Raw genomic sequence first — 57671 nt, 5'->3', positions numbered from 1 at the left:
TGGGATTCGGGAACTGAGCTGAACGATGAGCTTGCTGCAACCATTCCGGGACCAGCAGGCGGTGGTGAAGGTTTTAATACCACACGAGACGACACCGATATAGTGAGTTTTCACTCTGGCGTAATCAGCCAAGATGATGGCCTTACGACTTCTACTTTAAGTGCAAATCATCGTTTCCTTAACCCCGGTGCAAGAATCACCATTACTCGAACTCAGTAACAGGTTGAAAGCACGATGAAAGAATTCCTGCTCTGTTCCGGTCAATTGAAAGGTGGGCGGACTCAGAATAGAGCAGGGATCATGAATAGTGCTGCGGTAAATTTGATGGCAAACATATTGTTGGTTGAAGACGATGATGACTTGGCTGAACTGGTGCAGATGCATCTCAAGTTCCAAGGACATGATGTTGTAAGGACCAACTCAATTGAAATGGCTCAAGCGCTATATCAGGGAAGCCAGTTTGATTTAATCGTGCTTGATCGAGGCTTACCTGACGGCGATGGTCTCGATTTTTGTCGATTGTTACGCCAGCAAGAAGACTGGACGCCTGTGCTAATGCTTACAGCAAGAGACACTGAGCTAGATAAGGTGTCAGGCTTAGAAGCCGGTGTTGATGACTACATAACGAAACCTTTCAGCGTTCTCGAGTTTCAAGCAAGAGTGAGGAACGTGCTTCGCCGTTTAAGCCATGTCGAATCAGCGACTCAAGAGGTTGTGACAGCAGAATCGATTATGAATTTTGGTGTGCTCACTATTCAACCTGAATGCCATCAGGTGTCACTCAATAACCAAGACGTACCGCTGACAGCTACCGAGTTTACCTTACTTCATTTCTTAGCAACCCGCCCGGGGCGTGTGTATAGCAAAGACGAGCTGCTCGATCATGTTTGGAATACTCATCACTCTGGCTATCACCATACCGTGTGTAGCACAGTCAACCGTCTAAGAACCAAGCTTGCGATGCCGAATAGTGATGATGATTTCATTAAAACCGTTTGGGGTGTTGGTTATAAGTTTGAGTCGAAAGCTTAGGCCTATGTGTCGCGTCCGAAGTTTACTAAAAGGCCAGTAAGACCTAAGAGCCATCGAGGAGAGAACATGAGTTTCAAATCGCGTTTAGTGTTGTTCACCAGTTTGTGGTTTCTGCTCGTGAGTGTGGTGATTGCTTATACCTATAATTGGCAAAAAGAGACCATAGAACAAAGAACTAAGCAGAGCTTACACAAAGAGCTCGCGGTTCATATGCGCGATGATAACCCTCTGATGATAGGGACTGACTACAACCCCAAAGCCCTTAAATCCATATTTCATACCTTGATGTTGATTGGTCCCGATTTCGACATTTATTTTCTCGACAGCCAAGGAAATATCACGACGCACGCTGCGCCAGAAGGCACTGTGTTGGCAAGCCAGATAGACTTAGCACCCATTAGACAATTTTTAAATGACGAGCCTTATCCGATTCTTGGCGAAGACCCTATCAATCCTGATTCTCGTAAGGTGTTTTCCGTTGCTGCGATTGAAGAGTTGGGTTCAACAGTTGGGTATCTGTATGTGTTGATTGGCAGTAATCGCCATACCGTGATTGCTAATTCGCAAGTCGACACACCTTATATGGCGCTAGCAGGACTTATTCTGATCTCTATCTTAGGTTTTGCGATTGGGGCTTACCTGCTCGTGAAGCGCAGCCTCTTAAACCCTATCGAAGAAGTTACAAACAAGCTGCAACAACAAGCAGAGCAAGATTTTCGATTGGACCCGAACTTCATTCATCAAGTACCAGAATTGGTGCCGATTGCACGCTCGTATCAGTTGATGGCGAAGCACATTCAACAGCAATTTTTGCAACTTGAATATCAGTCGTCACATCGAAGACAAAGCTTATTACAGCTCAGTCATGATTTGAAAACGCCATTGTCGAGTGTATTGGGGTATCTAGAAACGTGGAGGATTCAAAACCCACATTCGGATCCACTCATAGATGTGGCATATCGCAATGGCAACAAGTTATCTGAACAGCTCCATTCGCTGTTAGATAGCGCCAAGAAAGATAACCCGGTACCCACATATCAATACGCTTCAATCGATTTCAATGGGCTGATGAGCGAATGCTTAGAAACGATACAAAGCAAATATCGCCATAAAAATGTTGAGTTGAACATTAATATGCCTATTGGAATCAAGGCTGTGGGTGACAGTGATCTGCTTGAGAGGTTGATTTTGAATCTGTTAGATAATGCATTGAGGCATAGCCCAAGTGGCACTGTGGTGTCGTTAGATGTTGGTTTTGAAGCGGATTCCAAACGGGTGAAGGTGGTGATTCATAATGAGGTTGAACTGGAAGCGCCGAATGGTTCTTTGGGAATAGGAACCAAGATCGCGCAGTCGATACTGATGTTACATCACAGCGTGCTAGAAACAACAAAGGCAGAGAACTCCTTTCAGCAAAGCTTTTATTTGCCTTCGGTATAGCTCTGTCTGCCTTCGTTTAGCTCGATGTATACTTACGTAGAACTAACGTTAAGCGTCTTTACTGTCTTCGTTGCCTTCGTTCACTTTCGCGTAGAAGTGAAGTAGCTCAGTTAATTCTTTAACCCAGCCAAACGCATCTTTAGGTGCGTTCTTTAAGATCTTTTCTACTTTCTCACAGTGCACTTCGATTGCGATTGCTTCTTCAAGGTTGAAAGAAATTGAGTAGAAGTGCCAAAGCAGTAGGCGAGTCATTCGCTCGATGTTCTGTTGCGAGTTATCCGACTCTGAGAAGGCTAGGTTTACTTCACCAAGCGCGATAGCTGTCATTCGAAGCATTGCGTCAAATTTCGCTGATTGCATGCGTTCTTCGCTGGTGACTTCTTCTTGCTCGAACGTAAACAATTCCGTCATTGCATCTTCAGGTACAAGGCGATGAATCATTCTTAAACTAAATTCTTCTAGTTCATGGCGAGGCATGGTGATTAAGCAATTTAAGGTGTAGTCGCGTTGCATGGTGTTCTCTTGGATCTGCAAAAAGGTCGGACAGTTTAATGGAGAAGCGAGTTTAGAAAAAGCAGATTTTAGATAAGCCTGCGTTGGCAGGCTTATCTGTGTACTACAAGCCCTAAAATCGATGCTTAGGGGAACTGTATTTAGGTTTGAACGCAGTATCAGGCTTTGCTATGGCTTGGCGGTTGGTACTGCATCGACTGGTCGTTTCTCATGAATATGTTGCTCGCGACCAAACTGCCGATGCAAATAGAACCAAGGGCGAGCCAAGTCATCGCATCAGGAATCTCGTTGAATAGTGGGATCGCCAACAAGGTCGCCACTGCGGGTGTTGCACTGCCAAAAGCGGCAGAGCGTTCAGCCCCTAAGGTATTAACCGCATAAAGGTAAGTGAACGCAGCGATTAAACCCGCCCCAACGCCTTGCACTGTTGAATGAACGGCAAGCTCCGTGAAGGGCCAATTAGCGATTGGTGTGTCCATTAGGTGGCTTGGGAGGGTTCCAGTCAGGATTAGGACGAGTAAAAGCAAAGTAGAACAGAGAGAAATAAAACCGGCACTGACTAACGCATTAAGATTAGCGACACGGGCTGAGATGGTGAACATCGCCCACATTAAGCTTCCGCATAAAAACAACAAATGACCTTTGGTGTATTCGAAGTTGAAGCTGCTTAAGCTACTCCCTAAAAACAACAGTATGCCGAGCAAAACCAAACCTAAACCAACAACACGATGTCGGCAGAGTGGCTGCTTAAAAAAGAGTACCGCAATTCCTGTAACGAACAGAGGAAGCGTGCCCGGAACAAGAGCACTGCCATGAGATACCGGAACAAACTGCATGGCCGTTCCGGCAACAAGCAGATAAGGTAATCCGCTACCTACGAACATACCCGTTAGATACCGTTTAGGGACGACGGCAATTGCGCTGCGTGCTTTCCACATCAAAGGCAATAACACCAAAGCCGGTATGAGAAATCTTGTGAGAGCGATATCAGCAGGTGTTAAATCTGAATTTGCGCCGCCTTTAAGAGAAAGAAAAAAGCTCGCCCAAATGAGTAGGGTGACAGTAATAGATAAGTAGCCAAGATTCATAATATAGAAGGAGAGTGGGTGATGACTCATTATGGAACAGTTGGTGTGCCACAGGTTGGCAAGTTTTGGCTAAACTTGAACTATCGTTGATGATTTCTGCTAATATTCACCAAATAATTAACGGATTTAACTAATGTTTGGCATTTACTATGGATAGAATTGATAGGCATCTTCTCGAACTGCTACAAAAAGATGGCAGGTTAACCACGGCTGAACTTGCTGATGAAGTGGGTTTATCACCTTCGCCTTGTGCAAGACGAGTCAAAAGGCTAGAAGAAAAGGGCATTATTGACGGTTATCGTGTGAGCTTGTCACGAGAACAAGTCGGCATCGCAATGAGTGTGTTTGTTGAGGTGAGCCTAAACAACCACCAAGAAGTGTCGATAGATAAGTTTGAGGCGGCTGTTGTAGAGATGGAAGAGGTGATCAGTTGCCACGTTGTATCTGGGGCTTATGACTATTTGCTAGAAGTGGTTAGCCCGAACTTGATGGCCTACGAGGCATTTACAAGAAAACTTCAAAGGCTCTCTAACGTCAAAGATATTCATACCCACCTTGCGATAAGACAAGTAAAAGGCAATGCACCACTGCCAATTTATACCGATTAAGCCAAACTCTGAGCAGTAACACGAAGGCAGAATGAGCTGAAAACGAAATGGTTTACTCCTGAAGTAGAAGCGCGGTCAATATCAAAAATCATCCATTAAGTGTCAGGCTTCAGGCAATAAAAAACGGAGCACCTCGTGAAAGGTACTCCGTATATGATAGGTGCAAAACTTAGTGATACTTAAAGTTAGAGATTGAACAATCCCCAGTTTGTGCATTAATTCTGAATGAAAAAGCATGTGAATGATAATCCACGCCGTCATTCCAAATTGTCTCTCCAAATATCTTACATAGCTCTAGCTCACTTACTGAACCGAACTCTTCCATGTGTTTAGCTACAGATAAAAGTTTACCTCTTATCTCTGCAGTCCATTCCGTGTTACTCAAGCAGTTGAAAGCCATAGTCTTTTGCATATTACCTAGCCAAAATGTTTCTTGTTATTAAGTTATATGAAGATTCATGATAACAATTTTCTGGCGTTTGTAAATCTATTTTGTGATGAATATCTCACATACTCGCTTGCATTGGTCGGAAATTGAACTTCATTGTTGATAGATAGCACATTACTTTTACAACCTATTGATAAAGCTTTGATTAACGAGTTCTTAGAATATTATGAATGGGATTGAGCATATTTATCGGAAAAGTCCAGTCGAACGAGTGAGAGAATCTAATGGTGATTTCAGTTTGATGCATCGTTTGCTGGTTGGTTTATGTGGCGCGCTTCATCAATCATCGTCGCTTCTCTGCGGTATTTTGAAGACAGCTGACGGAATTTTTCACTGAGTGTATGGAGATCTCGGGAGAGTGATTGTGAGCTTTGGACGTGCACCTGTGCGCTTTCTGCCTGGCGCGGGAGTTTTGCTTTGGTGCAGTGTTTGGCGACGGCTTGCCATGAATACGCTAGAGAGTCAGCGCCTTCAAGTTCACTAGACACAAAATACGCCTGTTGTAGCAAAACCTCGGAGACGTCATACGCGGTATTCATATGACTATTGAGCTGCACATTAAACCTTTCTTCGTACTTTGCCCAAAGCTCAATGATCTGCTTTTCATTAAAGTGTTTAGATAACAATGTCTGTGACTCATAGGTTGAAAGAACTTGGTTGAACTCTTTGGTGTACTGATTATAGCGACCTTCAAAAGAGAGCTGACGATCCAACAGTGTTTGCCAGTTTTCACGGTCACAATGATTCGCTAGAGCGACCTTGGCACTCAAAGTTACGCTTACAATGATAATCTTCCCCCAAAAACTCATGACTTTCCTCTACTTACCGTGCGCTCTATTGAGAGTATAGATGAGCAGCAGCATGAGTTGATGTACACTTGAGACATACCTATAACGGAAGAGCTGGTGGATTTGATGAAAAAAGCGCTGATCGCTTTACTTGTGTTGTTGATATTGGGCGGAGGGGGAGGAGCGGCATACTACTTCTTGGTCATGAATAAAGACCCAATCCCACAAGAGAAAACGGAAGAGCCGGCGTTAGAAGCTACCGAGCAATCTGAATCTGAGCTTGTACCCATCATGGATCTTCAGCCTGAACCCGAGCAGACGGAATTTTACGTTTTGGAGAGAAAGCTTGAAGTGGTCGAGCAACCTGAAATTGATGGCTTGATAACAGATTACCTCTATAAAGGGGAAAAGGTGGTGGTACTCGAGAAACAAGGCGAATGGGCACGTATCTCAGACTATATAGTCCTTAAAGAAGGCGGCCCACAGACGGCGGAATGGGTCTCTATGTCAGGCTTATCGAATGATGAAGTCATTATTTCGGAAAAAGAAAGCAAAGAGATATTGGATTCCTATTTGGTTAAGTCTGATGACCTCAAGATCCATCAAGAAAAATTCCGTAACTCGGTGGCTAAACTGATCTCTGAGGGGGAGTGTGCCCCAAGTGATTTTGAAGAATTAGGCGGATGGGTGAAATCTGTTAAGTACAGCAATCGAGATGTCTATTTTATTTATTGCGGCGGACTGTCTCTTGAAAATAAAATTTATTTAGATGTAAATACAAACGAAATATTTACGAAGTAAAAATCGCCCCATTTTAAGTGTTGGACGTATTAATATTCTTTAGGGTTACCGTTCATAAGTAAAATTTTTGAAATCTTACTTTATCGCAGAGTGGGCTTCTTTATTGGCACCTCATTATATTTAATCCGATATAAGCAGTATCTGGCTATTCCGTTTAAACAATGGGTCTACAGTTTTTATGGTATGAGAGTATTGTTGTCGGGATTCCGTAAAGCAGGTGCTGCCGATTCTTGATAAGGAAGATGTCGATAAAGAGAACGTCGATCCAGAAGCTTCGGAAAACCAAGCTTAACGTTTTGCCTCTTACTTAACAGTAGGAATACCTTAACAGTCGAAATACGAAGCACCAGACAATAAAAAAAGCCACTGAAATCAGTGGCTTTTTCGTATCAACTCATATCAGAATTATCTGGTAGAAGTTGATGGAATCTCGATTGTTAATCGATTTCTTTGTCTTTACCCATAGATAAAATCCAAAGAGATACGGCTGCAACACCTGCAAAGCCACCAAGAATGATAACTGGCATAGCGCTGTAACCTAGGATGTGCCAAATTACGCTTTCTAAAGTACTCATTCAATCGCTCCTTATTGCCAGCCTTCAACGCCGTGCATGTCTGGTAGTTTGTGTGCAATACCTTTGTGACAGTCTACACACGTTTTTTCACCAGAAGCTAGCGCAGTCGAGTGTTGTTTCGCACTACGGGGGCTCTGCTCTGAGAAGTCCATGTAATCGAACTGGTGACAGTTACGACACTCAAGTGAATCGTTCTTCTTCAATCGAGCCCATTCGCGTTCCGCTAGGTGAGCACGACGTGCTTTGAACTTTTCTTCAGTATTGATGGTTTTCGCAATAAAGTGTGCGTATAGCTCTTTAGATGCTTGAACCTTACGAACAATTTTATCTGTCCATTCATGAGGAACGTGACAGTCTGAACAGATAGCACGAACACCAGAACGGTTAGAGTAGTGAATTGTCTCTTGGATTTCAGCAACGATAGGTGCGTGACAGCCAGAACAGAATTCTTCCGTGTTGGTTGCCTCCATACCCGTGTTGAATGCACCCCAGAACAAAAGACCACCCGAGAAACCCAAGAACAAAACAACGCCTACGGCTGCTTTGCTTGGTGTCGCAAGTCTTTTCCAAAACGCTTTAAGTAATTTTATCATATATAGCCTCTCTTACAGTCCGGCTACGATTAACGCAGTGAATCTACAGGTTTGAACTCGTTCTCAACTAGTGGCTTAGCATTAGCTTGAGGTACGTGACACTGTAGACAGAAGTAACGACGAGGTGATACGTCTGCAAGTACCGCATCTTCACGGTTCATGTAGTGAGTTACACTCACTTTAGTAGCACCCATTTCTTTTGCGTTTTTCCAGCTGTGGCAAGAAAGACACTTGTTAGCGTTAAGAGAAACTTCATAGCTACGAATAGTATGAGGCACTAGAGGTGGTTGGTATACGTAGTCACTCTCAAGTACTTGGTCACGAGGGAACTTTTTGAAGTCATCTGCTGCGCGAGTTGCTTCAAGTTCACTTGCACCACGTAGAGATTCTACGCCACCAATGCCGCCTGGGTTATCCAGTTCAGCTTCAGCTTGAACTGCACCAGCTAGCAAAAGACCAGCTGATAGTAGGGCAGTAATCAGTTTTTTCATGGTTAATTTCTCCGCCTAAAGGCTAATTCTTTGAGTGGACTACTTCTTTCAAAAAGTAACGAAAAAAGCAGTCGCAATATTAAAAACGTCAGATCTACGAGCTAAGTGGTAAGAACATATTGTCCTTAAGCGACCTTAGTGATCTTAACTGGACACTTCTTGTAATCCGTCTGTTTAGACAGAGGATCCGTTGCATCCAAGATCAACTTGTTGATCAGAATTCTTGCATCAAAGAATGGTACGAATACCAAGCCTTGTGGTGGACGGTTACGACCACGAGTTTCAACACGAACGCGTACTTCACCACGTTTGTTTTCGATAAGAACTTCATCACCACGGCGAAGACCACGAGCTTTAGCATCAGCAGGGTGGATGTAACAAAGTGCATCCGGTACTGCTTTGTAAAGTTCTGGTACACGACGAGTCATAGTACCTGTGTGCCAGTGCTCAAGAACACGACCTGTACATAGCCACATATCGTATTCATCGTTTGGTACTTCAGGTGGCGCTTCGTATGGTGCATTGATGATCAGTGCTTTACCATCTGGTTTGCCGTAGAAGTCCCAATCAGAACCTTTCTTAGCATATGGATCTGAACCTTCTTTATAGCGCCATAGTGTCTCTTTACCGTCAACAACAGGCCAACGTAGACCACGAACTTGGTGGTAGCGATCGTATGGTGCTAAATCGTGACCGTGGCCGCGACCAAAGGCTGCGTATTCTTCGAATAGACCTTTTTGAACGTAGAAACCTTGAGCTTGTGCATCGTCGTTAAGCTCTTGAGCTTCAGACAGTGGGAATGCATCAACGTTGCCGTTTTTGTAAAGCACGTCGTACATGGTTTTGCCACGGTACTCAGGCATTTTCGCAACCAGTTCTTCACCCCAAACTTCTTCAATAGTGAAGCGCTTAGAGAATTCCATGATTTGCCATAGGTCAGACTTAGCTTCACCTACAGTTTTCACTTGTTGGTACCATGCTTGTGTACGACGCTCTGCGTTACCGTAAGCGCCTTCTTTCTCAATCCACATTGCTGTTGGAAGGATGAGGTCAGCCGCTTGAGCTGTTGCCGTTGGGTACGGGTCAGAACATACAATGAAGTTATCTGGGTTACGGTAACCTGGCAGACGTTCAGTGTTGATGTTTGGACCCGCTTGCATGTTGTTGTTACACATTACCCAGTAAGCGTTGATTTTACCGTCTTTCAACATACGGTCTTGAAGAACAGCGTGAGCGCCGGGTACCGGTGGAATGGTGCCTTCTGGAAGTTTCCAGATATCTTCTGCAATTTTACGGTGTTTAGGGTTAGCAACCACCATATCGGCAGGTAAACGGTGAGCGAATGTACCAACTTCACGCGCTGTACCACACGCTGAAGGTTGGCCAGTTAGTGAGAATGGGCTGTTACCTGGAGTAGAAATCTTACCTGTAAGAAGGTGGATGTTGTATACAAGGCTGTTCATCCATACGCCACGAGTATGTTGGTTCATACCCATAGTCCAAAGTGACATTACTTTGATATTTGGATCGGCATATTGCTTAGCCAGCTTGATAAGGTCTTCTTGAGATACACCTGACATTTCAGACGCTTTCTCAACTGTGTATTCAGCAACAGACGCTTTGTAGTCTTCGAAAGAGATAGCAGTCATTTCGCCTGAGTTAGGGTTTGCGGCTGCTTTCTGTAGTGGATCATCGTCACGCAGACCGTAACCGATGTCTGTCGTTGCTTGCTTGAAGTTCGTGTGCTTGTTCACGAAGTCCCAGTTAACGGCATCGTTTTGAATGATGTAGTTAGCAATGAAGTTAGCAATTGCTAGATCTGATTGAGGTTCGAAGATGTAACCCGTGTCTGCAAGCTCGAAAGAACGGTGGTAGTAAGTAGACAGTACGTTTACTTTAACGTGTGGGTGGCTTAGACGACGGTCTGTAATACGAGTCCATAGTACTGGGTGCATTTCTGCCATGTTTGAACCCCACAGTACGAATGCGTCTGCGTGTTCAAAGTCATCGTAACAACCCATTGGCTCATCAATACCGAAAGTGCGCATGAAGCCTACTACAGCAGAAGCCATACAGTGACGAGCGTTTGGATCTATGTTGTTTGAACGGAAACCCGCTTTCATCATCTTAACGGCTGCGTAGCCTTCCATTACTGTCCATTGGCCTGAACCGAACATACCAACACCTGTTGGACCGTTCTTCTTCAGTGAAGCTTTCCATTTCTCAGCCATCACGTCGAACGCTTTGTCCCAAGATACGGGTACGAAATCACCATCTTTATGGAACTCACCGTCTTTCATGCGAAGTAGAGGAGTCTCAAGACGGTCTTTGCCGTACATGATTTTTGAAAGGAAGTAGCCTTTGATACAGTTAAGGCCTTTGTTTACTGGTGCTTCTGGGTCGCCTTGAGTCGCAACCACTTTGCCGTTTTGAGTACCTACTAGTACCGAACAGCCCGTACCACAAAAACGACAAGGCGCTTTATCCCACGTGATTTTTGTTTGATCAGAGCTAGCGATCAGGTTGGTTGCTGTTGCCGGTAGTGTTACACCTGCAACGGCTGCCGCTGATGCAGCTGCGTTTGCTTTCACAAACGCACGTCTTGTCATTTTCATACTTCACCCTCAAGTTGAGAATTGTTGCTTCCAGTTTCTAAATCCGTTTCGTCGAGTCCAGTTTCGATTTGGTGATAAACCAAAGCTGTCCCCAAAACGTTCTTAATGTTGTTTATTGCTTCGATGGTGTCCGTTACAAAACCTTGGTTTTCAGTTTCTAGGACCACGATGATTTTGCCTTCAGGGCTATCTCCGTAGATTTCAGCGTTATCGAATTGCTCGATCTCCGCTTTGATCTCATTTAGATGCTCAGGGCTCACATGCACGACTAAACTTGATATATGCACTTCATTTAGTGCCATAAATTGCTCTCGTTATTTTTATTTATGCATTACTCACAAGAATAGCCGAAGTAGGGCAAATTGCTACGCAGGCCCCACAACCGCTACACTCATCTAACTCGATTTTTGGTAGAGCAACACTGCCTGCTCTAAGTTCAAATTGAATGGCCATAGGTTCACACATGTCACCACAGCTTCGGCATTCAACATTTTGTTGCGCTAAACACTTATCAGAGATTTGTGCTTTTGCTTGCCAAGGCTCTCCTTGCTTTGGCTTAAAAATGGGTTCGGGACAAACATCTGCACATTGATAGCAGAACGTACACTCATCAATAGAGAAATCTACAGTGGGAAAACCACCATCGCCTACAATGATTATCTTAGTCTCACAACTCTCGATGCATTTACCGCAGCGAGTACAGTCATCTGTAAAGCTTTCTAGGCTGTCAATCCAAGGCAAACGAATCTGGCTTGAGTCAACTTTTCGTCTTGAAAAAAGACGGCGTTTTGATAGATCTACCACTAGATACCTATAGATGTTACTAAGATGTTGTAATTGTAGGTCATTATTCTATTAATATCTTGTAATGAGTCCTCACAAGTAGTGTAGTTTTAGAAACAATTGTATAAATACCCCCTAAGGGCTAATTGGGGGCATATATTGTCTTAGATCAATAAATTACGGAGCGAGTGATCACATATTGAATGGAGCTATGATTTTTGATGTGTGACAATACGATATCGCTGGCAAGTCATTTATCAATAGGAAGGCACTTTTGCTTATAAAACCGGTTTCATCTGTAACAAGTACGATAGCAAAATCTTTGCTCTCTATACTGCTGTTGTCGGTTGCTACGACTGGCTTTGCCATCTTTACTTTGGCTTCAAGTTTGAATGATGCGGAAGCGGTTAACGTGGCCGGTTCAATGCGAATGCAAAGCTACCGTTTAGCCCATGATATTCAAATAGAATCTGTCGATTATGAATCTCATATTCGTGAATTCGAAAGTTCTCTTTACTCGCCATCCATGACTAATTTGGTCAGTTGGAATGTTCCGACAGACATCACAGAAGATTACTATTTAATTATCGGCCGTTGGCATGAGCTAAAACAGGTCTTGAATAGCGAAGAGCGCGATCACTATCTCGTGTTGGTTGAAAACTTCGTGGCTGAAATCGATGGCTTCGTTTATAAGCTGCAAGAGTTCTCTGAAGACAAGTTAATAAAGTTAGCGTGGGCTGGTGGTATCGGCCTTGGTGGGATTCTGGTTATATCTCTTTTTGTTGTTCACTTTGTACGTAAACAGGTTGTTAAACCGCTACATGCTCTTGTCGGTGCGAGCCAAAGAATCAAAAACAGCGACTTCGAGGTAGAACTCAAGGTGACCAGTAACAACGAAATGGGCATTTTGACCAAAACCTTCAACTCGATGGCCAAAGATTTAGGCGTGCTTTATCGAAACCTTGAAGATGTGGTGGATGCAAAGACGATTGAGCTGCAAAATGCGAACCAGTCGCTGCAGGCACTTTATAACTCGTCACAAGAGCTCACGGTGACGCGTATTGCTCCTGAAAACTTCCGAGCTATCTTGCAGCATCTCGTGAGCTTGGAAGGGATTGGATCACTGAGGCTCGAGATTGTCGATAACTCAGGCCGTTCATTGATTATGGATGAAGGTTACGATTCGAATTTAGACTACGAAAAGTTTGAGATGAAACTCGACGATAACGAACTTATTCTCGGCTATTTATACTGTTCATATCACCACGGGCACTCAACTAAAGCTCTGATCGAAAGCTTCATTCAACTGCTATCGAGAGCGATCTACTACAATCGTGCTCAAAAGAAAGCTGAACAGCTTATTATCATGGAAGAGCGTGCCACGATTGCACGTGAACTCCACGATTCATTGGCTCAATCACTGTCGTACTTGAAAATTCAAGTTACACTATTAAAGCGTGTGATTGGCAAACTGCCAGAGCAACAGCACCGAGAGCAATCTGAACAAATCGCGTCTGAGATCGGAAACGGCTTAGCCGACGCTTATACCCAGTTAAGAGAGCTACTCACCACATTTAGGTTGACCATTAAAGAGGGCAACTTTGGAGACGCCTTAAGTACCATGCTTGAGGCGCTCAGCGAGAGAACCGATGCGAAGATTAACCTCACTAATAATCTCTCATCGATCGAGCTTGATGCGCATAGTCAGGTTCACTTGCTTCAATTGATTCGTGAAGCAACAATAAATGCAATAAAACACGCCAATGCCGACTTAATAGATGTATGCTGTATCGATGAGGACGGTGAAGTATTAGTCGTGATAAAAGATAATGGAGATGGCTTTGACGCAAGTAGTTCCAAGGTGAACCACTACGGGATGAGCATTATGCAGGAGCGTGCGGTAAGACTGAATGGCGACTTGACGATTGAAGCGGCGCAAGGTGAAGGCTGTACAGTCATATTGAAATATAAAAGTTTGAAGGAAGTTAAAGTTGACGATTTGTAAAGTAATGCTGGTTGATGATCATCCATTGATGCGCAGAGGTATAAGCCAATTACTGAGCTTTGAAGACGAATTCGAAGTGATTGCAGAAGCAAGTAACGGCACTGAAGCGGTTGCTCTTGCTCATGAAGAAGAACCTGATTTGATCCTTTTGGATCTCAATATGAAGGGCATGTCTGGTTTAGATACCTTGAAAGCACTTCGCACTGACGGTTCTAGCGCAAACATTGTTATTCTAACGGTTTCTGATAGCCCTGCAGACATTGAAGCGATTGTAAAAGCAGGCGCTGATGGCTACTTGTTGAAAGACACTGAACCCGATGAGTTAATTGAACTGCTTAAGCAAGCAAACAGCGGTGACAAGGCTTACAGCAGTGTGGTTGCTCGTTACCTAAATGATGCTGGAAGCCGCAATGATATCTTCGAACAACTGACTGAACGTGAAATGCAGATCCTTCAAGAAGTCGCGAAAGGTTACCGTAATAAGCAGATCGCCGATCACCTGTTTATTTCTGAATCGACAGTTAAGGTACATATGAAAAGCTTGTTGAAAAAGCTGCAAGTGTCTTCCCGTACCGCTGCAACGGTTCTGTATCTAGAACGCTATGGTGAAATGAAGTAGGGCTTGTTCCTTTGAGATAACACTATTTCAAGCCTGACTGTTTATACATTTTGTACATGTCTCGATAGTTTTAACGATGTTGAGAAAGTGACATTAAAAAAGGCGCTGAACTTATTAAGTTCAGCGCCTTTTTGTTTACGCATTTTATATTCAGTATTGGTGTTCGTTTGTTCTTCGTTCTTTGAGATTAGAAACTTAAGGCTTACGCCGACATTGGAACCAATACAAGCGTACCGAAGATAACCGTAATAAGACCACAGATTACCGGTACAGACGTACGTTTTACGACTTCAAATGGGCTGATTTTACCCATACCAGAAGTCGCTACGATTACGCCAGATACTGGTGAAATCGTACGGCCTAGGTTCGATGCTTGAAGCATTGGGATGATTAGGAACGCTGGGTTCAAGCCCATTTTCGCCGCTAATGATGGAGCCAGTTCTACGAATGCATAGAAAGGTGCATTACCTGAACCTGTCGCAATTGCCGCAGCAACCGTTAGACCTGTGAGGATAAGCATCAATGCGATACCGCCTGCGCCTGCAGATTCGGCAAGACCGATTAGGTTATCAATTGCACCGATAGACATTAGACCTTGAGCAAATACGCCCGCCGCAACCAACAGCATTACCACGCCTTTGAACGCGTCAGCCATGCCTTGGTAGCAAGAGTCTAGATCTTCTAGTGTTTTCTCGCCGTCAAACTTCTTAACAACGTAATCGATAACTGCGCCTACGAAGATAGAACCTACCACAATAGTGTAGATATCAAGTGAAAGCCCTGGAATCGTACGACCGTTGAATAGGAAAACGCCGATGATAGGTAGGAATGGAAGTGCAGCGTAGAAAGCCGGCGCCGTTGTTTCGATTTCAGAAACGTCTACTTTTTCCATTGGTGTGTTTTCTTTCTTATCTAGGTATTTGTTCCAGAAGAAAGCCGCACCCGCCATCACGATGATCGCACAGATAGAAACAGGCAGTACCGTTTGAACAGCAAACACATCAAGAGACATGCCTGATTTTTCTGCCGCGATAACCACATCACCAGACGTTGGTGAAAGAATGATGGCTGCAGGTGACGCACAAACTGCAACTGCCGCTGGGCGAGAAATACCCATTGCCGTCATCATTGGGAATAGGGTCGCCATCAATAGCACGCCAAGGCCTGTTGCAGAACTTACTGCTAGAGACATTAGACACGCTACGATGTAAGCCGCAACAAGAAGTACGTATGGAGATTTGATAGCAGCAAGCGGTTTAGAGAATTGTTTTACTACCACATTGTTTGCGCCGATATGCGTCATGTAAGAAGCAAAGCCACAAAGAAGCATGATTTGCATGCCTAGGCCGCCTCCACGGTACTGAAGCATGTACTTAACGAATTCTAGTGAGTCGGTAACCATGTTACCTGTTGAAGCGACCTTAGCGGGTAAGACTGTGTGACCTATAAGGCCAGTAATAAGAAGTAGGGCAAGGCCAGCTGTCAGTAGTACACCTGCCGCTTTATAGCCTTTCACAATAAAGTAACCAACAGCGATAGTAATCACTAATCCGATCAAGAGCTCTAACATAGAAATCTCCACAAAGTTTAAAAAAATATAAGAAAGTGTTTCAGAATATGACAATGAATGTACAGAAAACTGCACTGTGGCACGAGGCATAGTTGAGGTTGATATGATCTAAGACAAACATTTTCTTTGATGTTAATTGTGGTTGTAAATCGTGAATAACTACTGTTGTTTAGATGTTAATAAACAAATTTTGTGGCTTGTTAGAATATAACTTGGATCACCTTTGGTTGTTCTATTTGCATATGGTGGTGTTATTTTATAAATCGCGAGTATTTTTTGTACTTTGGAAGGAAACGTGTAACGAAGTGGGTATTTATCGGAGTAAAGAGGTGAGAATCTTAGCTTTTAAGCTTACTTACATTTAAAGATTACTTATGTTTAACGCCTACTTACTTCCCATAAGTAAGCGCTAAAACACAAGTTATAATAAGGCGATTCTTCAGCTTCTTCGTTTAACTCAGAACCTTCATTTAATACGACTTCGTCCTCGAGTACCACTTCTTCAACTTCTTCTGCGAATAGGGGCATAGAGAAAGCGATTAGAACTAAAGGTAGCTTTGGTAGGAATCGTGTGTATGAAATTGTATTTGCTAATGGGTGCGATGTTCGTGAGATAGTGTGTTTCGACATAATAGTTTTGTATATAAAGTGATTTAACACGACGAACTAAGTGTTAGTCTGATGAGTAGACAGTGATCGAATCGAACCGTTGGCATTGCTGGCGCAGGTTCCATCGCAATCGACTCCCAATTCATTTTTGGGGTTGGAATGGTATGCACGGATTGGATTAAGTGGAGGTGCTGATTGAATAAGCTCACTTCGCTTACCGCGTCCTCAAGTTGTTTGGTATTCATTTACATTCCTGTCGACTGTTGTTCTTGTCATTTGGCGCTTAGTTTATGTTCAAAGTGCGCGAACAGTATTTAAATGAATGTGAATGATCTTTCGTGAGGTTGCTTGATATTGATTTAGGAATATTTGGGAGGGAAAGTTGGGTTTACTATTGAACTAACAGCACAGAAACACAGAGAACAAGGCGCTCTCTGTGTTGGTCATCTACTGTTATAGAAACTTGCTGATGAGTATTATCTCTGGCGTCTTGCGACCAAAGTAAATCTGTAATCGTTAGATGTGAAGTAGTTACGGCTGTACTCGAACACTGTGTTATTGGCGAGGTAACCTCGAGTACGTTTTTCAATGATAGGCTGAGTTGGGTCAATCCCTAACTGTTTAGCAACGTCTTCAGGCGGAAGAATCGGCACCAGTTCTTGCTCACTTCTATCAATCACCATGCCTTTGGTGTTCTCAATAAAGTCGTACTTTGATGTCTGCATCACTTGATAGGTGAGATCTGGGAATAGGGCAACAGGTAACCAAGTTTCTTCAACCGTGATTGGATTGTTGTCTATGAAGCGAACACGCTTTACGTAGAAAACTAATTCGCCTTCTTTAATATCTAGATGTTCAGACATCGCCAAAGAACAGGGCTTCATTTCAAAGGCTAGAACATCACTGTGTGTAACCACATCCAAATGCGCCCACTTTTCTTGAAAGCTCGACTGTTTGTAGATGTCGTAATTGATCTTGTTCTCTTTGACGTAAGTACCGCTGCCTTGAACGCTTTCAAGCTCATCGTTTTCGATCAGTAGTTTCAGTGCTTGCCTAACCGTTACACGGCTTACCGAGAATACTTCACGCAATTGCGCTTCTGTTGGGAGTGCTTCTCCAACTTTATATTCACCAGAACTGATCTTTTCTCTTATTGCATCGGCGATTTGGCGATACATAGGGAGTCTTGCCATTTTTGCCTCATTTGTGCGCTAGGACAACTAGACTTTGATTAACAACCTGTACCTTAAATACGTAAATTTGCTCTATATAAGCCTTGCTTTAAAGGTTAGTGTGAGCGTCGTATCGGCGTTTTGTAGTACATATAATACAAATTAAACGATACATAACAAGCTTTCTTAAAGGATTTACCAATACGATTTAAATACAAATTAAATACAAATATGTATTGATGAGATCGTGATCACAGATTAAATGTCTTGAAGTTGTATTATTCTTCTCGTCGACAGGGACGACTGTCGTACTAATCCGTGACTATGGGACAAAGGTTATGAAACTTACTACTCTAACGAATAAGTCGCTCGTAAATCTGCAAACTACGTTTAGCAGTCGAGAAGAAGCGATTTACGCACTTGCTGACCAACTGGATCAGCAAGGCAAACTGCATAACAAGCAAGAGTACCTTGATGCAGTATTTGCTCGTGAAGAGCAAGGCCCGACAGCGCTTGGCGAAGGCTTAGCAGTACCGCATGGCAAGACTGACGCGGTTAAAGAAGCTGGCTTCGCTGTAGCAACGCTTAAAGAAGACATGAAATGGAAAGGCTTGGATGAAGACGAAGATGTAAATCTTATCTTCCTAATTGCGATTCCAAATGCAGAAGCGGGTTCTACCCACATGCATCTGCTTACTGCATTGACAACTACATTGGTTGATGACGATGTTCGCGAAGCTGTATTAAAAGCGACAACCGCTGAAGAAATCTTTGCGCTTCTTGATAGCGACAATCAACAAGAAGAAAAACAAGACAACTTAGATACAAATGCGCCGACAATTGTATGTGTTACTGCTTGCCCAGCAGGCATTGCTCACACCTATATGGCGGCTGAGTACCTAGAAAAAGCGGGAAAAAAGCTTGGCTACAAGGTTCATGTTGAAAAGCAGGGCGCAAACGGTATTGAAGATCGCTTAACTGCGGAACAACTTAACAATGCTGTGGCGTGTGTTTTTGCTGCTGAAGTTGCGATTAAAGAATCTGAGCGCTTTAACGGCATTCCTCGTGTTGAAACACCAGTTGCAGAACCGATTAAACACGGTGAGCGCATTCTTAATGAAGCGATTGAAGAGTCGAAAAAAGGTAACGGTGCAGAACGTAAAGTTGCTACCGATGACAAACCGAAGAAACTACCGTTGAAAACTGAGCTTAAACAAGCACTGCTTTCTGGTATTTCTTACGCGGTTCCTCTTATCGTTGCTGGTGGTACTGTTCTTGCGGTTGCTGTTCTTATCGCGCAAATTTTTGACCTGCAAGAGCTCTACGCAACAAAAGATTCTTGGCTGTGGATGTATCGTAAATTAGGTGGCGGCCTATTAGGTACATTAATGGTGCCAGTACTGGCAGCTTACACTGCTTACTCATTAGCCGACAAACCGGCACTTGGTCCTGGTTTTGCTGCGGGTATTGCTGCAAACATCATTGGTTCAGGTTTCCTAGGCGGTGTTGTTGGTGGTTTGATTGCTGGTTACGTAATGCGTTGGGTAAAAGAGCATGTTCGCTTGGGTCCTGCGTTTAACGGTTTCCTTACTTTCTACCTTTACCCTGTGATTGGTACTTTGGTAGCGGGTAGCTTGATGCTGTTTGTTATCGGTAAACCTGTTGCGTTCTTAAACCAAGGTTTAACGGATTGGTTGAACGGTATGTCAGGCACCAATGCGCTGTTATTGGGTGCGATTCTTGGTCTGTTTGTATCATTCGACTTAGGTGGTCCGGTAAACAAAGCCGCTTACGCATTCTGTTTAGGTGCAATGGCGAACGGTGTTTATGGCCCTTACGCAATCTTTGGTTCAGTAAAAATGGTATCGGCGTTCACTGTAACGGCTTCAACCATGATTGCTCCACGCCTATTCAAAGACTTTGAGATTGAAACCGGTAAATCGACATGGCTACTTGGCCTTGCGGGTATTACCGAAGGTGCAATCCCAATGGCGATTGAAGATCCAATCCGTGTAATCGGCTCATTCTTACTAGGATCAGTGGTTACAGGTGCGATGGTTGGCGCGGCAGGTATTGGTCTATCGACTCCGGGTGCAGGTATCTTCTCTATCTTCTTGTTACACGATTCAGGTTTGGGCGCATTCTCTGCTGCTGCAATCTGGTTCGGTGCTGCGATTGTCGGCACAGTGATTTCAACTGTTACTCTTCTGATGTGGCGTGGTCACGCTGTAAAAAAGGGTAAGTTTGAAGCAAGTACTGCAACACAGAACTAACTGAATTTTGAGCTAGCTTCTAGCTCGCAATTAAAACACCGTATAAAAAATAACGAACAACTTGGCTGTCCTAAATGCCTGTGCTCCTAACGGTTTTATTCACACAGATTCTGGGCGTGGTTTTCTGCACCCTAAATTTAGTGGCAGCCAATTTTAACTCCTTGAAAAAATTTAATTTAGTCGTATTTGGGTTCGAACTTTAGTTTTACTCGAAGCGACACATTTAGGTAAATGATTATGACTACATCACGCGTACATATTACTCCTCACATGCACTGGGATCGTGAATGGTATTTCACAACAGAAGAGTCTCGTATTCTTCTTGTGAACAACATGGAAGAAATCATGAACCGTCTGGAGAGCGATCCAGAATACAAATACTACGTTCTAGATGGTCAAACCGCCGTTTTAGAAGACTACTTCGCAATCAAACCAGAAAACACAGAGCGCGTAAAAGCATTGGTTGAAGCGGGCAAGTTAATTATTGGCCCTTGGTATTCTCAAACCGACACAATGCAAGTTTCTGGTGAGTCAATTGTACGCAACATGATGTATGGTATTCGTGACTGTATGAAGTTTGGCGATGCAATGAAGATTGGTTACCTACCAGATTCATTCAGCATGAGCTCACAGCTGCCAATGATCTACAACGGCTTCGACATCACGCGTGCAATGTTCTGGCGTGGTTGTTCAGAGCGTCATGGCACCAACAAAACAGAATTCTTATGGCAGTCTAATGACGGCAGTGAAGTAACGGCACAAGTGCTTCCGCTGGGTTACGCGATTGGTAAATACCTTCCACAAGACGAAGAAGGCTTGCGTGCTCGTTTAGATAAGTACTTCCCAGTGCTAGAAAAGCCATCGGTGACTAAAGATATCTTGCTACCGAACGGCCACGACCAAATGCCGATTCAAAAAGACATCTTTGAAGTAATGGACAAGCTTCGCGAAATCTACCCAGATCGTGAATTCTCAATGAGCCGTTACGAAGAAGTGTTCGAGAAAGTAGAAGCGGCGCGCGACCAACTCGACACAATCAAAGGCGAGTTCAACGACGGTAAATACATGCGTGTTCACCGTACGATCTCTTCTACGCGTATGGACATCAAACTGATCCACGCAGAAATCGAAAACAAGATTGTAAACATCTTAGAACCGCTAGCGTCTATCGCTTGGACATTAGGTTTTGAATACCACCACGGTTTGATTGAGAAAATGTGGAAAGAGAGCATGAAGAACCACGCTCATGACTCTATTGGTTGCTGTTGTTCAGACAAGGTACACGCTGAAATCTTAAACCGTTACATCCTTGCTGACGACATGGCGACCAACCTGATTCACTTCTACAAGCGTAAGATTGTTGACCACATGCCAGATCGCGAAGGTTGCGACAAACTGGCGATGTTCAACCTTTCTCCATACGAGCGTGAAGAAGTGGTTAACACCACTATCACTATCCGTGCTCAAGAGTTCTCTATCTTTGATGAAAACGAAAACCCAGTTGAGTACTTCATCCAAGACAAGCGCCAAATTGACCCGGGTAAAGTAGACCGTCAAATCGTTCACTACGGTAACTACGACCCGTTCATGGAGTTTGATATTCAAATCAAACGCATTGTGCCAGCGATGGGCTTCACCACGTTACACATCCAAGGTAACGAGAAGGGTGCAGTAAAAGTTGCAGAACAAAAAGACTACTTACTAGAGAACGAGTACTACCGAATCAATGTAAACGACAACGGTACTCTGACTATTTTCGATAAAGAGACAGAGCAAGTATTCGACCAAGTACTTCGTTTGGAAGACGGTTCTGATGACGGTGATGAGTACGATTACTCTCCATCTCGTCAAGAATGGTTACTGTATTCAGACGAGTTCCCAGTCGAAACATCGATTGACCACCAAGGCTTCCAATCGGTAGCGAACATCGCTTTCCGAATGAACGTACCTGCAAACCTTGCAGAGCGTGAAGAACGCACGGGTCAAAACGGATTCGTTGAAGCGCAATGCCAAGTGGTATTGAAGCAAGGTTCTCGCCGCATTGAAGTACGTATGGAACTAGACAACCAAGCCGACGACCACCGTGTACGTGTCTTAGTACCAACGCCATTCGTTTCTGAAACTGTGGTTGCAGACAACCAGTTCGGTTGTATTACTCGACCAACCAATGACCCTGCTATGGCGGTTTGGGAAGAAGAGAAGTGGAAAGAAGCACCGGTTCCGGTTTACCAACTGATGAACTTCGCTGCATTAGAAAACGGCAAAGCGGGCATGGCGATTATGTCGAATGGTCTACGTGAATTTGAGGTGATTGCATCTCAAGGTGACGAAAACCGAGATACCTTCGCACTGACACTGTTCCGTGGTATCGGCGTGTTGGGTAAAGAAGAGCTATTGCTTCGCCCAGGCCGTCCATCAGGCATCAAGATTCCGACACCAGATTCGCAAGTGCGCGGTAAGTTAGTGTGTGAATTCACGCTGTGCGGTTTCTCTGGTAACCATATTGACGCGAACATCATGGCGCAAGCACGTGACAATGTCACTCAAATCGAATGCTACAACAAGATCCCTTACAACGCGATGAAGCTCAACGTGGGTGAGCAGAACCTACCTATGAGTTTTAGCCTTCTGTCTAAGCAACAATCAGGCGCGGTGTTGAGTGTGCTGAAGAAAGCGGAAGACGAAGATGCACTGATCATGCGTGTCTACAACCCGGCAGAATCGGGTTCAGTATCGGATTCAATCTCTTTTACTCAAGCGGTTTCAAGCTGGAAAGAGACAAGCATGGACGAGCGCGTACGCGAAGGTGATGTAGCATCTGAAGAGTTCGGCCAGATAGCACCTTGCCAAGCAAAAACATTCCAAATCAAATTCTAATTTCGATAACCCGCTAACCTTGGTGGGCGGGAATGGTGAACGACAATGAAAATTGTAATTGCCCCTGATTCATTTAAAGAATCACTCGACGCTCATCAAGTTGCGTCTTGCATTGAGCGTGGATTTGCCGATGTTTTCCCTTACGCAGAGTTTGTGAAAATGCCACTCGCCGATGGCGGAGAAGGCACGGTAGACGTGTTGCTAGAGGCGCTCAATGGTAAGAAGCAACGGCTGCACACGACGGATCCAATCGGGCGTGAATGTACGGCTTATTGGGCTTCGTTGGAACAGACTGTTGATGGCGCCAACGTAAAAACTGCCTTGGTGGAATTTGCTCAAGCATCGGGTTTAGACCTATTAACCGTAGAAGAAAGAGCACCGTTAACCGCATCTTCGTTTGGTACTGGGCTATTGATCAAAGATGCACTAGATCAAGGTGTTGAACAAATCATTATTGGTTTGGGCGGCAGCGCAACCAATGATGCAGGTGCTGGCATCTTACAAGCGTTGGGAGGCAAGTTATTAGACAAGCAAGGCAACGAGCTATCTGGTGGCGGCGCCGAATTAAGCCGGTTAGCAAGCATCGATCTTGAAGGACTGCACCCTAGATGCAAAGAAGTGACGTTCGTGGTCGCGTGTGATGTGAATAATCCATTATGTGGCGAAAGCGGAGCCAGTACTGTGTTTGGTCCGCAAAAAGGCGCATCAAAAGCTCAAGTTGAACAACTTGATACTGCGATCGGGCACTTTGCCGATATCGCTCAAGCACATACGGGTACTAATCATCGCGACACAGCTGGATTTGGTGCTGCTGGTGGTACACCTCTGGGGTTAAGTCTTGCATTCAATATCCAAATTAAAGCGGGTATTGAGATGGTATTAGATGCCTTGGATGCAGATAAGGTTCTTGAAGGTGCTTCACTGGTCGTGACCGGAGAGGGGCAGATGGACAACCAAACCCTGCAAGGTAAAACACCTTTCGGCATCGCTCAGCGAGCTCAAAAGTTGAGTATTCCAACCATTGGAATTGCGGGCTCTTTGGGGCAAGACGTTGAAAAACTTTACGGCTCAATGTCTAGCTTATTTGGAACCGTACGTTCACCTCAGTCTTTAGACCAAGTTTTATCAGAAGCGAATCAAAACCTGACTCGTACTGCCCGTAATATCGCCGCCACGCTCAAGCTTGGTAGCCAGATTTTTAATGAGAAGTAATTATGTCTCTATTTAAACTCGACAACGTTATTCAAAACTACGCATGGGGAAGCAAAGACTCCATTAACCAATTGTTTGGTATTGTGAACCCAAACCAGGAACCTCAAGCAGAAATTTGGATGGGTGCTCATCCAAATGGTTGTTCAAAGGTAGGCGATACCGGTGAATCGCTTTCTCACATGATTGATGAAAACAAAATCGATGTCTTAGGCGGATACACGGCGGCTCGTTTCGGTGAATTGCCTTTCTTGTTTAAGGTGTTGGCCGCTGAAACACCGTTATCGATTCAGGTTCACCCGAACAAGCGAAAATCAGAATTAGGTTTTGAGCGTGAGAATGCACTTGGTATCCCTTTGAATGCGTCTAATCGCAACTACAAAGATCCAAACCATAAACCTGAGTTGGTTTATGCGTTGACCTTCTACAAAGCGATGAATGGCTTTCGTCCAATCGACGACATTATTGCCTTGTTCGAAGAAGCGGATATTCCTTCGTTAGCGATTGAGCTTAATGTACTAAAAGCCAATGCCGACAGTGATTCTTTGAAGTCGTTCTTTAGCGCCATTATGTCTCTTGAAGGTGACCGCAAAGCGTCTGCGCTTAATGAGCTTTATGCTGCACATGCGCGACCAGCCAAAACGGTCATGGGGCGTGAAGCTCTTCAATACAGCATCGAATTCAAACAGCATTATCCAGGTGATATTGGCTTATTTGCGCCATTAATGCTTAACACGGTTGAGCTGGCGCCCGGTGAAGCGATGTTCCTGTTCGCAGAAACCCCACATGCTTATGTTCAAGGTACGGGTTTAGAGATTATGGCAAACTCAGACAATGTGCTGCGTGCCGGTCTCACTCCCAAATATATCGATGTCCCTGAGCTTATCGACAACACAATCTTTGAGCCGATTAAGCCAGAAGATATCCGCCTTAAGCCTGTATTGAAAGAGGGCAAGATGAGTTATCCGATTCCAGTGGATGACTTTGGCTTTGATATCTTGTCTGCGACTGATGAGAGCAAGTCACAGTATCTACGTAGCGCGGAGATCTTGTTCTGTGTGGAAGGAGAGGCGACCGTCACTTCAGAAGGGCGGTCAGTTTCTCTTAAGCCCGGAGAATCGGTCTTTGTAAGTAGTAATTCAAGTGTTTACCAATATCAAGGGAATGGCATTTTGGCTCGTGCTTTTAACTAGTGCCCCCGTGCTAGCGATCAGCAAAAGAAATGTCAGAGTGCCACTGTAAAGTGGTACTCAATATTGGATTGATGGTTGTTACCTATCTGTCTTTGACAGTCATGATTATTGACCATACCCGCTACTCTGGCGGGTTTTTTCATTATTAGAATGAGCAGATATAAGCTTGTAGAAAAGACAAACCCTGCGATCAGAGCAGGGCTTTTTATTGAATTAGTACTGAGTGACTGGTTAGGCAATGTGCGTCATTTTATTAAGCACAAAGGTTTCAATACAACCTTCAGTCGCAGCCATGTAGTCAGCGATGTGTTGGCTCGCTAAGTGTTTCTCTAGATGAACTTCAGACTCCCAGTTCTCATGAAAAACGAAGTGAGCAGGGTTACTGTTATCTTGGTGCAGATCGTAGTTAATACAGCCGTCTTCAACACGGGTTTTATCGATCAATTTAATCATCTCAGCTTTTACAAGCTCAGTTTTGTCTTCTTTAGAGACGATCGTTGCAATAATAGTCAGTTTGCTCATTTTCAATTCCTTCGCTTTAAACTCGGTAAGTTTAAGTAATATAAGTATAAATTCAGAATGAAGAAAGAGTTCTGAAATCCAATAACTATGGTTCTTACCATCCACAATTCAAACTCGAGAGCATAGGGCCAGAGCCGAGTAGGTTATGCTAATTAAAAAAAGCCCTCATAGCAATATGAGGGCTTTTGAATAAGAATCAAACTGTGTTGTTACTGGGGTGTTAAGCGTACTGTTTTAGCTTAAGCGTATTGCTCAACCGTCATTGCCCAATTTTTCTTCTGTTGTTCGAAATTCATTTTGATTTGCTGATAACGAACCTTAAGAACAGAGTGTTCGTACTTCTTCACAACGTCTTCGCGCTTGCTTTCAAGTAGCTGTTTTTTAACTTCGTAATATTCGTTCATGTTTGATACTAGAGCATCAAACTCTTGTTGAAGCTTCTCTGCGATTTGTTGCTTGTCGGCACGATGCATGATTTTTTGCTGGGTGCGTTTAAGTAACATTGACGCTTCAGCTTTCTCAATACGAGCTTGAGGGGTTTTCTTAAGCTTACTTGCCAGTCCCATCAACGAAGCACTCTTAATCAACCATTTTGTTGGATCGTATTGCCACCAGTAGATGCCGTTACGGTAGTCGTTCTCAAAGATGTGGTGGAAGTTGTGGTAGCCTTCGCCGAAAGTGAGTACTGCTAACACACCGTTATCACGCGCTGTGTTTTTGTCAGTAAAAGGTTGGCTACCCCAGATGTGAGCAAGAGAGTTAATAAAGAATGTTGTGTGGTGGTTAAGTACCAAACGAACTGCACCTACGATTAACAACATGCCAATCACGTCACCGTAAATCACGCCTAAAGCGATAGGAACACCGAAATTCATTAGTAATGCTAACAGAACATAGTGCTTGTGCTGCCACATAACAATCTTATCTTTTTTAAGGTCACGGCAGTTTTCGTAGTTTTCGTACATTGAGGTGCTGTAATTACGAATCATCCAGCCAATGTGTGAGTACCAAAATCCACGTTTTGCAGAGTATGGGTCTTTGTCGTTGTTATCGACATGCTTGTGGTGAACACGGTGATCAGAAGACCAGTGTAGCGCGCTGTTCTGCAGGGCAAATGCACCACCTAATGCAAACAGGAATCTTAGGCTTGAATGCGCTTCAAACGCTTTATGTGACCATAAGCGGTGATAACCTGTCGTGATTGAAAGGTTACAGAACGTAAAGCAGATTGCTAGCCATATCCAGTGCTCCATGCCATAGCCAAAAAAGTAGCCATAAACGGGAGCCGCTACAACAGCAAGCAGCATACTAAAAGAGAACACAAAAATATTGAGCCAGATTAATGGCGGCTTTTTTGTAGATTGTTTGTCGGCACTATTCATTAGCAAATTTCCATTGGGCTTACATCTGTGCGCTAGAATATCAGCGTACACGTGTAAGTCAATATTGAAAGTGTAAACGTGTATTAGTATGTTTTGCTTAAATATTGTATAAAGGTAGTGTGAAATGTAGTAGCAAGTCATAAATGGAAGTACTAAGGGCTAATAAATGGAAATTAAGGTAGCTGAATATAAAGATTATGAGCGGATTGCCCAATTACACGCGGATAGCTGGAAGCTATATTACCGTGGCATTCTTGCTGATGATTACCTAGAACATGATGTTTTGGAGGACAGATCTGTTATTTGGCAGACTCGTTTGATTAATCCTCCTTTCAACCAACATGTTTTATTGCTTGAGGAAGGCGGTTTACTGGTTGGTTTTGTCTGCGCGTTCGGTAATCACAACTTTGAGCGTGGTACGTTCATCGATGCGTTACATGTAGATAATAATTATCGTGGACGAGGTGTAGGCAAGCGTCTGTTGTCTGAATTGTCGAAGTGGTTGCAGCAATACTATTCGGACTCAGGGCTTTACCTAGAGGTGATGTCTGAGAACCACCAAGCGATTGCTTTTTATCAGGCGATTGGTGGCAAAGAAGAACTAGAGCAAGTTTGGAACGCACCATGTGGCAACCAAGTGAATGAAAAAGTGATTTCTTGGAGCTCTCCCGTTGAACTTGAACAGAAAACAGCGAGCGTTGTGTATTCTTAGTCGATTCTTGTTGAATACTGTTTTTTTGCTGAGTAGCAGGTTCTTAACGAAGCTATTTTAAAGCAGAAGAACAAAGACAAAAGCCCCGAGTATTAAGTTGCTCGGGGCTTTTTTGATTGAATTAGTGGTCGTTTTAATGATTCGCAAAGATGCGTGAAATATTGGGCGATTAATCACACCATGTGATCTTATTCCTACCGCCTTTTTTCGAAATGTAGAGTGCTTGGTCAGCGTCGTCGATAAGCTGCTCGACAGAACCAAGGGCTTGAGGGGCATGTTTCACACCGATTGAAATTGTTACTTCTAATCTAAGGCGAGTAGGGGATTCTAAAAGGGCATTAACCAGCGATTCAATTGAAGCCTCGGTTTCTCCTTGGACCAGCACCAAAAACTCTTCACCGCCGTATCGAAAGCAGTTACTGCTAGTCGGTAGTCGTTTTTGAATCTCATCGGCCAGTTCTTTAATCACCATGTCACCCATTTGATGGCCGTAGGTGTCGTTAATCGATTTGAAATGATCAATATCTATCATGAGCGATGTAATGGATCGCTGACGGTCTATGCTCGGTTCTATCACCTGATGAAGATAAAGGCGGTTGTAGCAGCCCGTTAGTGCGTCTTGATAGGAAAGGGCCTCGAACATATTAGATTGCTTGCGAAGCTGAATCGCTTGTTTGCGGAGTTGCTCGGATTGAGCGAAACGTTTGTGTACTTCCAGGTCACGTCTAACACAGGCCGCTGAGATTAGGATGTAAGCCGAGATATAAACGGAAATTGTTTCTATTTCATGCTCTGGCTCCGCTTCATAAAGCAGTGGCGCAAGGCCGATGAGATAAGCCAAAAAGATAAACGACAGCGTAGATATACTGTATCTGGCTGACAATCTTGAAAACGTACCAATGTAGATCATCACTAAAATGATGCCACCTTGGTAATCGAAGTTGTTCAGCTCGATGGCTAGTCGACCGATATAGACCAAGAAAAGTGAGCTAATTACAAGGAAGGCACTTTCTACGAGTTTCAAAACGTTGGGTTTGTTTGTAATACAGTATCTGGCGGCGGCCATCATCAATAAAAAAAGTATGACTCGGAAAATGATAGGCGTAATGCACTCGCTACCAAAGTGGATGTAGTCGGTGACGATAAAAGCACAGAATATTGAGATAGGGATGTAGATGAAATTTATGTACGGCAAATAAATTTCATTATCGAAATAGGTTTTAAATCTTTGATTCTTGAACCCAGAATAAGAGCGCATTGAGAAATTAGCCGAGATTGATACACAATAATTTGCGTAGTATGTCACAGTCTTTGGGATTGTAAACGACCATTTCTATAGATTTGTCAGTATGTTAGCTAGATCAACAAACGGTAGCGGGCAATATTCACGCTCTATTATCGATAGAGCGTGAATATCTAGAGGCTGGTGTAAGAGTGGTAAACAGAAATTAAAGCAGATTATAAAAACTAATCGCGATTAACGCTTGTTCTTCAGGTAACGCTTACGACGCTCTTCTTTTTTCTTAATCTGTTGTTCCGCTTTCAGCGCAGCCGCTTCTTCAACTTCGATCAGCTCTTGTGTGATCATTTCTGGCAACTCAAGCGTTACCTTACCTAAAGTGCCATTACGCAATTCGTGAAGCAGGATTTCTGAACATTTGTGAATGTCGATATGACCACCGGCACGAAGTGCACCACGCTTACGGCCAATCGCTTCCATCAGTTCGATGTCAGACTCTGGCAGCTCTTCAATTTGGTAACGCTCTTGCAAAAGGTTAGGGTACTGCTTTGCTAGGTATTCTACTGTGTAGAATGCCACTTCATCGTATTCCATTGCTGTATCTTTTACAGCACCTGTTGCAGCCAAGCGGAAGCCACTGTGTGGGTTTTCTACTTTAGGCCAAAGGATTCCTGGAGTGTCTGAAAGGATCACGCCATTCTGCAGGTTGATACGTTGTTGACGACGAGTTACCGCAGGTTGGTTACCAGTAACCGCGATCGTACGTCCAGCCAAGCAGTTGATAATGGTCGATTTACCCACGTTCGGGATGCCCATGATCATTGTACGAATATTCTTGCCCATCTGTTCACGGTGCGGTGCCAGTTTACGTACCAGCTCCATAACGTGGTTAACTTCTTCTTTTACGCTAGTCGTAATCGCAATCGCTTTAACGCCTTGCTCCTTCTCGAAGTGCTCAATCCAACGTTGAGTCAGTTCAGGATCTGCAAGGTCACGCTTGTTCAGCACTTTTACACAAGGCTTATCGCCGCGCAGTGAAGAGATCATTGGGTTTTCACTACTGAACGGGATACGAGCGTCCAGTACTTCGATGATCACATCAACTTGTGGGATAACTTCTTCGATTTCTTTGCGGGCTTTATGCATGTGACCCGGAAACCATTGAATAGACATAGAGATAAACCTTGATAAATATATTTGCTGCACATTGTAAGGGTTGGATGATACGTGTAAAGGTATATCTATCCCGACCTTCAATGAGCTCAGTGAGTTTGCTTGAAGTATAGGCGACTTGGTGATGTTTATTTAGCTGATGATTGACCTATTGAAGGTGGGAGCCGCTAATCTTGTAAAGCGTAAAAAGCCGCTATGTCTTTCAAATCTTGATCGTTAAGCTTACTTAGTTGCGCTCGCATCATATCCGCGTAATCGCCCTGCCTATCTCCGGTTTGATACGCTTTCATTGTATTAAAGAGATAGGTTGGATCTTGGCCAGAAAGCTTAGGATAGGAGTTATTAGTCGATTGACTGGTAGGGTTATGACAAAAAACGCAGCTTGGTGATTTAACTTTACCTAGTTCAGCGTCGCCAAAATCAGAGGCATGAAGGTTAGAGGAAAGAGCTAGCAATATTAGAGCGAAGGTTGGGTAATGCACGTTTTTACTCCGGTAAAAACATGATTATAAAGCTTCCCCTAAGGGGAAGCTCAAGTCTTATTTGTTCTGGGTGAACATTTAGTATGGCTTAAAGCGCATTTTCCAACTTAGTTAGGAAAGTAGCGATGTGTTCTGAACTGATATCTCTATGAGTAACAAATCGAACAGGATTCCCTGGTGACATCGTAATGCCTTGTTCGCCCAGTTCGCGTGCGATTCGGTTGATATCCACAGACTCATCTAACTTAGCAAATACAATGTTAGTTTGAATGAAATCAGGGTTAACAGAAAAACCTTCTAGTTTGCTTAAACCAATCGCTAGATTTTTTGCGTTCTCGTGGTCAGCTTTAAGTTGAGTAACGTTCTCTGTTAAAGCCATTTTTCCCGCTGCGGCAAGAATACCTGCTTGGCGCATACCGCCACCGACCATTTTACGTAGTCGACGTGCTTTTGCGATGTATTCTTTGTTGCCAAGAAGTAATGAACCGATAGGAGCGCCTAAACCTTTCGATAAGCAAATCGTCATAGAATCGAAATGTTGTGCGATCTCTTTGATGTGTACATCTAATGCGACTGCTGCGTTATAGACGCGCGCGCCATCTAGGTGCATTTGAAGTCCGTGTTGGTTTACGAACTCACGTGCTTCCGCTAGATAAGACATTGGCAGGACTTTACCATTGATCGTGTTTTCTAAACTAAGAAGCTTGGTACGAGCAAAGTGGCTGTCGTCGGGCTTAATCGCAGCGGCAAGCTTTTTAAAGTCTAAAGTACCGTCTGGGTTATTCTCGATTGGTTGAGGTTGGATAGAACCAAGGACCGCAGCGCCGCCAGCTTCGTATTTGTAGTTGTGCGCCTGCTGGCCACACAGATATTCATCACCACGCTCACAATGCGCCATTAAGCCAAGAAGGTTGGCTTGTGTACCTGAAGAGGTAAACATTGCCGCTTCAAAGCCTGTCTCATTTGCTGCCCACTGTTCTAGTTCGTTGACGGTTGGGTCATCGCCATAAACATCATCGCCCACTTCTGCGTTTGCCATTGCGTCACGCATAGCTTGCGAAGGTTTAGTTACGGTATCAGAACGAAAGTCCATGTTTCTCTCCTAGAGTACTTTAGGTAGCCATATAATTGGCTATAGATGGCCACATAGTTGGGCTTTACTTAAACAAGCGATAGTTTTGGTATCAGTGATTTGATCGTGTCGTATTTTATCGTGCAGTTCTTCTAAACTCAGTTCGATCACTTCTATTACTTCATCGTCATCGCATTCAAAGCGGGTAGTGAGGCTTAAGTCTTTTGCGACAAACAGATGTTGTATCTCATCACAGAAGCCAGCCAAAGGGGTGACTTGCCCCAAGCTTTGAAAAGAAGTTGCACTGTAACCTGTTTCTTCTTCCAGTTCGCGTTGGGCACATTGAAGAGGTGTCTCATCTATTTCCATCGTGCCTGCGGGTAGTTCCAAAAGCCATTTCTTTAGAGAAGGGCGGAACTGGTTAATGAGGATGATTTTTCCAGACGAAGTGATAGGAAGAATAACTGCCGCGCCAGGGTGATTGATTGTTGTATGTTTTACCACGACGTTCGTAGGGAGCGTCACGTTCTCTTCTATGAGAGAAATACTTTTCCATTTATGGATAACTTTACTCATGCAGTCTGGCCACATTCCTTGCCAATTTTTCGTATAACGGAAGACGTGCACCACCATAACGTCTATGGTGTCGAAAATAAAAGAAAAATTAGGTTTCGTATTAGATTTAGTTTCACGCCGTTCGTGATGTTACTCTCATAATTGGAATCTATGATTGCGCCAAAATTACCGACGTAACCATCTGATATAAATGCAACTCAATAATAAAATGCACTTGTAACAAAGCGCTAACAAATGTATAAAAACAATTCTACACTCTCAACTGTTCAAAGATTTTCGGAGTAACGCATGAACCCTTCTATTTCTTCACATGCTGACAAGGCGCTACTCTCTGAAAGAATCAATAAATTAGCGCATGCTCTGTCTGATGGTGTCTACGAAAGAGAAGACACCATTAAGCTTTGTTTACTGGCTGCTTTGGCTGGTGAAAGCGTGTTTCTATTAGGCCCTCCGGGCATCGCAAAAAGCCTTATCGCGAAACGTCTCATTCAGGCTTTTGATAACAGCAGCTATTTCGAATATTTGATGACTCGTTTCTCTACTCCCGAGGAAGTGTTCGGCCCACTAAGTATCCAAGAATTAAAAGACAACGGTCGTTACGTAAGACTAACCGAAGGCTACCTACCAACTGCACAAGTCGTCTTCCTCGATGAGATCTGGAAAGCCGGCCCTGCAATCCTAAACACGCTACTTACTGTCGTTAACGAAAAGACTTTCAAAAACGGCAGTGATATTGAACGTGTACCGATGCGTCTACTAGTATCGGCATCCAACGAACTTCCAGATGAAGACAGCGGCTTGGAAGCACTTTATGACCGTATGTTGGTACGCGTGTTCGTGAACCGTATTCAAAACAAACAAAACTTCAAATCGATGCTGACGACGGGTACTTCTCAAGAAGCGGTAATTCCAAAAGGTTTGGCGATTACGGACATTGAATACCATCAATGGCAGAAAGAGCTCGATAAGCTGGAACTGACAGACAATTCGTTTGATAAGTTGTTTGAACTAAAAACCATGCTTGAAGAGACGGTTAAGAAGCAAGGCTCTGCTTCAGAGTCAGAATTGTATGTATCAGACAGACGCTGGAAGAAGGCCGTTAAACTATTGAAAGCGAGTGCGTTCTTCAGTGGTCGCGATAGCGTGAACCCGCTGGATATTATGCTTCTGCAAGATTGTTTGTGGCATAGCCCAGAATCACGTGATGTGGTTCGTAGCGTGGTGAAAGACTTTGCATTGAACCGAGCGTTTGATCAACAAGAGTCGAAAGCTCAAATTGAAATGTCTCGTGAAGAGTTAGAAGAGATTCAAGACGATGTTGAATCAACGTTGTCGGTGTCACTTTCTATGGAGTCAACCAGTGGCTTGTTGCGTAAAGATGTTTACCAGAATGACATCAAGAACGCGAAAATGTACAGCGTGGGCAGTGCTTACAATCTAGTGAAACTGGTTATGCTGCAAAGCAACATGTCGGTTTCTGAATCTGAGAAAGGCGATAGCCGTTGGGTATACGTAGCCAAAGACGATTTTGATCGTGTTCTTAAAGAAGGTCACGGTGATATTTACGGTTACGTAAACGAAAATAAAAACCTATGCCGTTTAAAACTCGACTTGGATGCATCAAACCAATTAGTGATTAAAGACATCGCCAATCGCTCTGTATTGGTGAGTGTGGTTACTACTGACGGTTTAGACCAAGAACTGTACAACAAGTGGTTGAGTGGCGCTGAGAAAGCCTTAGAACAGTTAACTGAAGCTGAATTCAAGTTAAAACGCGTTCGTACTGAATTCCATGATGCATTACCTCATAACTATATTGACCCTGATTTACCAAAAGCGATGGAAGCAAGTTTGCAATCGGTAACGCAAGATCTTGAAACCACGAAAGTGAAGAGTGCCAAGATTGCTCAGCGTATTAAGTTTATGAGCCAGTACTTCGAGTAAGAGGAGAGCATATGTTAGGAGCAGACGGCTTAAACCTCGCTTTGATGGTGGCTGATTCAGGAATCATTGATACCGCGATGAATGATCTCATCGCTCGTTCTCAAGTCATGATGGCTGCAGAGAACAAAGGTGTGAAAACCTCAGTGAAAAACCACTTAGTTAAATGGCGCGGTAAAGTTAAAAAACGCGTTACTAAGGTGTGTGAAACTGATCGATTCCAAGAGGAAATCGCCCTTTACCAAGAAGTGATTTACTGGGATGAACCTCAGTTCTTTGATGAGATTGACAGCGTTATCAAAAAGCTGGAGTGGCACTCAGCGTTTTATCTACAAGCTCGACGCCTTATGGAGAACAACAAGGGTGTTTATAACGCGATGTTTCCACACTACTTTTGCGACCAATGGTACCAATCACTTTCTGATGCGATTAAACAAGCTCAAGTAACTGAACTTGAAACAAGCAAAGAAAAAGTCTTAGCCGATCTTTATCAGCGCATGGAAACCATGAAAAACATGGATAAAGTGACTGAGTCGGGTGATGAAGGCAGTGTAGGGCGCTTGTGGGACATGGCTTCTGCCAAATTAAGCAAAACAGACCTTACCATCATGAAACGTCATGCTGAGTTCTTGAATAAGCACAAGGGCTTGCAAGAGATCGCTGAAAAGCTAGGCCGTATGGCTGGTGAGGAAGATGATCCTTCGCTACACAAAGCCCCTGTAGAAGAATTGCAGGTGGTTGAAGAGAAAAGCGATGAAGCGGTCGATGATATTGTCGGGATTCATGAAAGTGATGACCTTAACAAGATGCTGCCAAACGAAACCATGTTCTTAGCTTATCCTGAACTTGAGGTTATCTTTTACAAGCACTTGGCCGACAAGCGTTTACTGAGCTATCGCTCGCAAGGTAAATCACGCACGTTACGCAAAGTGAAGGCGCAAAAACCAGATAGCAAGAACATCGATATTGAAAAGGGCCCGTTTATCGTCTGTGTGGACGCTTCGGGTTCTATGAGTGGTTTCCCTGAGCAGTCTGCTAAAGCAATGGCTTATGCCTTAATGCAAATTGCTCTTGCAGAAGAGAGAGACTGTTATGTGATTCTTTTTTCTTCTGAGCAGATTACCTATGAGTTAACAAGGCAAGATGGCCTACGTGAAGCGAGCGACTTCTTAAGTTACTCATTCCACGGCGGTACGGATTTGGAACCTGTTCTCATGAAGTCGATTGACCTAATGACTGGTGATAAATACAAGAATGCCGATTTAATCGTACTTTCTGACTTTATTGCGCCGAAACAATCAGACGAAATGATTGCTCAGGTTGAAAAGTTGAAAGAACACAAAAACCGTTTCCATGCGGTTAGTCTTTCTAAGTATGGCAACCCTCAACTTATGACTATGTTTGACCACTGCTGGGCGTATCATCCGAGTCTTGTCGGTCGTTTCATGAAGAAGTGGTAGCGCTAGAACATCTTGTTTAACTCGATTTTGCTGTGTGTTTTTTGATTAAAGAGATCGAACATGCAGCAATTTGATTTAAATGTCAGCAAACGGAATTTAAATTCACTTTTTTGTTTGACTATCTCCCCTCAATCCGTAAAGTAGGCACCCGAACACAGCGGTGCGGCTTACTTAAGTCCCTAAAGTGTTGAATTAAAAAAGGCGCCTTGGCAGAGTGGCTATGCAGCGGATTGCAAATCCGTGGACCTCGGTTCGACTCCGGGAGGCGCCTCCATTCTTTTTCTTAGCTTGATAAGTTAAGAGATATTAAGAATGAAAATGCGATACTAGCTCAGTTGGTAGAGCGCAACCTTGCCAAGGTTGAGGTCATCGGTTCGAACCCGATGTATCGCTCCAAATTTTGTAGTGTTGATTCATTTTGACATTAAGATGGTGTTTTACTTTTCAGTAATCGGCATCGCAATAAAAAATTGCGTGCCCTGGTGGTGGAATTGGTAGACACAAGGGATTTAAAATCCCTCGACGTTCGCGTTGTGCCGGTTCAAGTCCGGCCCGGGGCACCATCTATTTGATTATTACCTCGCTTGGTATTGATCAAAAGAGTTGTTCTCTTAAAACACTATTGAAGGCGCCTTGGCAGAGTGGCTATGCAGCGGATTGCAAATCCGTGGACCTCGGTTCGACTCCGGGAGGCGCCTCCATAATTCAGAAAAAACCAGTCCTAGTGACTGGTTTTTTCGTTTCTGGCCCCGCTAAAAGCTTCCTACGTACCCATTTCAATGCTTATCAAAGAAATCTTTGTTACGGATATACTTGCTCATCAAGTGGTAAGAGAAAGGTCTTATCAGCCAACTAAAGATAGAGCGACCAAGGCGGATTAATGTAGGAGTGTTCTCATAGATTCGTCCGTTATAAAGCCAAAGCACTTTACCTACATGCCAATAGAGCAAAGGAACCGGTGGCATGAAGGTCACGATGTCGATGTCACAGCAAATTCGGTAGGTCTTCTTACTCATGCGATAGTGCTTTCGAAAGCTCCAATCACCAATGGCGGGTTGGCCAAAAGTCACTATTCGTTTAATACAGCCTGGGTACTTTTGATCAAAGTAATCAGCGAAGACACAACCGATAGCGCCTCCGGAAGAGTGGCCAGTAATAGACACTCTTTTTCCTTGTTCGATGAGAGGTGTGAGCGTGGCTTCCAAGCGCTCAATAACGGTTAAGCCAAGCTTATCTTCATTACGACTTGGCTGGCTCTCTTGAAACATTAGATGGTAGAAACCCGCATGCACACGATAATTGAGCCCAATTCTCTTACAGCTTCTTGTCCATAGAGCAAAGGTTAGTAGCCAATCTGAGATACTGTGCGATCCTTTGATTACCACAACCACTTCATCTTTGTCGCTACTCCACAACACTCTAATCATGGTTTTACCAAACTGGTTCTTGATGATGCGTTGTCCATTAGGGTCAAAACCATAGCGAGTCTGCTTAAAAACTCTAGGGTAGGCGAGGTTACAAAGAACGGCATAGCGCTCATATTGATATTGTTTTAGTGGTTTCACATGTTTACTTCTTAATAAGAGTTACTTTAAACTCTAATCGTTGAATGTGAAAAGCACATGAAAACGCCATTTGCTTGGTTTAAAACAATAAAATCACCGCATTCAATTGGTATTTGAATCAATGGTTGTCAGTGATTTGTCCGTTTAAATTAGAAATCCAAGTATAAGAACCGTACAAGCTGCACTAAATTTATTCTTTTGAGTTCGATAATTAATCACTTGAATTAAAAGATAAAATTTATTGTTGACGAATTTTTTCCTTCCGTTAAAGTACACCTCGTTCTCACGGCTTAGGTCTCTGAGAGATGGTGTTTTTACTTTTCAGTAATCGGCCTCGCAAGATTGCGTTGCCCTGGTGGTGGAATTGGTAGACACAAGGGATTTAAAATCCCTCGGCGTTCGCGCTGTGCCGGTTCAAGTCCGGCCCGGGGCACCATCTATCTAGCTTCTACATTTTGAGTAGAGTGATGAACAAAGAGTTGTTCTCTTAAATCACTATTAAAGGCGCCTTGGCAGAGTGGCTATGCAGCGGATTGCAAATCCGTGGACCTCGGTTCGACTCCGGGAGGCGCCTCCATTCTTTCTCTTAGTTTGATAAGTTAAGAGATAATAAGAATGAAAATGCGATACTAGCTCAGTTGGTAGAGCGCAACCTTGCCAAGGTTGAGGTCATCGGTTCGAACCCGATGTATCGCTCCAAATTTTGTAGTGTTGATTCATTTCGACATTAAGATGGTGTTTTACTTTTCAGTAATCGGCATCGCAATAAAGAATTGCGTGCCCTGGTGGTGGAATTGGTAGACACAAGGGATTTAAAATCCCTCGACGTTCGCGTTGTGCCGGTTCAAGTCCGGCCCGGGGCACCATCTATTTGATTATTACCTCGCTTGGTATTAATCAAAAGAGTTGTTCTCTTAAAACACTATTGAAGGCGCCTTGGCAGAGTGGCTATGCAGCGGATTGCAAATCCGTGGACCTCGGTTCGACTCCGGGAGGCGCCTCCACTATTCAAAGTTGAAAGGCCAGCAGAAATGCTGGCCTTTTTGCTATCTGAAATTCTAAACCCTCATGCTATGTTCAAACTTCCACGTATGCTCTCTAATCAGTAGCACCACTAGGAACAAGCTATATCAGATCACTTTTGTGCCGGTCTTTTCCTTATGTAAACCTATCATTTGCTAAACAACCAACAGCATCTGTTAACCAATTGCGCCGTTTGTGAGTGGAATGAGTGGGGAATGGAAAAGGGCGACTGTCTTTTGCGTCATTAAATTCTTCATATTTATACATAGTTGCTCATGATCCTGTAACGCTTTCATGAGTTATTACACTTATTATGACCACAAATGAAAATGATTGTCATTTGCTTGTGTTACTGCTAACCTATTGTGAAACTTTACAACATCTTATCTACTACACGAAAGTGTATATAAAACCCCGCTAAACCTTATTAAACCTACGGTTATTCGTTTGCTTCGTATGATAAATCAGCAGATCTACCTCTTTTGTCCTACCCCTTTAGGGTAGTTCTATTTCGTAATTGATTTACATCATATTTTCATTTTCTTTCATAATTCATTATTCGCTCAGTTAAGAAATATATAACCTTCAGGAATTCTTATGAGCAAGATGAAGCTAGTCGTAATCGGTAACGGGATGGTCGGCCATCGCTATATCGAAGATTTAGTCGAGAAGACAGACGTTGCTAACATGGACATCACAGTCTTCTGTGAAGAGCCTCGCGTAGCCTATGATCGTGTACACCTTTCTTCTTACTTTTCACACCATACTGCGGACGAACTTTCTTTAGTTAAAGAAGGCTTCTACGAGAAACACGGCATCAACATGCTGATCGGTGAGCGTGCTATTAACGTTAACCGTGAAAAGAAAACAGTTTACTCAAGTACTGGTCGTGAAATTCAATACGACAAGCTAATCCTTGCTACAGGTTCATACCCATTCGTTCCGCCAATCAAAGGTAACGAAGGTAAAGACTGTTTCGTTTACCGCACAATCGAAGACTTGAAAGCTATCGAAGCAACCGCTAAGAATTCTAAATCTGGTGTGGTTGTTGGTGGTGGTTTGCTTGGTCTTGAAGCTGCAGGCGCACTAAAAGCTCTTGGTGTAACCACGCACGTTGTTGAGTTTGCTCCAAAGCTAATGGCTGAGCAGCTTGACCAAGCGGGTGGTAACCAACTTCGTCAAAAAATCGAACGTATGGGCGTTAACGTACATACAAGTAAGAACACGCTTGAGATTGCTCCTGAAGGCACTGAAGCTCGTAACGTAATGCGCTTTGCAGACGGTACAGAGCTAGAAACTGATTTCATCGTATTCTCTGCTGGTATTCGCCCACAAGACAAACTTGCTCGTCAAATGGGGCTGGGTATTGCACCACGTGGCGGTATCGAGATTAATGATCACTGTCAAACGACAGACAAAGACATCTACGCAATCGGTGAGTGTGCGTCTTGGAACCAAACGTTCTACGGCCTAGTGGCTCCTGGTTACAAAATGGCAACGGTAGCGGTTGACCACGTTGTTGGTAACGAAAGCACATTTGAAGGTGCTGACATGTCTGCGAAGCTTAAGCTTTTGGGCGTGAAAGTAGGCTCTATCGGCGATGCGAACGGTCGTACTCCTGGCTGTAAGAGCTACGTTTACCAAAACGAAGAACAAGAAGTTTACAAGCGTCTAATCGTTTCTGAAGACAACAAGAAGCTGCTTGGTGCAGTAATGGTTGGCGACACGTCTGACTACGGTGATCTTCTACAGCTTATGCTGAACGAAATCGACCTACCAGAACACCCAGATGCATTGATTCTTCCTGCTCATGCTGGTGCTGAAAAGCCAACACTTGGCGCGGATTCTCTTCCTGAGTCTGCTGTTATCTGTTCTTGTTTCGATGTGACTAAAGGCAAGATCGCTCAAGCGGTTGCTGAAGGTCACCACACAATCGGTGATATCAAAGCAGTAACAGGCGCAGGTACTGGTTGTGGTGGTTGTATTCCACTAGTGACTTCAGTACTAAACGCTGAACTTGCTAAAGCTGGTGTTGAAGTGAAGAACGACGTGTGTGAGCACTTTGCATACTCTCGCCAAGAGCTTTTCCACCTAATTCGCATCGAAGAAATCAAAACGTTCGATGAGCTATTAGAGAAATACGGTAAAGGCTACGGCTGTGAAGTATGTAAGCCTCTAGCAGGTTCTATCCTTGCTTCTTGCTGGGGTGAACACATCCTTAAGCCTGAATTAGTGAAGCTGCACGATACCAACGACAACTTCCTAGGTAACATGCAAAAAGACGGTACTTACTCTGTAATCCCTCGTATGGCGGGTGGTGAAGTAACACCTCAAGCACTAAGCGTTCTTGCTGATGTTGCTGCTGAATACAACTTGTACACCAAGATCACAGGTGCACAACGTATCGGCCTATTTGGTGCTCAGAAAGATGACTTACCAGCAATCTGGAAGAAGTTAATCGCTGCAGGTTACGAAACGGGTCAAGCTTACGCAAAAGCACTTCGTATGGCGAAAACATGTGTAGGTTCTACTTGGTGTCGTTACGGCGTTCAAGATTCAGTTGGCCTAGGCGTGATGATCGAGAACCGTTACAAAGGCATCCGTACTCCTCATAAGATGAAGTTTGGTGTGTCTGGCTGTACTCGTGAGTGTGCTGAAGCTCAAGGTAAAGATTTAGGTATTATTGCGACTGACGCAGGTTGGAACATGTATGTATGTGGTAACGGTGGTATGAAACCTCGTCACGCAGACTTACTGGCAAGCGACCTAGACCAAGAAACGCTAATCAAGTACATCGACCGTTTCATGATGTTCTACATCCGCACGGCTGCGCCACTACAACGTACTTCGGTATGGATGGACAACCTAGAAGGTGGTGTTGATTACCTACGTGAAGTGATTGTAGATAACAAGCTTGGTATCAATGACCAACTTGAAACTGACATTGCTGGCCTAGTTGATAACTTCGCTTGTGAATGGACAGATACAATCAACGACGAAGCTCAACTTAAGCGCTTTGCACACTTCATCAATGCTGATGACCGCGATGATAACGTTGTGTTTGTTGAAGATGGTCGTGAACAACACCGTCCTGCGACATTCACTGAGAAACACCCTGAAGCCATTACTTCAAAGCATCAGGGCGACATCATTCACGTAGAATCTGTTTAAGGGGAGACGACATCATGGCATTTACCAAAGTTTGTAAGATCGAAGACATTATCCCAGGTACAGGTGTTTGTGCGTTGGTTGGTGGTGAGCAAGTAGCTGTATTCCGTCCAACGAAAGCTGAAGAAGTATTCGCGATTAGCAACACAGACCCTTACTTCCAGTCAAACGTGTTATCACGTGGCTTGATTGTTGAGCACAAAGAAGAGCTTTGGGTAGCAAGCCCACTTAAGAAGCAACGCTTTAACCTAGCAACAGGTGTGTGCATGGAAGACGAGAACTTCAACGTGAAAGCGTACAAAGCTCGTGTTGCCAAAGGCGCTGTAGAAATCTCTGCTTAATCTTCGGATGAGTAAGATTTGATAGTTCAAGGGTTCTAGTTCTCGATATTGCCTTAACTCGGCAACTAGAGCCTTTTCCTATCCAATTTTAACTTTTAATTTAAACTTTTTAAGGACAACCTTATGTCTCCTGATTACAAACCAGCTGAATTCGTTCAAACGATGATTGATGTGGGTGAAGCGAAAACGAAAACAAGTACTCGCGATCTTCTGATTCGAAGCACTATGGCTGGTATCATCCTTTCTCTAGCGGTTGTTGTTGCTATTACAGCAATGGTTCAAACCGGTATTGGCCTTGTTGGCGCACTTGTGTTCCCAGTTGGCTTCGTCATTCTAAGTGTAATGGGTTATGACCTAGTAACTGGCGTATTCGGCCTTGCACCTTTAGCGAAATTCGACAACCGCCCAGGTATTACTTGGGGTCGTATCCTACGTTGTTGGGGTATTGTTGGTCTTGGTAACCTTATCGGTTCTTTGATTGTTGCTTTCCTTGTTGCAGTATCACTAACGGGTAACTTCTCTTTAGAACCAAACGCTGTTGCTCAAAAGTTCATTGCTGTTTCTACAGGTCGTAGCCTAGGTTTTGAAAACATGGGTATGGACGGATGGATCACGTGTTTCGTACGCGGTATCTTCTGTAACCTTATGGTATGTCTAGGTGTGATTGGCAACATGACTGCACGCACAGTATCTGGCCGTGTAGCAATGATGTGGTTCCCAATCTTCATCTTCTTCGCACTCGTATTTGAGCACACAGTAGTAAACATGTTCCTATTCCCACTGGGTATGATTCTTGGCGCTGACTTCGGTATTGCGACATGGTTGAACTTCAACCTTATCCCAACAATCCTAGGTAACATCGTTGGTGGTCTATTAATGACGTGTGTTCCTCTATACCTAACTCACGCTAAAACTGCGCCTTCTCTAGGTGCTAAGTAATCCTCAGTAGGGTGAAACGTAATTTAGTATGAGATTAAGAGCCCCAACAACATGTTTGGGGCTTTTTTAGTTCGAAAGCCCTTATATCATTGCGCAAATTACTCGCAATAGACTGTTTTGTTATAATTACTTCTATCTTCGTTAGTATTTAGACTGAATATTTATATCAACACCTGATAGTCTAAGGGTTAAGGATTTGGATAAGTCATCATGAATACAGTGACTTATCACATAGATTTAAGCTTGAGATAAAACAAGCAAACCTTCGGAGCGCAGCATGTCAGAAGTATCGTCATCGAATGTTAAAGAAGTAAAAAAAGGATTTGTTTCATTGGTAGGTGCAGGTCCGGGCGACCCAGACTTACTTACGCTAAAAGCCGCACGAGTGATTCAACAAGCAGACGTGTTGGTTTATGACCGCTTGGTATCAAAAGATATTTTGGCGATGGCTAATCCAGAAGCAGAAATGCTGTATGTGGGCAAAAAGCTTGATCATCACTGTGTACCGCAAGATCAGATCAACCAACTATTAGTGACCAAAGCGCAAGAGAACAAGCACGTAGTACGCCTAAAAGGTGGTGACTCGTTTATCTTTGGCCGTGGTGGTGAAGAGTGTGAAACGCTAGCTGAGAATGACGTGAGATTTGAAGTGATTCCGGGCATCACAGCTGCTGCCGGAGCAACGGCTTATGCGGGCATTCCGTTGACGCACCGTGATCATGCACAAAGCGTGCAGTTTATTACAGGTCACTTGAAGAAAGATGGCGAAGATATTGACTGGCAATCTCTTGCTCAGCACAACCATACCATCGTGTTTTACATGGGCTTGAAAGAGAGTCCGAACATTCAGAAGAATCTACTCGATAATGGTATGCGAGCTGACATGCCAGTTGCGATCATCGAAAACGGTACACGCCAAGAACAAAAGGTGTTTAGAGGTGGGTTACGTGATTTAGCTGACCTTGCGAGCGTCGCAAAGAGCCCAGCGCTGATTGTTGTAGGCAGCGTGGCTCAGCTCCATGAAAAACTTGCTTGGTTTAACAAACAAGCTTGATCGTTTGACCTTCTAATTGGATCTCTAAGCCACTACTGAGTCCATCAAGAATCAAATACTGCAGCGGCTGCCTTGTCGCTGCATTTCTTGTTGGCGCATCGGCATTTCGTCAATGATATTGGTGATCTGTTTCCAATCTGTTTTGCCACTCCATCGGTGCTTCTCTTTCCCGTCTTTACCAATCAAAACAGCGGTATGTGATCCTTTCGGGATCTCGTAAATACTGGTGACTGCTTCTAAGTTAAACTCTTCTTCTAACCAAGTTGGGACTGTGTAACCACTCTCAGCAATAACCATAATGACGACATCCCGTTCGTCCAATTGACAGTTATTGAGCAACACTTCATTCAGAAACTCTTTAACGATTGAATCTTCCTTTGGAGCGAAATAAATCACACTGCGGTGTGGCAAAGGCTTTGAGTGAGAATAAGCGGGGTAGGCGAGTACTGAATTGATGGTTAAGCTCATGATTATTAACGTGCTGATGGTCAGTAGTTTAAGCAAACTAAACCAGCTACCAGAGTTTGATGGTTGATTTAAAGTTTGCATCGCTTTGGTTGTGTCGATGCTTACGATCGAATTGTGTGTTTGTCGGTGCAGCATTGCCAACCTCCCTTTAAAAACTCTAAGCCTGAGTACGATTTGAACGCTACGTAAAGAAGAAGGTGAAGATCAGAACCACCTAAGAAACGCTCAAAACAAATCCACTTACAATAAGCATAGTTAGGATTACGTAAAGACACTTAGCTTTACGCTAAAGATATTAGATTTACGTTAACGATAGCTGGCAGGTTCATTTTTATTGAGTAAAGCGACTCGCATTTTACAATTGAATAGAATAGGGTATACGGAAAATCTAAAGGTATGAATTTATGGAAAACATAGCAATTTTGGTCGACGTTCAGAACGTTTACTACACGACGCGCGACAAATACCGTTCTAACTTCGACTATAACCAGTTTTGGTATGTTGCCACGGAAGGGCGTAACGTTATTGCAGCTAATGCTTACGCAATCTCAAGCCAAGATCCAAAGCAGCGTCAATTTCATCATATCCTTCGTGGTGTGGGCTTTAATGTGAAGTTAAAGCCGTTTATTCAGCGTCGAGATGGCAGTGCAAAAGGCGATTGGGATGTGGGTATTGCGTTAGACGCGATAGAACTTGCTGAGACGGTTGATACGATTGTTTTGGTATCAGGAGACGGTGATTTCGAAATCCTTGTAGAGCGAATCAAAGAGCGCTTTGGCAAGCCTGTTGAAGTGTATGGTGTTCCCGGGTTAACTGCTCAAAATCTTATCGATTCGGCATCAAAATTTGTACCGATTGAAAAAGATTTTCTTCTATAGAGGAAATCGGGCACTTTATAATTGAAATCAATAATAACGATAATTAGAATGCAAACAGTTCTTATTTATCGGTATGTGTAATGTCTCGCGTTTTAATTGTTGATGATGATATTCAGTTGTGTGAATTACTGGGTGAAGTGTTAGAAAATGAGGGGTATCACGTTGATACTGTTCATTGCGGTGAATCCGCGCTTGAGTTTATTCAATCTCACCCTGTCGATTTGGTTCTACTCGATGTAATGCTTCCGAACCTAAGCGGCATTCAAGTAGCAAGACGTATTTGTCAGCGTTTTGCTACTCCCATTCTTATGCTAACCGCGCTTAACGACGATGCCTCAATGCTCGATGGCTACCAAGCAGGCGCCGACCAGTACATCGCTAAACCTTTCAATGTTCCTGAACTCTTAACCCGTATTAAGGTGATCTTGCGCCGAGTGGGTTTTGAACGCCAAAGACAATCTTTAGCTTCCTCTAATCACGGCTTGTGTGAACAACTTTCTCGTTTGCCATTAACTGGCACTGAAAAAGACTTGCTTGATTATTTGGTCAAAAATGACGGTATTGTCGTCTCAAAATCTGATCTGCAAATCCATGTACTCAAGAAAGAATTGTGTCCCTTCGATCGTAATTTAGATATGCATATCAGCAATATACGTAGAAAGCTCGTTCAGGCAGGTTTGTCTAAACAACATATAAAAACCGTTCGTGGTAAAGGTTACAGTTACCTAGAGTCGGTCGGAGCATGAGTAAAAAACTGCTGCGTTGCCCTGATTTTATTGCTAAGCGTAAAGACGGACTCACTTTCCAACTGTTCAGTTACCTGACCGTCATTTTGGTGAGTATTTTGATTCTGCAAGGTGTCGCAGAAAGAGCCTTGATGAAAGCGCTGCTTAAAGTGCCAGAATCGGTTAAAGCGGAGATGCTCGACCTTGCTTACCAAGCGAATGTGTTGATTGAAGAAGGGGACATGGATGAACTCGCGGACTGGGGTAATGCTCAGCAGTATTATCTGTTCGTCATCGACAAAGACAATCGTCCGATCACGCATCGTCACATGCACCCACATTTTGAATTTAAGCTCAAATACTTAAGAACGTTAGATCACCAACTTAGTGATCGTGTGAGTAAGCCGATCTTCGGCCTACCACTGGATAACGGTAAAACACTGGTTATCCAACTACCGCACCAGTTTCATCCCGCAAAATCTTTTGCGCCATATTCCTATATGCTTAAAGCATTGATTGCATTGGTCGTATTGTCTCTGTTCTCGATTATCATGGCCAAAAGCCTTCAGCAACCGTTGGATAGATTGAGAGAAGCGAGCCGCAGACTGGCTCAAGGTGACTTCACGGTCAGTGTGGTGTCGGAGTTGAACTCCACCACGCGTGAATTCAACGAGCTTGCACACGATTTTGATTATATGACCTTTGAGATTAAATCTCTGGCTGAAAAGCAACGTTGTTTGATTCGTGATGTCTCACACGAGTTAAGAACACCATTAGCAAGGCAAAACCTCGCACTACACCTGCTGCGCAGCAAGGTTGATGATAAAAGCATTGGTTTGCTAGAACGAATGGAAAATGAAACAGAAGAGATGAATAAGCTGGTGGGTGAGATACTTGAATTTAGCCGCTTAGAAACCTCTCGCTATGACTCCAAGTTAAGTTTAATGCACCTTGAGCACTATTGTTCAATGTTGATCGCGCAGATGCAAAACGATTTAAAACCGAATCAAACTTTGATTGGTTCCCTAGAGACGCCGATATCAATGGTGAACGTTGATGAGAGGCTACTGCTTCGAGTCATTGGTAACTTGGTCGGGAATGCCATTAAATACGCGGGTGAGAACGCTCATGTGGTCGTGACGACATACGAACAGGTAATGGATAGACGTTACAGTGTAATATCTGTAGAAGATGACGGTGACGGTATTCCTGATAACAAGATTGCAGGTATATTCGACCCGTTTACTCGTATTGAATCAGCAAGAGACAAACGGTCTGGTGGCTACGGTCTGGGCCTTGCGATTGTTAAAGAAGCGATGGGTGTGATGAATGGACATGTAACTGCTGAGAATAGAGAAGGTGGGGGGCTGAGAGTGAACTTGATGTTCCCAATCGGTGATTAGCTTTCCCTATTGATAATTACCTTAAATTGATAACTGTCCCAACTCAGTAGTACTGACTTAAGCGATACCCAATAAAAACGCCACTGCATCTGCAGTGGCGTTTTTCTTTATGCGCTTTGGTATGGGCTAGGCGTAGCCATTAATTACGCCTGAGCTTGAAGACAAGAGCATAAGATAAGCGAGACTATGCCTGTTGGCGAGCTAGCTTAACTTCTTCTTCTTTCTCACCTGCTGCTGGGTCGTTGAAGCGAGACTCGTCTAGAGCGCCTTCAGACTTAGCAACGATGATAGATACGGCACTATCACCTGTGATGTTTACAGCGGTACGAATCATATCAAGAAGGCGGTCAACACCCATGATTAGAGCAATACCTTCAAGCGGCAGGCCAACTTGGTTCAATACCATCGCTAGCATAACAAGACCAACACCAGGGACACCTGCAGTACCAACAGACGCTAGTGTCGCCGTTAGGATAACCATTAGGTAATCACCCATTGAAAGGTCGATGTTGTACGCTTGCGCGATAAACGCCGTCGCAACACCTTGCATGATTGCAGTGCCGTCCATGTTCACAGTTGCACCTAGTGGTACTGTGAAAGAAGCGACTTTGTTGTCTACGCCCATACGGTTCTTAGCCGTTTCCATAGTTACTGGAATTGTTGCGTTCGAAGATGCTGTTGAGAATGCAAACATGATTGCATCTTCCATCTTACGTAGGAACGTAATCGGACTAAGACCTGTGAATCCTTTAAGCATCGCACTGTAAGTCACCAAGCCATGCAACAGCAGGGTACCAGCAAGCACTAAGAAGTATTCTGCTAGGTTCCAAATTGCACCTAAGCCAAGGCCAGAGAACAGTTTCGCCATCAAGAAGAATACGCCGTAAGGAGCAAGGTTCATTAGTAGCGCAACTAGCTTCATGATCACTTCGTTTAGATCAGAGAAAACTGCAGCGATACGTTCACCGGGTTTGCCCGCTGCACTGATTGCGATACCAAACAACACTGCAAATACGATAACTTGTAACGTTTTGCCCTCAGCCATCGCCTGAATAGGGTTGGTTGGGAACATGTCGATGATTACTTGGCCCAGAGAAGGGGCATCCGCTGATTTGAAAGAGCTCGCAGCAGTAAGATCCGCACCAGCTCCAGGTTGGAACAGGTTACCGATAGTTAATGCTAGAGTGATGGCAACGGCAGTAGTACCGATATAAAGTGCAAGCGTTTTGCCACCCATACGGCCAAGAGTTGATAAGTCTTTAAGAGAACTTGTACCGCACACTAGTGAAACGAAGACTAGAGGCACAACAAGCATTTTTAAACTGGCGACAAAGATTTGTCCGCCCACTTCAAAGAGTCCGTTAACGATGTAGTTGTTAACAAATCCGTTGTCTGCAAAAAGGGATTGAATGGCGAATCCCGTTAATATACCTACGACCATACCGAGGATTACTCGACCAGTCAGAGACATAGGTTTCTTGGTATTCATTTAGAACACTCCTTATTATTTATAACTTTGATACCTTTTCAAAGTGAGCAGGAGATTAGCAGTCGGATAATCAATTCGAAAAACAAAAAATGAGTTTGGAATTATAGATGTGATCAAAATCACTGATAATTGTGTAAATTAAACAAATAAAAACAAAATAATTCACTATTAATTTACATCTATCGAGGGTTTTATACATAAATTTGTCGTTTCAAAGGTAGTAAATAAGAAGAGATGATTTTCTTATCAATCTTCACGTCTTCAATTGACTGAACAAATACCGTTGTTTCAAAAAATTCGGTGAAGATAACCAGTCGATTTACGTCCATGAGCCTTAACTATTTGTATTGAATGGTTTTGTTGAACTCCTCAAATATGACTCACCGACAGGCCTTTACAAAACTTTACGAATGCAAAGAATGTAAATTTAATGCAAATGGTAATAGTTATCACTTATATTCACTCCCGAAATAATTCAGTGGTACCGGCAACGGTTCAGCGAACACATCGAATAAATAACAAAGTGTTCGTCTAAAAGAATAAAAGCGGAGTAAAGGACATGTTTTCAAAGAGCCCATTGGCTTTAGTGATCGGCGCAGTATTAGCTTCACCAGCAGTATTGGCAGAAACAGTAAAAACAGACGAGCATATGGTTGTTGAAGGTCGTGACTACGGTTATAAAGCCGACACGAACACAACAGCAATGCGCATGGAGGCGACTCAATTAGAGACTCCGGGACAAGTTTTAGTAATCGATGAGCAAATCATCGATGAACAGCGTGCAACAACGCTTGGTGACGTGCTTAAGAATGACGCGAGTGTAAGTGCTGGCGGTACAAGCCGTAACCGTGAACGTTTCTCTCTACGTGGTTTCTCGGTAGAAAGCTCTTCGGGCTTCCTTAAAAATGGCCAGCAACATTGGTCTCACTACCGTCAACCAATCGAACTGCTAGAGCGTGTTGAAGTACTAAAAGGACCTTCTGGTCTTCTTTACGGTATTTCTGCACCAGGTGGTTTGATCAACATGGTAAGCAAAAAGCCAACTTACGATACGCAAGTAAGTGTTAGCCAAGATATTGGTTCTAATGACCATTCTCGTACAACGGTAGACGTAAGTGGCGCTTTGAACGACGCTGAAACTCTACGTGGTCGCGCGATTCTATCTAAAGAAAGCTACGGCTCTTGGAGAACTTATGGTGACGGAACTGAACCACAAACAGAACGTTTTGTTGGTGGTGTATTCGTTGATTACGATGTAACTGAAGACGTGACAGTTTCTGTTCATTACGACAAAACTAACGACGAAGGTAGCGTAGATTCTGGCGCTTTATACACGCTAGACGGCAACCGAGTAGGTAGCGACAAGCACATCTGGGATGCACAGTGGTCACAGATCGAGAATGATGTTGAGAACGTTGGTTTTGATATTGCTGCTAACCTGACTGATACATGGTCATTAAAAACAGGTTTCAACTACCAAGATTTCGAACGTATTGATATGGAAAGCTACCCAAGCTTTTCAAATATGAATCCTGATGGTACGGGCACCGTGACTCAAGGCGGTAACTACCGTCATGATAAATGGCGTTTCAGAACGGCTTACGTTGATCTAACAACAACCGCTGATCTTGCGGGCACAGAGCACCAACTATTATTCGGTGCTAACTGGTTAGGCTACAGCTATTACCGTGGTATGGATCGCTTCAGCAGCGCTGAATACGCACCAGATGCAACAGTACCAGCGCCGTCAGTGGGTCCAACATCGCTAGGTAAGATGAGTACTTACGATACTTGGGGCTTCTACATCCAAGATTTGATTACTATTAATGATGAATGGCAAGTTCTTGCGGGTGCTCGTTTCGACCGTAAAGTAAGTGATGGCGTAGCAGAAGAAAATGTAGCGCCTAAGCTTGGCCTGATTTACCACCCAGCATCAAACGGTAGTATCTACGCTTCTTACTCTGAAAGTTTCGAACCACAAGGTGTTGTGTCTAGCGGAAGCCGCAACTACACCAACGATGGCGAACTTCTTGACGCAGCAACGGGCGTGTCTTACGAAGTCGGTACTAAGTGGGAACTGATGGACGAACGTCTATTCGTTTCTGGTGCGGTATTCGATATTACCCAAGAAAACATTTCAATGGATGTAGAAGACACTTCATCAGGCGATTGGACGAAGACACAAGGTGGCGAACAAGTTCACCGTGGTGCTGAGCTAGCCGCACAAGGCTTTATTTCAGAGCGCTTCTCAATGTCTGGTTCTGCAATGTACTTAGATGCTGAAATCACGAACCATGAAACATATGAAGGTAACCGTCCAGTAGACGTACCTGAGTTTGCAGCAAGCGTTTGGTCTACCTATGCAGCAACAAACGAAGTTGATGTGAACCTGGGTCTTATCTACGAAGGTTCTCGTTACGGCGATAGCGCGAACACACTCAAGAAAGACGGCTACGCACGTGTAGATATGGGTGCTGCATACACGCTTAAGTACGACGATTCTCTTGATTTCGTAGCGCGTCTAACAGTCGAGAACGTATTTGATAAAGAATACCTAGCGGGTGGCGGTTCAACATCTTCAAACCACCAATTTGCTGAAGACGTAGTAATCGGCGAAGGCCGTAACTACATGGCGACTTTACAGGTAAAATACTAATTTGTTAGTAGGGTACTATTGTTAGCCTAAATACTAAGGGGAAAGTTTCGGCTTTCTCCTTTCGTGATTCTGCTATTCAGTAAAATATCCCTAGTAATGCGAGTGACTTTTAATGATAATGAGAGTGCTTATCAATAATAGTATTTATCAATAAAATGTATTTGACCTTCTTCTATAGTAAATGACTACAATTATGAATCTTTTAAAAACTAGCCTAGCGCTTGCCATCAGTTTGGTTGCAACGTCTTCTATGGCAAACAGCTTGGATCAAGCTCAATCAATTCAAAACAAGACCAATAACGCGTCGGCTTCGAGCCAAAAGGTTATTGATAAAAGCTCACAAGCGACTTTAATGCTGCAAGCTGAGATTGAGCGTCTGCAAGAAGAAGTTAAAAACCTAGAAATCTATCACGATCACCTTGCTGCATTAGTTGAGAGCCAAAACCAAGAAGCTCAAAGCATTGAAGAGCAAATCGAAGAAATCAAATACACACGCCAAGGTGTTGTGCCATTGATGTATCAAATGATCGATGGTCTTGAACAGTTGGTAGAGAAAGACGTGCCGATTAAGAAAGAACAGCGTCTAGAAAGAGTAGAAAAGCTACAAGCAATGATGACTCGTGCTGATGTGAGTGATGCTGAGAAGTATCGTCGTATCCTAGAGGCATACCAAATCGAGATGGACTACGGCATTAAGTTGGGTGTTTACCAAGGTCGTGTCGCATTGGCGAGTGATAAAACAATCGAGGCAGATGTTCTGCACTTAGGTCGTATCTCTTTAGTTGCTCGTAACCTAAATGGCAGCCAATACTGGGCTTGGAATCAAACAGAAGCTCAATGGCAAGAACTTGATTCTTCTATGAAGTCTGAGCTAGATAAAGCGTACGATATTGCTGGCCAACAAGCTGCCCCAAGCTTGATTACTTTACCTGTTTCTTTAACTGTTGCGGAGGTTAAGTAATGAACTTAAAGCCATTAGCAGCATTGCTTTGCATTACATCACTTTCATTTTCAGCTTTCTCTGCATCAGATACGACGGCTCAGCTAGTTAATAAAGCAAAATCAGAGAGTCGAACTCAAACTTCTCACAACGTAGTGCGTGAAGCTGATTTCAAAAAGACAGAACAAGAACTGAAAGCGATCAAAGCTCAGCTTGAAGCGAAGCGTACGTCTATCCAAGGTGCGACAGATGTTCTGACTCAAACGTTCAGTGATAACGAAAACAAGCTTGCTCGCTTAGAAGAGAAGCTGCGTTTAGAAACCGGTAGCTTAGGCGAGCTGTTCGGTGTCGTTCGTCAAAACGCAAAAGAACTCGGCGCAGAGCTTAGCTCAACCGTGAATAGTGTTGATCGTGCTGAACACACTGCAACTGTTGATCAAATCATTGATGCTAAATCACTGCCTTCAATGCCACAGCTGACCGGTTTGTGGATGAGCATGGTTGAACAGATCCAAGCGAGTTCTGAGCTTAGCAAATCTCAAATTGCATTCATTAATGGTGAAGGCAATACAAACAAGGTTGACGCTTACCGACTAGGTTCGATTGGTCTTGTGACAGAGCAAGGCTATGTTAGCTGGAACACTCAGCGTGAAGATGCGATCGCTTACCTTAAGCAACCACAAAATGGTCCAACGTTAGCGTCACTTTCTTCGTTAGCGAATGGTGAAGTATCTAACGTGGTTGTCGATCCTTCTCGCGGGTTTATGCTAGAGCAATTAGCACTTACGCCAAGTTTAACTGACCGTCTACAAGCGGGTGGTGTGGTTGGTAAAGTGATTCTTGGCCTACTAGCTATTGGTCTAATCATCGCATTAGTTCGTGGTGTCTCTCTTGCTATCGCACGCCAGAAAATTCGCGCGCAACTTAAGAACCCTGAGCAAGCGGGTGATAACCCACTAGGTCGTGTTCTTGCGATGTACAACAAGGAACAAAACCAAACGGTTGAAGCGTTAGAGTTGCGACTTTTAGAAGCGGTAGTTGATGAGCAGACTCACCTAGAGAAAGGTCTATCGATGCTTAAGCTATTGGCGGCATTAGCACCAATGTTGGGCCTTTTAGGTACAGTAACCGGCATGATCGAAACATTCCAAGTGATCACTCAGTTTGGTAATGGCGACCCTAAAGTTATGGCGGGTGGTATCTCGATGGCGCTTGTAACTACGGTACTTGGTCTGGTTGCGGCAATGCCTCTTCTACTGGCACACAACATTCTTAGCACTCAAGCAGAAAACATTCGCAATATTCTTGAGAAGCAAGGTATTGGTCTTGTTGCTGAGCAGGCTGAAAAGACCGTTGAATCAAACGCTGTTGTTTCACCAGTTGGGACTGCTGCGTAATGGATATTTTGTCGGGTTCTCTATTACCAGCGAGTTGGTTAACGAGTGACTGGCTGCTGTCTTTATCAAGCTTTATGGAGCAGGGCGGTTTCGTCCTGTGGTGGCTAGCGGCTGTCGTCCTAGTGTATTGGGTGCTTGTGGTAGAACGTGTGCTTTATCTTGCGTTCTACTTTCCTAAGCAACGCCAAGCTTGGATAGCGAAATGGCATGAAAGAGAAGATCACTCTTCTTGGCATGCCAAAGCCATTCGTGAAGGTTGGTTAGGGCAAGCGAGTATCTTGCTTAACCAAAACTTGAATTTTATTAAGCTGTTAGTCGCTATTTGCCCGATGTTGGGCTTGCTAGGCACTGTAACCGGTATGATCTCTGTTTTTGATGTTATGGCGACACAAGGCAGCAGTGACCCTAAATTGATGGCTTCAGGTATCTCGTTAGCAACACTGCCAACCATGGCAGGCATGGTTGCAGCGTTAGCGGGCATGTTCGTTCACGCTCGCTTAGCGAAAGTATGTAACCGCTTAGAATTGAAATTAGAAAAATCTTTAAGGAGTCAACGATGAGACTCGGTCGACGTCATTCTAAAAACGAAGAGGCTCAAATAGACCTTACTTCGATGCTTGATATTGTCTTTATCATGCTTATTTTCTTTATTGTGACCAGTTCATTTGTTCGTGAGTCAGGGGTGGAAGTCAATCGCCCACAAGCTTCTAACGTAGTAAGCCAAAAGGATGCAGGCATCTTTGTTGCGATTACTTCTGCAAACGACATTTTCATCGACAAGCGTGTCGTAGATGTTGAACGTGTCCAAGCGACGTTAGAGCACTTGTTGCTAGAACAACCTGATGCTTCTTTGGTTATTCAAGCGGATGAACACGCTTACAACGGTACTGTTGTTAAAGTGATGGATGCCGCGAAAGGTGCAGGTGTTAAAAACATTGCGCTTGCTGCTGATAAGCGATGATCTTGGAGGATCTTCATAAATGATTCGCCTATTTCTTGCTTTACCGCTAGCGGGCGCGTTGGGCTTAGCGCTGTTTTCTTTCATGGCTTGGATGGTCGATAATGGCCACCAACGTTCACCAGACGATAGCGAGACGTTAAGTTTCAACATGGTAATGGTGGAACAAGAACAAGAAGTTCAAAGAAGACAACGTGCAGTCCCTGAAAAACCAGAAATGCCAGAACCGCCACCGGAAGCGCAAACGTCTCAGTCACAAGCTGAAGTTACGCCTCTGAATTCGATGTCTTCTTTGCCTTCATTGGATTTGAACACATCCATTGATGGCTTAGCGATTAACGCACCGACATTCTCTGATTTTGGGTCAAACCAACAAGCAATGCCTTTGTATCGAGTAGAGCCTAGTTATCCAGCGAAAGCGCTTAAGCGTGGAGCTGAAGGCCATGTGATTATGTCTTTTACTATCGATGAAACGGGACGTCCAATTGACATTCAAGTCACTGACGCAAACCCACGTCGTATGTTTGAACGTGAAGCGATGAGAGCACTTAAAAAATGGAAATATCAACCGAAAGTCGTCGATGGAAAAGCGATAGCTCAGGTTGGTCAAACCGTGAAACTAGAGTTTAAGTTGGCAAAATGATGAAACATATATGGATATTAGTGGGCTTGTTGTTAATGCCCCTTACAACACAGGCACAAGAGCTAACCCAATATACTGCTATTCGTGTTCAAAAGGCGCATAAGCTTGCTCAAGATGAACAGGTTAAACAGGCCATTGACGTACTAGCAGGTTTAGAGCTTTCTAAGGGCTACGACAAAGCGTACGTAGCTCGTATGCTAGGTGTTTTTTACTGGCAAGATGGCAAAACTGACGCGGCGATTAAGCAGCTCACTTATGCCGTCGATACGAATTTGTTAGTCGATGAGCAAGCTTGGATAACGAAGCGTATGCTGGCTGATTTGTTGTTGAACGATCAGCAGTTTAAAAACGCGCTTCCGCACTACTACGAGTTAGTGAAAACAGCGCCTGAAAAGGAAAAGAAAGACACGCTTTGGATGCGAATTGCACAAGCTGAATATCAAATTGAAAACTGGTCAAAAGTACTGGTGGCCATTGGTAATCACGACAAGTTCAATTCAAAACAAGAGCTATCACCTTTATCGCTAAAATTGGGTGCTCAGCTACAGTTAAAGCAGTGGAAACAGTCTATTCCGACACTGGAAAGCCTCATTGAACTTCAACCAGAGAAAGATAACTGGTGGCGTCAACTTGTTGGTATTCAGCTAAGATTAGAACGTAATCGTGATGCATTGAACACGCTAGCGTTGGCTGATCTACAAGGTGTTGAGTTGAAAAACTCAGACCGTAGATTACTGGCTCAGCTTTATGCTAAACGAGGCATTCCAGAGAGAGCAGCACAAGAGATCGCTAAGTTAGATGATGCGAACAACGATGTTCAACTTCTGGCTGAACAAGCAACCTACTGGCAGCTAGCGAAAGAATGGGACAATGCGATTGAAGTGTGGACGTTAGCGTCTAAAAAAGACACTCAGTATCATTGGAATGTGGCTCAGCTATTGGTTCAGCAAGGTTACTACGACCGAGCTCTGGTTGTTTTAGATAAAGTGAAAGACAAGAACAAGCAAGCCGATGTCGCTTTAGCGAAAGTACGTTCATGGTATAAGCTAAAGAATCTTGATAATGCTCTTGCTCAAGCGAAACGTGCCAACAACATTGAACCTTCTTCTGAAGCAAAAGGATGGATTAAATATCTGACTCAGCTAAGAACAGTGAGTGATAACGGTAACGTCTAACCTCTGATAGCAATACAGAAGACAAGAGAAAGTAACAAATAGAAAAGGGTGTCATTTGATGGTTCAAGTGACACCCTTTTTGATTATTCAGTTAGAGCTTACCTAGTTTTACAGTTTGGTTTGACTAAGGATCGCACATTGTCCCACTAGGCGTTGCACTTTGAATCACACCGCTAGTGTCGACAACCCAATTAATGGTGCAGTCACGATAAGGGTTTTTAAAGGCATGCACTGTATAACCATTGTCTAACGGCTTCTTGGTTTCAATCCAAGCATAGTTTCGAGATGCCCAAAAACTGATAGGGCGTGACCGTTCGGTGAGATACTGCTCTTGTGCATCGGTTATGTCTGAACCGATGTATTGTTGAATATGTTCTTCCGTGCCGGCTATTTGGCTACTGCACGCTGTTACTAGCGCAGCAAAAGCCAAAACAATAATACGCATTTCAAATCCTTTTAAGCTTAATTAGCTATCATCAAACCAGTGATCAAATAGTCCCAACTTTCTATCCTTAAAGCCACAACTGTTATCTTAAACCAACCTCAATCAAGCATGTTGAGATTGAGGTTTTTTAGCTTTGATCCTGTTATGGACAACCTCTAACAGAACGAATCAAATCCCTTAAGTACACGTTAGCAAGAATATGCATATAGTTCGATTATTTCCCATGTAATGTTATGTAAATTTTCTTACGCCACTCGGCAAACGTAAACAATGTAAATTGAATGCCAATACGAATGATTATCAACTAAATTGTCGCCATAAAATTTATAGGTATTGGTTTGTATGTCGTTAAAAAGTAGGGCGGTTCAATCATGGGCTCGTCGACTTCATGTTTATATTTCAATGGCACTTCTGTTCGTTGTTCTTTTCTTCTCAGTGACAGGTATCACCTTGAACAGACCTGAGTTATTTGAATCAAGCCAACCCAATATTCAACGCTCTACTTTAGAGCTTCCTACGAGTTTGTTTACGGTTCAAGACGG

At 43.7% G+C, this 57671-nt stretch carries 54 protein-coding genes and 9 tRNA genes (2 of these 63 only partly in view); 38 read left to right on the top strand and 25 right to left on the bottom strand.

The annotated features are described in order from the left end of the window. From AB4161_RS04400 to AB4161_RS04390, 3 genes are all read left to right on the top strand, one after another. A protein-coding gene (locus AB4161_RS04400) for a spondin domain-containing protein (protein ID WP_017072230.1) crosses the window boundary here: on the top strand, window positions 1-219 show its 3' portion. The gene continues 462 nt to the left of window position 1, outside the view; only the last 219 of its 681 coding nucleotides appear in the window; the start codon falls outside the window, past its left edge; the stop codon is at window positions 217-219. 81 nt (window positions 220-300) lie between these two features. After that, window positions 301-1032, top strand: a complete 732-nt coding sequence (locus AB4161_RS04395; protein ID WP_372082868.1) for a response regulator transcription factor — start codon at window positions 301-303, stop codon at window positions 1030-1032. A gap of 66 nt (window positions 1033-1098) precedes the next feature. Further along, window positions 1099-2472: a sensor histidine kinase gene (locus AB4161_RS04390; RefSeq protein WP_372082867.1), complete on the top strand. Its 1374-nt coding sequence runs from the start codon at window positions 1099-1101 to the stop codon at window positions 2470-2472. Window positions 2473-2520: 48 nt separating this feature from the next. Here AB4161_RS04390 and AB4161_RS04385 read toward each other — a convergent pair whose 3' ends face one another. Together AB4161_RS04385 and AB4161_RS04380 are read right to left on the bottom strand one after the other, a co-directional pair. After that, window positions 2521-2985 (bottom strand): hypothetical protein, encoded by a 465-nt coding sequence (locus AB4161_RS04385; RefSeq protein WP_017062624.1) that lies wholly within the window; start codon window positions 2983-2985, stop codon window positions 2521-2523. A 158-nt stretch (window positions 2986-3143) separates the two neighbouring features. Beyond that, a complete protein-coding gene (locus AB4161_RS04380; protein WP_372082884.1) occupies window positions 3144-4073 on the bottom strand; it encodes a DMT family transporter in 930 nt (309 codons plus the stop codon). A gap of 149 nt (window positions 4074-4222) precedes the next feature. On the opposite strand from AB4161_RS04380, the gene AB4161_RS04375 reads away from it, so the two are divergent. Then, entirely contained in the window at window positions 4223-4681 is a 459-nt protein-coding gene (locus tag AB4161_RS04375; protein WP_017062622.1) for an Lrp/AsnC family transcriptional regulator, read from the top strand. Between the two features lie 169 nt (window positions 4682-4850). Here the strand turns inward: AB4161_RS04375 and AB4161_RS04370 are convergent, their stop codons facing one another. Together AB4161_RS04370 and AB4161_RS04365 are read right to left on the bottom strand one after the other, a co-directional pair. After that, window positions 4851-5093: a hypothetical protein gene (locus AB4161_RS04370; RefSeq protein WP_017062621.1), complete on the bottom strand. Its 243-nt coding sequence runs from the start codon at window positions 5091-5093 to the stop codon at window positions 4851-4853. Between the two features lie 269 nt (window positions 5094-5362). Next, window positions 5363-5938, bottom strand: a complete 576-nt coding sequence (locus tag AB4161_RS04365; RefSeq protein WP_372082866.1) for a hypothetical protein — start codon at window positions 5936-5938, stop codon at window positions 5363-5365. 96 nt (window positions 5939-6034) lie between these two features. On the opposite strand from AB4161_RS04365, the gene AB4161_RS04360 reads away from it, so the two are divergent. After that, complete coding sequence (locus AB4161_RS04360; protein WP_017064492.1) at window positions 6035-6718, top strand: SH3 domain-containing protein; 684 nt, start codon at window positions 6035-6037, stop codon at window positions 6716-6718. 437 nt (window positions 6719-7155) lie between these two features. Here AB4161_RS04360 and AB4161_RS04355 read toward each other — a convergent pair whose 3' ends face one another. The 6 genes from AB4161_RS04355 to napF form a co-directional block, all read right to left on the bottom strand. Next, on the bottom strand, window positions 7156-7293 hold the full coding sequence (locus AB4161_RS04355; protein ID WP_010430103.1) for a TIGR02808 family protein: 138 nt from the start codon (window positions 7291-7293) through the stop codon (window positions 7156-7158). A gap of 11 nt (window positions 7294-7304) precedes the next feature. After that, window positions 7305-7886: a NapC/NirT family cytochrome c gene (locus tag AB4161_RS04350; RefSeq protein ID WP_009845456.1), complete on the bottom strand. Its 582-nt coding sequence runs from the start codon at window positions 7884-7886 to the stop codon at window positions 7305-7307. 29 nt (window positions 7887-7915) lie between these two features. Continuing rightward, the gene (locus AB4161_RS04345) at window positions 7916-8377 is read right to left on the bottom strand and encodes a nitrate reductase cytochrome c-type subunit (protein WP_017062614.1); all 462 of its coding nucleotides are present in this window, start codon (window positions 8375-8377) and stop codon (window positions 7916-7918) included. Window positions 8378-8502: 125 nt separating this feature from the next. Continuing rightward, window positions 8503-10992, bottom strand: coding sequence for a periplasmic nitrate reductase subunit alpha (gene napA / locus AB4161_RS04340; RefSeq protein WP_372082865.1), 2490 nt, complete (start codon window positions 10990-10992; stop codon window positions 8503-8505). Further along, on the bottom strand, window positions 10989-11294 hold the full coding sequence (locus tag AB4161_RS04335; RefSeq protein WP_008219286.1) for a chaperone NapD: 306 nt from the start codon (window positions 11292-11294) through the stop codon (window positions 10989-10991). The genes napA and AB4161_RS04335 overlap by 4 nt, the downstream gene beginning before the upstream one ends. A 22-nt stretch (window positions 11295-11316) precedes the next feature. Then, window positions 11317-11796: a ferredoxin-type protein NapF gene (napF, locus tag AB4161_RS04330; protein WP_017062611.1), complete on the bottom strand. Its 480-nt coding sequence runs from the start codon at window positions 11794-11796 to the stop codon at window positions 11317-11319. 253 nt (window positions 11797-12049) lie between these two features. Here napF and narQ point away from each other — a divergent pair, with 253 nt between their 5' ends. After that, window positions 12050-13780 carry a nitrate/nitrite two-component system sensor histidine kinase NarQ gene (narQ, locus tag AB4161_RS04325; protein WP_372082864.1) on the top strand — a complete coding sequence of 577 codons (1731 nt, stop codon included), beginning with the start codon at window positions 12050-12052 and terminating at the stop codon, window positions 13778-13780. After that, window positions 13767-14399, top strand: a complete 633-nt coding sequence (locus tag AB4161_RS04320; protein WP_372082863.1) for a response regulator — start codon at window positions 13767-13769, stop codon at window positions 14397-14399. The genes narQ and AB4161_RS04320 overlap by 14 nt, the downstream gene beginning before the upstream one ends. Before the next feature lie 202 nt (window positions 14400-14601). Here AB4161_RS04320 and dcuC read toward each other — a convergent pair whose 3' ends face one another. From dcuC to AB4161_RS04300, 4 genes are all read right to left on the bottom strand, one after another. Continuing rightward, complete coding sequence (dcuC, locus tag AB4161_RS04315; RefSeq protein WP_017062608.1) at window positions 14602-15969, bottom strand: anaerobic C4-dicarboxylate transporter DcuC; 1368 nt, start codon at window positions 15967-15969, stop codon at window positions 14602-14604. Window positions 15970-16347: 378 nt separating this feature from the next. Then, window positions 16348-16599 (bottom strand): hypothetical protein, encoded by a 252-nt coding sequence (locus tag AB4161_RS04310; protein ID WP_133151380.1) that lies wholly within the window; start codon window positions 16597-16599, stop codon window positions 16348-16350. A 23-nt stretch (window positions 16600-16622) separates the two neighbouring features. Continuing rightward, entirely contained in the window at window positions 16623-16823 is a 201-nt protein-coding gene (locus AB4161_RS04305; protein WP_136978665.1) for a hypothetical protein, read from the bottom strand. 231 nt (window positions 16824-17054) lie between these two features. Beyond that, window positions 17055-17771 carry a GntR family transcriptional regulator gene (locus AB4161_RS04300; RefSeq protein ID WP_010430026.1) on the bottom strand — a complete coding sequence of 239 codons (717 nt, stop codon included), beginning with the start codon at window positions 17769-17771 and terminating at the stop codon, window positions 17055-17057. A gap of 317 nt (window positions 17772-18088) precedes the next feature. Between AB4161_RS04300 and mngA the strand changes: the two genes are divergently transcribed. The 4 genes from mngA to manA all read left to right on the top strand — a co-directional run bounded on the left by mngA (window position 18089) and on the right by manA (window position 25302). Beyond that, window positions 18089-20023, top strand: a complete 1935-nt coding sequence (gene mngA / locus AB4161_RS04295) for a PTS 2-O-a-mannosyl-D-glycerate transporter subunit IIABC (protein ID WP_372082862.1) — start codon at window positions 18089-18091, stop codon at window positions 20021-20023. Between the two features lie 237 nt (window positions 20024-20260). Continuing rightward, window positions 20261-22900, top strand: coding sequence for a mannosylglycerate hydrolase (mngB, locus tag AB4161_RS04290; RefSeq protein ID WP_372082861.1), 2640 nt, complete (start codon window positions 20261-20263; stop codon window positions 22898-22900). A gap of 45 nt (window positions 22901-22945) precedes the next feature. Continuing rightward, complete coding sequence (locus tag AB4161_RS04285; RefSeq protein ID WP_102320779.1) at window positions 22946-24112, top strand: glycerate kinase; 1167 nt, start codon at window positions 22946-22948, stop codon at window positions 24110-24112. Between the two features lie 2 nt (window positions 24113-24114). After that, on the top strand, window positions 24115-25302 hold the full coding sequence (gene manA, locus AB4161_RS04280; protein ID WP_017070588.1) for a mannose-6-phosphate isomerase, class I: 1188 nt from the start codon (window positions 24115-24117) through the stop codon (window positions 25300-25302). Between the two features lie 231 nt (window positions 25303-25533). Here manA and AB4161_RS04275 read toward each other — a convergent pair whose 3' ends face one another. Together AB4161_RS04275 and AB4161_RS04270 are read right to left on the bottom strand one after the other, a co-directional pair. Next, window positions 25534-25824: a putative quinol monooxygenase gene (locus AB4161_RS04275; protein ID WP_017062602.1), complete on the bottom strand. Its 291-nt coding sequence runs from the start codon at window positions 25822-25824 to the stop codon at window positions 25534-25536. Between the two features lie 239 nt (window positions 25825-26063). Next, window positions 26064-27206: a fatty acid desaturase gene (locus AB4161_RS04270; RefSeq protein WP_017062601.1), complete on the bottom strand. Its 1143-nt coding sequence runs from the start codon at window positions 27204-27206 to the stop codon at window positions 26064-26066. A 166-nt stretch (window positions 27207-27372) separates the two neighbouring features. On the opposite strand from AB4161_RS04270, the gene AB4161_RS04265 reads away from it, so the two are divergent. Next, window positions 27373-27918 carry a GNAT family N-acetyltransferase gene (locus AB4161_RS04265; protein WP_372082860.1) on the top strand — a complete coding sequence of 182 codons (546 nt, stop codon included), beginning with the start codon at window positions 27373-27375 and terminating at the stop codon, window positions 27916-27918. Window positions 27919-28087: 169 nt separating this feature from the next. On the opposite strand, the gene AB4161_RS04260 is transcribed toward AB4161_RS04265, so the two are convergent. The 5 genes from AB4161_RS04260 to AB4161_RS04240 all read right to left on the bottom strand — a co-directional run bounded on the left by AB4161_RS04260 (window position 28088) and on the right by AB4161_RS04240 (window position 32461). Then, window positions 28088-29113 carry a GGDEF domain-containing protein gene (locus AB4161_RS04260; RefSeq protein WP_372082859.1) on the bottom strand — a complete coding sequence of 342 codons (1026 nt, stop codon included), beginning with the start codon at window positions 29111-29113 and terminating at the stop codon, window positions 28088-28090. Between the two features lie 282 nt (window positions 29114-29395). Continuing rightward, window positions 29396-30331 (bottom strand): ribosome biogenesis GTPase YlqF, encoded by a 936-nt coding sequence (ylqF, locus tag AB4161_RS04255; protein ID WP_029405588.1) that lies wholly within the window; start codon window positions 30329-30331, stop codon window positions 29396-29398. 167 nt (window positions 30332-30498) lie between these two features. Beyond that, on the bottom strand, window positions 30499-30813 hold the full coding sequence (locus tag AB4161_RS04250; protein WP_017069125.1) for a cytochrome c: 315 nt from the start codon (window positions 30811-30813) through the stop codon (window positions 30499-30501). Window positions 30814-30901: 88 nt separating this feature from the next. Continuing rightward, the gene (gene ltaE / locus AB4161_RS04245) at window positions 30902-31906 is read right to left on the bottom strand and encodes a low-specificity L-threonine aldolase (protein ID WP_017069124.1); all 1005 of its coding nucleotides are present in this window, start codon (window positions 31904-31906) and stop codon (window positions 30902-30904) included. A 39-nt stretch (window positions 31907-31945) separates the two neighbouring features. Beyond that, window positions 31946-32461 (bottom strand): NUDIX hydrolase, encoded by a 516-nt coding sequence (locus AB4161_RS04240; RefSeq protein ID WP_017062564.1) that lies wholly within the window; start codon window positions 32459-32461, stop codon window positions 31946-31948. Window positions 32462-32749: 288 nt separating this feature from the next. On the opposite strand from AB4161_RS04240, the gene AB4161_RS04235 reads away from it, so the two are divergent. The 6 genes from AB4161_RS04235 to AB4161_RS04210 all read left to right on the top strand — a co-directional run bounded on the left by AB4161_RS04235 (window position 32750) and on the right by AB4161_RS04210 (window position 36563). Beyond that, a complete protein-coding gene (locus AB4161_RS04235) occupies window positions 32750-34405 on the top strand; it encodes an ATPase RavA domain-containing protein (protein WP_017067123.1) in 1656 nt (551 codons plus the stop codon). An 11-nt stretch (window positions 34406-34416) separates the two neighbouring features. After that, entirely contained in the window at window positions 34417-35862 is a 1446-nt protein-coding gene (gene viaA, locus AB4161_RS04230; protein ID WP_017064542.1) for an ATPase RavA stimulator ViaA, read from the top strand. A gap of 200 nt (window positions 35863-36062) precedes the next feature. Continuing rightward, a tRNA-Cys gene (locus tag AB4161_RS04225) sits at window positions 36063-36136 on the top strand. Between the two features lie 46 nt (window positions 36137-36182). Next, window positions 36183-36258, top strand: a tRNA-Gly gene (locus AB4161_RS04220). A gap of 80 nt (window positions 36259-36338) precedes the next feature. Continuing rightward, window positions 36339-36425: transfer RNA gene (locus AB4161_RS04215), tRNA-Leu, on the top strand. A gap of 64 nt (window positions 36426-36489) precedes the next feature. Then, window positions 36490-36563 (top strand) — tRNA-Cys (locus AB4161_RS04210). A gap of 75 nt (window positions 36564-36638) precedes the next feature. On the opposite strand, the gene AB4161_RS04205 is transcribed toward AB4161_RS04210, so the two are convergent. Beyond that, entirely contained in the window at window positions 36639-37427 is a 789-nt protein-coding gene (locus tag AB4161_RS04205) for a lipase family protein (RefSeq protein WP_372057413.1), read from the bottom strand. Window positions 37428-37776: 349 nt separating this feature from the next. Between AB4161_RS04205 and AB4161_RS04200 the strand changes: the two genes are divergently transcribed. The 9 genes from AB4161_RS04200 (at window position 37777) to cobA (ending at window position 43952) form a co-directional block, all read left to right on the top strand. Further along, window positions 37777-37863 (top strand) — tRNA-Leu (locus tag AB4161_RS04200). A gap of 67 nt (window positions 37864-37930) precedes the next feature. Further along, window positions 37931-38004, top strand: a tRNA-Cys gene (locus tag AB4161_RS04195). Window positions 38005-38050: 46 nt separating this feature from the next. Continuing rightward, window positions 38051-38126, top strand: a tRNA-Gly gene (locus tag AB4161_RS04190). Window positions 38127-38206: 80 nt separating this feature from the next. Further along, window positions 38207-38293 (top strand) — tRNA-Leu (locus AB4161_RS04185). A 64-nt stretch (window positions 38294-38357) separates the two neighbouring features. Beyond that, a tRNA-Cys gene (locus tag AB4161_RS04180) sits at window positions 38358-38431 on the top strand. A 616-nt stretch (window positions 38432-39047) separates the two neighbouring features. Continuing rightward, complete coding sequence (nirB, locus tag AB4161_RS04175; protein ID WP_017062560.1) at window positions 39048-41621, top strand: nitrite reductase large subunit NirB; 2574 nt, start codon at window positions 39048-39050, stop codon at window positions 41619-41621. A 14-nt stretch (window positions 41622-41635) separates the two neighbouring features. Continuing rightward, on the top strand, window positions 41636-41959 hold the full coding sequence (gene nirD, locus AB4161_RS04170) for a nitrite reductase small subunit NirD (RefSeq protein WP_017069123.1): 324 nt from the start codon (window positions 41636-41638) through the stop codon (window positions 41957-41959). 123 nt (window positions 41960-42082) lie between these two features. After that, on the top strand, window positions 42083-42898 hold the full coding sequence (locus AB4161_RS04165) for a formate/nitrite transporter family protein (protein ID WP_017062558.1): 816 nt from the start codon (window positions 42083-42085) through the stop codon (window positions 42896-42898). Window positions 42899-43175: 277 nt separating this feature from the next. Further along, window positions 43176-43952: a uroporphyrinogen-III C-methyltransferase gene (gene cobA / locus AB4161_RS04160; protein WP_136979551.1), complete on the top strand. Its 777-nt coding sequence runs from the start codon at window positions 43176-43178 to the stop codon at window positions 43950-43952. Between the two features lie 51 nt (window positions 43953-44003). On the opposite strand, the gene AB4161_RS04155 is transcribed toward cobA, so the two are convergent. Next, window positions 44004-44501, bottom strand: a complete 498-nt coding sequence (locus AB4161_RS04155) for a DUF4174 domain-containing protein (RefSeq protein ID WP_372072954.1) — start codon at window positions 44499-44501, stop codon at window positions 44004-44006. Between the two features lie 323 nt (window positions 44502-44824). On the opposite strand from AB4161_RS04155, the gene AB4161_RS04150 reads away from it, so the two are divergent. The 3 genes from AB4161_RS04150 (at window position 44825) to AB4161_RS04140 (ending at window position 47426) form a co-directional block, all read left to right on the top strand. Beyond that, entirely contained in the window at window positions 44825-45298 is a 474-nt protein-coding gene (locus AB4161_RS04150) for an NYN domain-containing protein (protein ID WP_010429860.1), read from the top strand. 80 nt (window positions 45299-45378) lie between these two features. After that, window positions 45379-46044: a response regulator transcription factor gene (locus AB4161_RS04145; RefSeq protein WP_372082858.1), complete on the top strand. Its 666-nt coding sequence runs from the start codon at window positions 45379-45381 to the stop codon at window positions 46042-46044. After that, on the top strand, window positions 46041-47426 hold the full coding sequence (locus tag AB4161_RS04140) for a sensor histidine kinase (RefSeq protein ID WP_017064547.1): 1386 nt from the start codon (window positions 46041-46043) through the stop codon (window positions 47424-47426). Before AB4161_RS04145 ends, AB4161_RS04140 begins: the two co-directional genes overlap by 4 nt. Window positions 47427-47610: 184 nt before the next feature. Here the strand turns inward: AB4161_RS04140 and AB4161_RS04135 are convergent, their stop codons facing one another. After that, window positions 47611-48915: a dicarboxylate/amino acid:cation symporter gene (locus AB4161_RS04135; RefSeq protein WP_017062553.1), complete on the bottom strand. Its 1305-nt coding sequence runs from the start codon at window positions 48913-48915 to the stop codon at window positions 47611-47613. Window positions 48916-49474: 559 nt separating this feature from the next. Between AB4161_RS04135 and AB4161_RS04130 the strand changes: the two genes are divergently transcribed. The 7 genes from AB4161_RS04130 (at window position 49475) to AB4161_RS04100 (ending at window position 56684) form a co-directional block, all read left to right on the top strand. Beyond that, window positions 49475-51571, top strand: coding sequence for a TonB-dependent siderophore receptor (locus tag AB4161_RS04130; RefSeq protein WP_372082857.1), 2097 nt, complete (start codon window positions 49475-49477; stop codon window positions 51569-51571). A gap of 193 nt (window positions 51572-51764) precedes the next feature. After that, window positions 51765-52532: a DUF3450 domain-containing protein gene (locus tag AB4161_RS04125; RefSeq protein ID WP_372082856.1), complete on the top strand. Its 768-nt coding sequence runs from the start codon at window positions 51765-51767 to the stop codon at window positions 52530-52532. Next, complete coding sequence (locus AB4161_RS04120) at window positions 52532-53908, top strand: MotA/TolQ/ExbB proton channel family protein (RefSeq protein WP_372082855.1); 1377 nt, start codon at window positions 52532-52534, stop codon at window positions 53906-53908. The genes AB4161_RS04125 and AB4161_RS04120 overlap by 1 nt, the downstream gene beginning before the upstream one ends. Continuing rightward, window positions 53908-54468, top strand: coding sequence for a MotA/TolQ/ExbB proton channel family protein (locus AB4161_RS04115; RefSeq protein ID WP_010429842.1), 561 nt, complete (start codon window positions 53908-53910; stop codon window positions 54466-54468). Before AB4161_RS04120 ends, AB4161_RS04115 begins: the two co-directional genes overlap by 1 nt. Next, complete coding sequence (locus tag AB4161_RS04110; protein ID WP_004739212.1) at window positions 54465-54869, top strand: biopolymer transporter ExbD; 405 nt, start codon at window positions 54465-54467, stop codon at window positions 54867-54869. Before AB4161_RS04115 ends, AB4161_RS04110 begins: the two co-directional genes overlap by 4 nt. 19 nt (window positions 54870-54888) lie before the next feature. Continuing rightward, window positions 54889-55509 carry an energy transducer TonB gene (locus AB4161_RS04105; RefSeq protein WP_372082854.1) on the top strand — a complete coding sequence of 207 codons (621 nt, stop codon included), beginning with the start codon at window positions 54889-54891 and terminating at the stop codon, window positions 55507-55509. Then, entirely contained in the window at window positions 55506-56684 is a 1179-nt protein-coding gene (locus tag AB4161_RS04100; protein ID WP_372082853.1) for a tetratricopeptide repeat protein, read from the top strand. The genes AB4161_RS04105 and AB4161_RS04100 overlap by 4 nt, the downstream gene beginning before the upstream one ends. 124 nt (window positions 56685-56808) lie before the next feature. On the opposite strand, the gene AB4161_RS04095 is transcribed toward AB4161_RS04100, so the two are convergent. Next, window positions 56809-57129, bottom strand: coding sequence for a hypothetical protein (locus AB4161_RS04095; protein WP_372082852.1), 321 nt, complete (start codon window positions 57127-57129; stop codon window positions 56809-56811). Window positions 57130-57471: 342 nt separating this feature from the next. Here AB4161_RS04095 and AB4161_RS04090 point away from each other — a divergent pair, with 342 nt between their 5' ends. After that, on the top strand, window positions 57472-57671 hold the beginning of the coding sequence (locus tag AB4161_RS04090) for a PepSY-associated TM helix domain-containing protein (RefSeq protein WP_372082851.1). Its footprint extends 430 nt past the window's final position; the window shows 200 of its 630 coding nt (coding positions 1-200); it begins with the start codon at window positions 57472-57474; the stop codon falls past the right edge of the window.

It is taken from the genome of Vibrio sp. 10N.286.51.E5 (assembly GCF_041469125.1).
Lineage (GTDB): Bacteria > Pseudomonadota > Gammaproteobacteria > Enterobacterales > Vibrionaceae > Vibrio > Vibrio crassostreae_C.
This window is presented reverse-complemented; position numbering and strand designations above follow the sequence as displayed.

Coding starts and splice junctions, on each gene's coding strand:
- AB4161_RS04365 (WP_372082866.1), bottom strand. CDS start 5,938: ATGAGTTTTTGGGGGAAGATTATCATTGTAAGCGTAACTTTGAGTGCC.
- AB4161_RS04300 (WP_010430026.1), bottom strand. CDS start 17,771: ATGGCAAGACTCCCTATGTATCGCCAAATCGCCGATGCAATAAGAGAA.
- AB4161_RS04130 (WP_372082857.1), top strand. CDS start 49,475: ATGTTTTCAAAGAGCCCATTGGCTTTAGTGATCGGCGCAGTATTAGCT.
- AB4161_RS04375 (WP_017062622.1), top strand. CDS start 4,223: ATGGATAGAATTGATAGGCATCTTCTCGAACTGCTACAAAAAGATGGC.
- nirD (WP_017069123.1), top strand. CDS start 41,636: ATGGCATTTACCAAAGTTTGTAAGATCGAAGACATTATCCCAGGTACA.
- AB4161_RS04305 (WP_136978665.1), bottom strand. CDS start 16,823: ATGAATACCAAACAACTTGAGGACGCGGTAAGCGAAGTGAGCTTATTC.
- AB4161_RS04355 (WP_010430103.1), bottom strand. CDS start 7,293: ATGAGTACTTTAGAAAGCGTAATTTGGCACATCCTAGGTTACAGCGCT.
- AB4161_RS04270 (WP_017062601.1), bottom strand. CDS start 27,206: ATGAATAGTGCCGACAAACAATCTACAAAAAAGCCGCCATTAATCTGG.
- AB4161_RS04370 (WP_017062621.1), bottom strand. CDS start 5,093: ATGCAAAAGACTATGGCTTTCAACTGCTTGAGTAACACGGAATGGACT.
- dcuC (WP_017062608.1), bottom strand. CDS start 15,969: ATGTTAGAGCTCTTGATCGGATTAGTGATTACTATCGCTGTTGGTTAC.
- AB4161_RS04105 (WP_372082854.1), top strand. CDS start 54,889: ATGATTCGCCTATTTCTTGCTTTACCGCTAGCGGGCGCGTTGGGCTTA.
- AB4161_RS04165 (WP_017062558.1), top strand. CDS start 42,083: ATGTCTCCTGATTACAAACCAGCTGAATTCGTTCAAACGATGATTGAT.
- AB4161_RS04265 (WP_372082860.1), top strand. CDS start 27,373: ATGGAAATTAAGGTAGCTGAATATAAAGATTATGAGCGGATTGCCCAA.
- AB4161_RS04100 (WP_372082853.1), top strand. CDS start 55,506: ATGATGAAACATATATGGATATTAGTGGGCTTGTTGTTAATGCCCCTT.
- AB4161_RS04095 (WP_372082852.1), bottom strand. CDS start 57,129: ATGCGTATTATTGTTTTGGCTTTTGCTGCGCTAGTAACAGCGTGCAGT.
- AB4161_RS04120 (WP_372082855.1), top strand. CDS start 52,532: ATGAACTTAAAGCCATTAGCAGCATTGCTTTGCATTACATCACTTTCA.
- AB4161_RS04310 (WP_133151380.1), bottom strand. CDS start 16,599: ATGTCGAAACACACTATCTCACGAACATCGCACCCATTAGCAAATACA.
- viaA (WP_017064542.1), top strand. CDS start 34,417: ATGTTAGGAGCAGACGGCTTAAACCTCGCTTTGATGGTGGCTGATTCA.
- AB4161_RS04390 (WP_372082867.1), top strand. CDS start 1,099: ATGAGTTTCAAATCGCGTTTAGTGTTGTTCACCAGTTTGTGGTTTCTG.
- AB4161_RS04275 (WP_017062602.1), bottom strand. CDS start 25,824: ATGAGCAAACTGACTATTATTGCAACGATCGTCTCTAAAGAAGACAAA.
- AB4161_RS04145 (WP_372082858.1), top strand. CDS start 45,379: ATGTCTCGCGTTTTAATTGTTGATGATGATATTCAGTTGTGTGAATTA.
- manA (WP_017070588.1), top strand. CDS start 24,115: ATGTCTCTATTTAAACTCGACAACGTTATTCAAAACTACGCATGGGGA.
- AB4161_RS04345 (WP_017062614.1), bottom strand. CDS start 8,377: ATGAAAAAACTGATTACTGCCCTACTATCAGCTGGTCTTTTGCTAGCT.
- ltaE (WP_017069124.1), bottom strand. CDS start 31,906: ATGGACTTTCGTTCTGATACCGTAACTAAACCTTCGCAAGCTATGCGT.
- nirB (WP_017062560.1), top strand. CDS start 39,048: ATGAGCAAGATGAAGCTAGTCGTAATCGGTAACGGGATGGTCGGCCAT.
- AB4161_RS04125 (WP_372082856.1), top strand. CDS start 51,765: ATGAATCTTTTAAAAACTAGCCTAGCGCTTGCCATCAGTTTGGTTGCA.
- AB4161_RS04155 (WP_372072954.1), bottom strand. CDS start 44,501: ATGCAAACTTTAAATCAACCATCAAACTCTGGTAGCTGGTTTAGTTTG.
- AB4161_RS04335 (WP_008219286.1), bottom strand. CDS start 11,294: ATGGCACTAAATGAAGTGCATATATCAAGTTTAGTCGTGCATGTGAGC.
- AB4161_RS04240 (WP_017062564.1), bottom strand. CDS start 32,461: ATGAGTAAAGTTATCCATAAATGGAAAAGTATTTCTCTCATAGAAGAG.
- AB4161_RS04115 (WP_010429842.1), top strand. CDS start 53,908: ATGGATATTTTGTCGGGTTCTCTATTACCAGCGAGTTGGTTAACGAGT.
- ylqF (WP_029405588.1), bottom strand. CDS start 30,331: ATGTCTATTCAATGGTTTCCGGGTCACATGCATAAAGCCCGCAAAGAA.
- AB4161_RS04110 (WP_004739212.1), top strand. CDS start 54,465: ATGAGACTCGGTCGACGTCATTCTAAAAACGAAGAGGCTCAAATAGAC.
- AB4161_RS04235 (WP_017067123.1), top strand. CDS start 32,750: ATGAACCCTTCTATTTCTTCACATGCTGACAAGGCGCTACTCTCTGAA.
- AB4161_RS04380 (WP_372082884.1), bottom strand. CDS start 4,073: ATGAATCTTGGCTACTTATCTATTACTGTCACCCTACTCATTTGGGCG.
- AB4161_RS04140 (WP_017064547.1), top strand. CDS start 46,041: ATGAGTAAAAAACTGCTGCGTTGCCCTGATTTTATTGCTAAGCGTAAA.
- AB4161_RS04385 (WP_017062624.1), bottom strand. CDS start 2,985: ATGCAACGCGACTACACCTTAAATTGCTTAATCACCATGCCTCGCCAT.
- AB4161_RS04395 (WP_372082868.1), top strand. CDS start 301: ATGAATAGTGCTGCGGTAAATTTGATGGCAAACATATTGTTGGTTGAA.
- AB4161_RS04135 (WP_017062553.1), bottom strand. CDS start 48,915: ATGAATACCAAGAAACCTATGTCTCTGACTGGTCGAGTAATCCTCGGT.
- AB4161_RS04150 (WP_010429860.1), top strand. CDS start 44,825: ATGGAAAACATAGCAATTTTGGTCGACGTTCAGAACGTTTACTACACG.
- mngA (WP_372082862.1), top strand. CDS start 18,089: ATGAAACTTACTACTCTAACGAATAAGTCGCTCGTAAATCTGCAAACT.
- AB4161_RS04285 (WP_102320779.1), top strand. CDS start 22,946: ATGAAAATTGTAATTGCCCCTGATTCATTTAAAGAATCACTCGACGCT.
- napA (WP_372082865.1), bottom strand. CDS start 10,992: ATGAAAATGACAAGACGTGCGTTTGTGAAAGCAAACGCAGCTGCATCA.
- mngB (WP_372082861.1), top strand. CDS start 20,261: ATGACTACATCACGCGTACATATTACTCCTCACATGCACTGGGATCGT.
- AB4161_RS04350 (WP_009845456.1), bottom strand. CDS start 7,886: ATGATAAAATTACTTAAAGCGTTTTGGAAAAGACTTGCGACACCAAGC.
- cobA (WP_136979551.1), top strand. CDS start 43,176: ATGTCAGAAGTATCGTCATCGAATGTTAAAGAAGTAAAAAAAGGATTT.